We start from the raw sequence: 57671 nt of genomic DNA on the forward strand, positions 1-57671 counted from the left end.
CCCCCGCAGGAGCGTCAGCTGTGAGGAGGCTTGCCTTACGCCCGAGGAAAGCGAAGTTCTTGCACGGAAATCAATGGCGGTGTAACAAGTGATCCTAATTATTAATTTGATTATTCGTCAATAGAGGAAATGGATTTAGTTAAGTCCCAGCCTATTTTTAAATTATATTGAAATGATTAATGCCAGTCCGATGCCTTCTCACCTTATATAGGTGGTTTGTAGTGAAATGTCAGATTGTTTAGGGAAAATAAGTCGAATGGACTACCGGCAATTGTTCTTTTCGTATTGTCATCTATGATGGTGATAGTACAATAAAGTTACAACAATGTTACGACCAGATTCGACATCATTCCAAGATGAGTGAAAAATATAGAGGTTTACGGATTCACCTGACTTTAGGTGAAGTTTTCTTATGTAGTTTGCGAAAAAATTTTCGCAATGGAGCGCTGAATGACGGATATGTATGGTATCTTGCTTCTTACTTATCTCTGTCTCTGTAATATGAATGTAACAAACCAAGGAATAAACCACATTTATTTGTAAAAATATCCATGGGAAAATTAGGTTTAAACATGGATGAAAAGTCACGAATTCGATGAATATCGCCATCTTTCTTTAAAATTTACGGAATATTCATAGACACTAATCTTGCTAAACATTACAATAAATACTGTTGCATGATAAATATGTCAAAAATAGTTGAAACATGTCAAAAAAACGGATAGAGGTGCCTAAAGTGAAACTTTTTTCCAACACCTTTTCAACACTCGAAAACGGGCTGAACTACGCCTCGTTAAATCAGAAAGTGATTTCTCAAAATATTGCGAACGTCGATACACCAAATTATAAAGCGAAAAAAGTAGAGTTTAAGTCGTTATTGAATCAATCTACTCAACAATTGGAAGCGAAAAGAACAAATCAACGTCACTTTACCTTTGGATCTTATAGTCAACACCCTGCGGTAAAGACGAAATCCTCTTTTCAATACAATCATAATGGAAATGGTGTGGATCTGGATCAGGAGATGTCAGAGATGGCAACCAACCAAATTTATTTTAATGCCCTGTCAGACCGAATAAATGGGAAGTTTAACAGTCTGCAATCAGTCATAAGGGGTGGCAAGTAAGAATGGGATTATTTACAGGGATGAATACAACGGCTTCTGCACTAACCGCCCAGCGTTTGAGGATGGACGTCATTTCGTCCAATATGGCCAATGTAGATACAACGAGAGGCAAAATGGTGGATGGTGAATGGCAGCCTTATCAGCGAAAGTCTGTCGTGATGGCACCAAAGGAAGATCAGTTTTCTTCTTTTTTAAACCAGGCGATGAACACAAGGGCCAACCACTCAATTGGGAGTGGAGTGAAAGTTTCACGGATTGAAGAGGACGATAAAACGCCATTTAAAATGGTGTATGACCCTCAGCACCCCGATGCAAATGATGATGGATATGTACGCCTGCCGAATGTAGACCCCTTGAGGGAAATGGTAGACCTCATTTCAGCTACACGGTCCTATGAAGCAAATGTGACAGTATTTAATGCAAATAAAGCAATGTTAATGAAGTCATTAGAAATCGGTAAATAAAGAAAGGTTGTAATTCTATGGCCATACACAATATAGGTTCGGTAACTCCTGCAGTTATAAGTCCGTCATTTGATAAAAAAAATAGTTCTCCTTCTGCTGCAACGGAAAACTTCAGTCAATTACTTAAAAAGTCCATCGACGAAGTCAATAAGATGCAAGTGCAGTCAGATCAATTAACGGAAAAACTTGTACGGGGTGAAACCGTTGATCTCCATCAGGTGATGATCGCTTCACAAAAGGCAAGCATCACCCTGCAAACGACAATGGAAGTCCGTAACAAAGTAGTGGAAGCATATCAAGAGATAATGAGAATGCCAATGTAGTAGGCTCATGCAGTCGAGTACCGGAGGATTGTAATGAATGAATCGTTTAAGAAATATACAGAGCAAATAAAGACTTATTGGACAAGTAGAACAAAAAAACAAAAGATCAGCATGGGAGCCATCTTTCTGATTACCGTCATCCTGATCGGTGCGGTTAGTTATTTTTCAACGCGGACGACTCTCGAACCCTTATATAGTAATTTGTCACCTTCAGAAACGGGAACCATCAAAGAGAATCTGGATGGCAGGGGAATCCCTTCAGAAATTACCGATAGTGGATCGACCATCATGGTCCCTAAAGAGCAGGTGGATACACTGAAAGTTGAACTGGCTGCAGAAGGGATACCTAACTCTGGGAGCATCGACTATTCTTTCTTCAGTCAAAATGCCGGATTCGGTATGACCGATAACGAGTTCAACGTCATGAAATTGGACGCCATGCAAACGGAATTAGCCAATTTAATGAAGGGAATAGACGGGATCCAGGATGCAAAAGTCATGATCAATCTTCCTGAAAAACAGATTTTCCTAAATGATGATGTGCAAAATGCATCTGCATCCATTGTCCTGGATACGAAGCCGGGTTTCACATTTGATCAAAAGCAAATCAAATCACTTTATCATCTTGTTTCGAAAAGTGTTCCAGACCTTCCTACTGAGAATATCGCCATCATGAATCAATATTTTGAGTATTTTGATTTAGAATCTCAAAATAATTCTACGGGAAGCGGAAATTTTGCTCAGCAAATGAATGTAAAGAAAGAAGTCGAGCGTGATATTCAACGTCAGGTTCAAAACATGCTTGGTACGCTGATCGGCTTTAATAAGGTAGTGGTTTCCGTGACAACTGATATTGACTTTACCCAGGAAAACCGCGAAGAAAACATTGTAACACCTGTCGATGAAGAAAATATGGAAGGAATCGCAGTCAGTGCTCAGCGTATTACGGAAACGTTCTCAGGTGAAGGTGCCGCTCCTGGAGGGACACCAGGGGCCGGGGATGCCAATGAGCCGACGAACAGCGGTGTTACATACGGCTCCAGTTCAGAATCGAATGGTGATTATGAACGGATGGAAGAAACCATTAATAATGAAGTCAACCGGATCAAAAAAGAGATTGTAGAAAGTCCTTACAAGATTAGGGACCTTGGGATACAGGTCATGGTGGAACCGCCTGATCCCGAAAAAGAATCGTCCTTACCACAGAACAGGGTCGATGATATACGCCAAGTTTTATCCACGATCGTACGCACGTCCATTGATAAGGACGCGAATCCTGAACTCACGGATGACGCGATTGCAGAAAAGGTGGTCGTCTCAGTTCAGCCGTTCAATGGGAAAGTGGATGTCGCATCTGAAGAGAAGCCTGTCCTGCCTTGGTGGACTTATGTTGTAGGAGGCATACTCCTTGTAGTGATTCTTCTCTTAGTATTTTTCTTATTACGTTCAAGAAAGAAAGAATCGATTGAAGAAATAGAATATGAAGAAACAAGAGAGCCAGTCCAGATCCCGGATATTGAACCTAAAGAAGAGACAGAAGGGTCGATTCGCCGTAAACAGCTGGAAAAAATGGCTAAAGATAAACCGGAAGAATTTGCGAAACTGTTACGCACCTGGTTAGCAGAGGATTAGGAGGAATGAACATGGTTAGAAGAGAGAAAGGTTTAACAGGTAAACAAAAGGCGGCCATCCTCCTGATCTCTCTTGGTCCAGATGTATCAGCATCCGTTTACAAGCATTTGTCGGAAGAAGATATCGAGAAATTAACATTAGAGATTTCCGGAGTGAAAAAGGTGGAAACGGAAGCGAAAGAAGACATCTTAGAGGAGTTTCATCAAATCGCCATTGCACAGGACTATATCTCGCAGGGTGGAATCGGCTATGCGAAGACGGTCCTGGAGAAGGCACTTGGATCTGAGCAGGCAACGGCGATCATTAATCGCCTGACCTCTTCCTTACAGGTCAAACCCTTTGACTTTGCAAGAAGAGCCGATGCAGCTCAAATTCTTAACTTCATCCAGAATGAACATCCTCAGACGATTGCATTGATTCTATCCTATCTTGACCCTCAACAAGCAGGTCAGATACTTTCTGAGCTTCCACAGGAAGTCCAGGCGGATATCGCGAGAAGGATTGCGGTGATGGATGGAACCTCTCCTGAAGTGATCAGCGAGGTGGAAGCCATTCTTGAAAGGAAGCTTTCAGCGACCGTCACACAGGATTATACACAAACCGGCGGAGTGGAAGCGGTAGTGGAAGTATTGAACGGGGTAGATCGTTCAACAGAGAAGACCATCCTGGATGCCTTGGAGATCCAAGATCCGGAATTAGCCGAAGAAATCAAGAAGAGGATGTTTGTATTTGAAGATATTGTCACACTCGATGGCCGTTCCATCCAGCGTGTGATCAGGGATTGTGATAATGAAGATCTGCTTCTCTCACTTAAAGTCTCGAGTGATGAAGTGAAAGAAGTGGTATTTAGGAACATGTCGAACCGGATGGTTGAGACCCTTAAAGAAGAAATGGAATTCATGGGTCCTGTCCGATTACGGGATGTTGAAGAAGCACAGTCACGGATTGTAGCAGTCATAAGAAGGTTAGAGGATTCAGGTGAAATCATCATCGCCCGTGGTGGAGGAGACGATATCATTGTCTAGGATCATAAAGTCTACCGTAGCCCAATCTATTGAAGACAAGGGGAAAGTGATCTCTCTTAAGAGAATGAAGAAGGTGGAAGACGCATCCCCAGAGGAAGATAGGTTAATAGGGAATGCCTCGTTTCGAAGGGATCAAATCATAGAGCAAGCAAGCATTGAAGCAGAACGAATCATCCGGGAAGCAAATGAGGAGATTCGTCGCGAAGAAGAAAGGTTGTTACGTGATAAAGAAAGTTGGATAACAGAACGGGAGCAGCTTATGCAAGAGGCATATAATGCCGGATTCCTGCAAGGAGAGGAAGAAGGCAGAAAGAAAGGCTACCAGGAATATGAGAACAAATTGCAAGAAGCAAACGAGATCACTGAGAACAACAGGGATCAGTATGACGGTTACATCCAAAGAGCAGAGAAAGTCATTATAGATCTTGGGATAGCATGTGCCGGGAAAATCATGAATCAAAAATTGAAGGATGAACCGGATTTATTCCTTTCCATCGTGGAACGGGGGCTAAAGGAAGTGAGGGATCTGCCTCATATCCAGATACATGTGCATCCGACGAGACATAAGCTCCTTGCCGAGAACAAGTCTGAACTGGAAGTCATGTTCCCAACTGATATTCAATGTTTCATCTATGCAAACGATGACCTTCTCCCTGAAGAATGCTACATTGAAACGAATCAAGGGCGGGTCATTGTCAGTGTGGATTCTCAATTGAAAGAATTGAAGCTGAAGCTACACCACCTTCTTGAAGGTGATGTCGAATGAAAGCAGCAGATCTTATCTCTCAGATCCCCCATATCCCAACATTCAAAAAGTTCGGGAAAGTGAAACGGGTAGTCGGATTGATGATCGAATCCCAGGGTCCTGAAAGCTCAGTAGGTGAAGTCTGTCATATCCATATTCTCTCCCGAGGTAAAAAGAAGGTGATACAAGCAGAGGTCGTCGGGTTTAATGATGATTTGGTCATCCTTATGCCATATACCAATATGCAGGATATTTCACCAGGCAGTTTAGTCGAAGCAACGGCAAAACCATTGGAAATCAAAATCGGGCCATCTCTAATCGGTAAGGTGATAGACTCCCTGGGTCATCCCCTTGATGGAAGTCAATTACCTTCTGGATTAAGCACTGCCTATACAGAACAGGAACCACCCAATCCGCTATCAAGACCTCCCATTGATGAAAAAATGGAAGTTGGCGTAAAAGCCATCGACAGCATGCTGACCGTCGGTAAGGGCCAAAGGGTAGGAATCTTTGCCGGAAGTGGTGTGGGGAAAAGCACATTACTTGGAATGATCGCCAGAAACACGAAAGCCGATTTAAACGTCATCGCATTGGTAGGGGAACGCGGCCGGGAAGTAAGAGAATTCATTGAAAGAGATTTAGGTGAAGAAGGATTGCAGAGAACGATTGTAGTGGCTGCCACATCCGACCAGCCTGCTCTTATGAGAATTAAAGGTGCCTTTACGGCAACAGCGATTGCGGAATATTTCCGTGATAAAGGAATGAACGTCATGCTGATGATGGATTCTGCCACCCGGGTAGCCATGGCACAGAGGGAAATCGGGTTGGCGGTTGGGGAACCGCCGACAACCAAAGGCTATACTCCTTCCGTTTTCGCTATTTTACCAAAGCTGCTTGAGAGGACCGGAACGAACCTCCATGGAAGTATTACGGCGTTTTATACCGTTCTCGTAGATGGTGATGATTTGAATGAACCTATTTCAGATACAGTCAGGGGGATACTCGATGGTCATATCGTTCTCGACCGTCAGATTTCGAATCGTGGCCAATACCCTGCCATCAATATTCTGAAGAGTGTCAGCCGGTTAATGAATCACCTTGCCTCTAAAGAACATTTACAAGCTGCCACTAGAATAAGAGAGTTATTGAGTACCTATATGAACTCAGAAGATTTGATTCAAATAGGGGCATACAAAAAAGGGACTTCCCGTGAAGTGGATGAAGCCATCAACTATTATCCGGGAATCATCTCCTTCCTGAAGCAAGGTGTATATGAACAGATCTCTCTAGCCTCGAGTGTTGATGAGCTTATCAAGCTATCGGAAAAAGGTGGATGATCCGAATGAGTTATCAGTATAAATTCCAACGAATTCTAACCTTGAAAGAAAAAGAAAAAGATGAAGTCCAGGAAATGTACAGGGGTTCCATTGAAAAGTTTGAAACAGTTGCAGGGAAGCTATATGAATGTTTGAAAAAGAAAGAAACCCTGGAGCTTCATCAGGAGAGCAAATTACAGGGTGGATTATCTGTACAGGATATCCGTCATCATCAACAATTCATCACCAATCTTGAAAAGACTATCTCTTATTATCAGGATCTAGTGATCCAAGCGAGAAATCGGATGAATTGGTATGAAGATAAACTGGTGGATATGAATGTGGAAGTGAAAAAATACGAAAAGATGAAGGAAAAAGATTTAGAGCGGTTTCTTCAAAACATCCAATCGATGGAAAATAAACAATTAGACGAAGTGTCGGTTGTTCAATATTTGAAAAGGGGAGTTAGGTGATTTCATGGCAAAGGTAATCGAAGAGGAAAAGAAAGACTCGCATAATCGGTTTCAAAGATTCATTTTCATCATCGTCATTCCTCTCTTGTTTGCTATCACTTTTGCTCTGGTCATCATGACATTTGCGGGAATCAATATTTTTGAAAAAGCGCAATCACTGGGATCGGACATTCCTTTTTTGGCAAAGGTCATCCCTACAGATAATGAAGAGGACAGGAAACAATTACAAGAGAGAATCATTTCATTAAACGCGTCGATGGAAGATCAAGAGGCCAAAATTGCCCAGCTTCAAAGTGAAATAGATAAAAAAGACAGTGATAACGAACAACTTCAGGCAACCATCCAGCAGCAGAATGAGGAAATGAATGAATTAAGGCAGATTGGTGAAGACAACAAACGGGCTTTTAAGGAGGTAGTCAATACCTTTGAAGCGATGTCTGCGAAAAGCGCCGCTCCAGTTCTCATGAACATGGAAGATGAAGAGGCGATGAAGATCCTTTCCACTATAAAGCCAGATACGCTGGCAGACATTTTAGAAAAGATGCCTGCTGTGGATGCTGCAAGATACACAAGTCTTCTATCAGCAGAGGAATGATCTGTTTTAATTCTTTAAAGGAGGTGAATGAATGGAAATCGGAATCGCTACACAAAGGGTAAGCACTGTATCACCTGTGAATAAGGAAGCGAATCTTTCAAAAAAAGAAACGGGCTTTTCACAGCATCTTTTGGGGTTTGTCGCCAACCAAAGCAGTGAATTGAAGGAAGTCAAGTCAGTGGATGACCCGTCATTTCTCGTAAATCTTGAAGCGATCCTGGCAGCTGGTAAACTGGAGGATCTTGGCCTCGCACAAGAGCAGTTGGATCAACTATCAAAAGTGAACGAACTTGACGTTAATCGGATTGCAGACATTCTTGGCGTAAGTATTGATGGAATCAAAACACTTTTTTCTGAATTGAAGTCAGTCATGTTGGGAAAAGGGTCACCTGTCGATCTTAAGCAGGTTGAGGATGTTTATGAAGACCTTCTTGGAACACTTCATCTATTACAGTCCGCTCTTTCAAAGGATACCAAGGCCGGGAAGTTTTCTGCAGAAAATTCTTTGAAAGAATTAAATGCCCAGGGTCAAATAGAAGGCATCGTAAAATTGGCAAAGGTATTGGACCTTTTTGCTCGTAATCGGGATATGCATATCACAGATTCATCGAAAGCAGCAGAGTTAAAAGAAGTGGTGAAGAATATTCAATCCGGGATAGAGGGTGCCATACCAAAACTTCAACAAACGTCAGGTGACTGGTCAAGGATTCTGCGAGAAGCCTATACGCGCCGGGTACCTGAAGAAACGATGGATCAGAATTCTGATATGCATGGCTCCACGGCCGAAAAGAAAGGAGTTCAACCGGTTCAAGGAACGAATCTTCATTTTGTTCTGCCTAAGGCTGAAACCTTTTCAATGAATCTGCCATCGACCGGCCGCTCCCTTCAATACGAGCAATTTGTTAAAGAATTTCAGAACATCCTGGGTAAATCGAATATGATAACCCAACCAAATTTGAGTAAGCTGCTGATTAAACTGTATCCAGAGCAATTGGGTTCTTTAAGGATTGAATTATTGCAGCAGAATGGGGTCATGACAGCGAAAATCCTTGCTTCTACCTCAGGTGCGAAGGAAATGCTGGATTCACAGATTCATGGATTGAAACATGCTTTCAGTGCACAGAACCTGAACGTTGAGAAGATTGAAATCTCACAGGCGTTCACGGAAACTGAGCGTCAGCATAAAGGGCAATCCGGTCAAGGGTCCCATCAGCATAAACAATCCGATCAACCCCAAACGACCCATGAAGAGGAGACTCAATCCTTCAAAGATTATCTCGTAAATACTGAAATATAGGTGATGACATGACGAAAATAGATCCCAGTTTACTATATTCCAACGTTCAGGCTAAGCGTGGAACAGGGGGGGATATTTTAGGGAAAGATGATTTCCTTAAAATCCTCATGACTCAATTGCAAAATCAAGACCCGATGAATCCCATGCAGGACAAGGATTTCATCGCACAAATGGCGACATTTTCTTCTCTGGAACAAATGACCAATCTGACCAAGACGATGGAGAAGTTCGTGGATACACAAAGTCAGACCCAACTGATTTCTTATAATCAATTTGTAGGGAAAGAAGTGACCTGGCATAAGGTCATTGAATCAGAATCAGAGGAAGTACCTGAAATTCAAGAAGGACAAGGACTCGTTAAGGGTGTCCGTTTTAAAGGTGATTCGGTTGAATTCATCATGGAAGATGGAACGATCCTGAATCCGGGGAATATTTCTCAAGTCAATACTTCAGGAAGCGGAGAGTCATCTCTCGTAAGCGCATCCCTGCTAATAGGCAAGAAGGTGACATGGAGTGGGGAAGATGGTGAACTGAGCGGAGTGGTTCAATCCGTTTCGAAGAAGGATTCCCAAATATGGATTCATACCGATTCAGGTGAAAAAATCTCAAGTATTGCATTGTTAAAAATTGAATCCTAGGGAGTGGTTTTATGGAAAAAACGTTCTTTCACCGCTCACCGCAACCTATCACGTCTAATTATCATAGTAAAGCAGTTAATCGATCTGCCCGCTCTTCTACATCATTTGCGACTCAATTGGATAAGGCGATCAAAGATGTCTCTCCATTGCAAATCAGCAAACATGCGAAAATAAGGATGGAACAAAGAGGAATCTCGATTCCTTCTGAAACGTGGGAAAAGATTGGGGAGAAAGTGAAAGAAGCAAAGAATAAGGGTGTACAGGACTCACTGGTTATTCTGAAAGATGCCGCATTGATTGTAAGTGCCAAAAACCAAACGGTGATCACCGCTTTGGACCGTGAAGAGGCACATTCTCAAATATTCACCAACATTAATGGAACCATATTAATCGATTCATAGGCCGGACCTCGAGAAGGAAGCCTATATGCTGTGGAATGACTGAAACAGCACATACGAAAGGGGAAAACATTCATGCTACGTTCAATGTATTCAGGTATAAGTGGAATGAAAAACTTTCAGACCAAATTAGATGTAATCGGTAATAATATCGCCAATGTCAATACGTACGGATATAAAAAGGGCCGGGTCACATTCCAGGATCTCATGAATCAAACCGTGTCCGGTGCCAGTAGGGCAACAGACAACCGGGGAGGTCAAAATGCAAAGCAAGTAGGGCTTGGATCGTCATTATCATCCATCGATACAATCCAGACACAAGGAAGTCTTCAAACTACCGGACGTTCATTGGATGTCGCCATATCAGGAGATGGATACTTCGTGGTGAGACAAGGAAATAACGAAATGTACACTCGTGCCGGGAACTTTTACCTGGATTCAAACGGAAATCTTGTGACGGGTCAGGGGAATCTAGTTCAAGGGTATCCCGTTGATGCTGCCGGAGAGGTCAATAAGAGCGGCACTACGGATATAAAGATTGACACGAACACGACCATGGCTCCACAGGCTACAAGTAAAGCTACTTATAACGGGAATTTGAAGTCAAGTGCACCGAATAATACCCAAGTAGAATTGGAGACAAAAGTGAAAGATTCATTGGGGCAGGACATCAGTTTGAAAATTGTGATGGAGAAGACAGGTTTAAACGAATGGAAGGCTACTGTATCAAGTTTGACTCCAGGTGTAACGGTAAATGAAAATACAACAATTTCTTTTGACAATGCCGGTAAGGTAGAATCTCCAGCTACAGGATATGTTCCTTTTGCTATCACATTAAATAACTCAACTGGAGCAAATCCAACTCAAGATATAGATCTGGATTTCTCAAAGATCACTCAATTCGACAGCTCCTCATCTGCCAATGTGGATACCGTTGACGGAAACTCAGAAGGGTATTTAGAAAGCTTTAATATCGGTTCTTCAGGTGAAGTAAATGGAGTGTTTTCAAATGGGGAAGTGAGAGTGTTGAGCCAGCTGGCACTGGCTACTTTTTCGAATCCAGGAGGGTTGACGAAAGCCGGGAGTAATCTGTTCCAAGCATCGAACAACTCAGGTCTTCCGAATCAGGGTGTAGCGGGGGACGGCAGAGGAGCCCTTCAGTCAGGATCACTTGAAATGTCCAATGTAGACCTTTCCGAAGAATTCACCGAGATGATTACAGCTCAACGTGGATTCCAGGCAAACACACGGATCATCACAACGTCTGATGAAATCCTGCAGGAACTTGTAAACTTGAAACGTTAATTCCTTGAAAGGGAGGAAGGGAGTGGCTGAGAAGATCAGTCCCTCCCACTAAATGAATGATTACATTGACAAGGCTGAATGGTAAATCGTTTACGTTGAATGCCCTATACATAGAAACAGTCGAAGCATTTCCCGATACTACCATTCTATTAACAAATGGTAGACGGTACGTTGTGAAAGAATCAGTGGATGAGGTCAATTCCCGCTCACTTACCTTTTTTCAAAAAGTGAATCTGCTTCATCTGCCCCAGGAGGGAGGTAATACAAATTGAAGAGTAAAACCATGACGATCATGATGATTTCATTGGTGACCATTACCCTCGTCGGTGTAATAGCACTTGTGGTATTGCTGAAGTTTTCCGGGGATGAGGAAGCAAAAGGTCCCTCCATTGAAGAAGTGATTGAAAACTCAGTGGACATACCTGAAATGACCACCAATTTAATGAGCAACGACTTTATTCGTATCTCTTTTAAGATTCAGACGGATAGTAAGAAAGCGAAGAAAGAATTAGCGAAAAGGGATTTTCAAGTGAATAATATCATCATAGAAGAGCTTTCAGAATTGAAGGCAGAAGAACTGCAAGGGAAAAAAGGGAAAGAATTGGTCGAGACAAAGGTGAAAGACAAAGTGAACTCCCTCATGCAGGAAGGCGCGGTTGAAAGAGTATATATCACCTCTATGATGATTCAATAAATTGGCCTGAAGGTTTGGAGGTGAAGGGATGGCTAGTGAAATATTGTCTCAAAGTGAAATTGATGCCCTGCTATCAGCCCTCAATACTGGGGAGATGAGTGCGGATGATTTCAAGAAAGAAGAAGAAGAGAAGAAAGTCAAAGTTTATGATTTTAAGAGAGCCCTGCGGTTTTCGAAAGACCAGATCAGAAGCTTAACGAGGATCCATGAGAATTTTGCAAGGATTTTAACGACCTATTTCTCTGCCCAGCTAAGAACGTACGTTCAAATCAATGTAGCTTCTGCTGATCAAATCCCTTATGAGGAGTTTATTCGTTCCGTACCGAAAATGACGATTTTGAATGTATATGAACTGCCGCCATTGGATGGTAGGATCCTCATGGAAATCAACCCGAATATTGCTTATTCAATGATGGATCGTGTCATGGGGGGCAGAGGGATCAGTGTCAATAAAGTGGAAAGCTTAACGGAAATTGAAACGAGGATCATGAGTCAACTATTTGAAAAGGCGTTTGAAAATCTCAGGGAAGCCTGGAGCACAGTGGTGGACGTCGATCCTTTGTTTACTGAATTCGAAGTGAATCCACAGTTTCTGCAAATGGTCTCTCCCAATGAAACTGTAGTGGTCATTTCTTTGAATACAACGATTGGTGAGACCAGTGGAATGATCAATATTTGCATTCCTCACGTTGTATTGGAACCGATCCTTCCGAAACTATCCGGCAGTTATTGGATGGAATCAAAGCGTAAAGAAAGCAACCCTGAAGAAACCGCTCAGCTGGAGAGAAGAATCAAGAAGGCACAAGTTCCGATCGTAGCTGAATTGGGACAATCAGACATCACCATCGAGGAGTTCCTTATGCTTTCGATTGGTGATGTCATTGAAATGAACACACGAATCGATGATCCTTTAACTATAAAAATAGGTGAGATTCCTAAATTCACTGCACAGCCTGGTAAATCAAATAAAAGAATGGCCGTGCAAATTTTAGATTCGTTGAAAGGGGGAGACGAAGAAGATGAGTGATATGTTATCGCAAGATGAAATAGATGCGTTACTTCGTGGTTCTGCGGAGCCAGAAGAGAAAGTAGAAGAACGCAAAGAAATTAAAATGAGTGATTATATTAGCTCCATAGAAGAAGATGCTTTGGGTGAAATCGGGAACATTTCGTTTGGAAGTTCTGCAACCGCACTTTCCACCTTATTAAATCAGAAGGTGGAAATTACGACCCCTAAAGTGACGATCATTGACAAGAACTATTTAGAAGAGGAATTTCCTCATCCTTATGTAGCCATTCAGGTTCAGTATACGGAAGGGTTCTCCGGTGTGAATTTGCTCGTCATCAAACAATCGGATGCGTCCATCATTGCCGACTTGATGCTTGGAGGGGATGGAAGAAATCCATCCGGGGATCTTGGTGAAATCCAGCTCAGCGCTGTACAGGAGGCCATGAATCAGATGATGGGTTCAGCTGCTACATCCATGTCGACTGTATTCAGTAAGAAAGTGGATATTTCACCTCCATCCATTGATCTCATGTACATTCCCCGGGGAGAAGGGGAAGAAAACATCCCGGATCAAGACCTGCTTGTTAAAGTATCGTTTTCTTTGAAAATTGGAGATTTGATTGATTCTAATATCATGCAGCTCCTTCCGCTATCCTTTGCCAGAAGCTTAGTGGATGAATTAATGAATGGCGGTGCGACAGAGGAAGTGGCGGCTACATCGGCACCAAATATGGTGGAAGCACAGGATTCCGTTCCTGAACCGGTATATAGCGGGATCCATGAAAACACGAACCCACCTCATCAGTCCAACTCTCAGCATCTGGGGGGACAAAGCGGACAATCTGAGCCCGTACATGTACAACCGGCTACATTCAGCAGTTTCGAGCCTGCTCCACTGGGACAGCAGGAAAGTAACAATCTAAATATGCTGTTGGATATTCCACTTCAAGTGACGGTGGAGCTCGGAAGGACGAATCGATCAGTCAGGGACATCCTTGAGTTGTCGTCTGGTTCGATCATCGAACTGGATAAGTTAGCGGGAGAGCCGGTCGATATCCTTGTGAATAGCCAGTTGATGGCCAAAGGGGAAGTCGTTGTCATCGATGAGAACTTCGGTGTCAGGATCACCGACATTGTTAGTCAGAGTGATCGAATTAAAAAACTAAAATAATAGAAGAATTTTATTAGAGATAATGGAGGATGAGGGTAATGGCGAATAAGATTCTAATTGTAGATGATGCAGCCTTTATGAGAATGATGATCAAAGATATTTTAACGAAAAATGGATTTGACGTAGTAGGGGAAGCAGCAGATGGAAGTCAGGCTGTGGATAAATATAAAGAGTTAAAACCCGATCTTGTGACGATGGATATTACAATGCCTGAAAAAGATGGTATCGCGGCCTTAAAGGAAATCAAGTCGATTGATGCTTCTGCGAAAATCATCATGTGTTCTGCCATGGGCCAACAAGCCATGGTCATCGATGCGATTCAAGCTGGTGCGAAGGATTTCATCGTAAAGCCGTTCCAGGCTGATCGTGTAATCGAAGCGATCCAGAAAGCGTTAAGCTAACAGTTAATAAGAAGGTGCATGTATTGAAAAAGTTTCAAATTCTATTTGCAATTGTGCTTTTCATTTTCACGGTAGCCGCCGGGGATATGAAAGCATTTGCTGAAGTGAATAATGTGAAAGACTGCATAGAGCATCCAGATACATGCGAGGGGCAGCAAACGGATGGAGTGGAAGGTTCTGAGTCAGGGCTTGCCACTTCCGTTACGTTTTTAGATTACCTTAAGATGATCGTTGCCCTTATCTTTGTAGTGGCACTCATATATTTTTTATTAAAGTTCATTAATCAAAAAGGAAGATCATTTCAGCAAACAAAATTAATCAACCATTTAGGGGGGACCCCACTTGGGGGGAACCGTTCCGTACAGATCGTAAAAGTAGGCAAACAGGTACTGGTCTTGGGTGTGGGTGAAAATATTCAGCTTTTGAAAGAGGTAAGGGACGAAAAGGAGAAAGAAGAGATTCTTTCTTATTATGAAGAATCCCAATTTCCGGATACCAAATATGCCGTTTCTAGCTTGATGAACAGAGTCAAAGGATCTTCGCCGAATAAACCGGACAGGTCATTTCAAGCTCAGTTGAAATCACAGCTTGAGGAAATGAACAAGGGTAGGAAAAAGATGCTCGAGGAGTTAAAGAATAAGGGGAAACAGTCTGATGAATGAATTCATGGAGTTTTTTAATAGTAGCTCAGCAGATGATGTGTCGACCAGTGTAAAGCTGCTGTTACTCTTTACCGTCTTATCCCTTGCACCCAGTATCCTGATATTGATGACATCTTTTACCCGGATCATGATCGTCCTGTCTTTCGTCCGTACGTCCCTTGCCACTCAGCAAATGCCACCGAATCAGGTGTTGATCGGACTTTCTTTATTTCTTACTTTCTTTATCATGGCTCCTACTTTCCAAGAGGTGAATGATGAAGCGTTGACACCTCTATTTAATGAAGAGATCAATCTGGAAGAAGCATACACGAAAGCTTCGATTCCTTTTAAAGAATTTATGAGTAAGCAGACGAGACAGAAGGATCTGGAATTGTTTCTGGAATATTCAGGGGCTGATCGCCCGGAGTCAGTGAAAGATATTCCTCTCACATCCTTAGTGCCGGCTTTCGCATTGAGTGAGATCAAGACGGCTTTTCAGATAGGATTTATGATCTTCATCCCATTTTTGGTCATCGATATGGTCGTAGCGAGTGTCTTGATGTCGATGGGTATGATGATGCTGCCACCTGTCATGATTTCATTGCCGTTCAAAATTTTACTGTTTGTTTTAGTGGATGGCTGGTATTTAGTAATAAAATCTCTTTTACAAAGCTTTTAAGTAGGTGAGTTACCATGAATGCTGAATCCGTAATTGCCATAGCAGAGAGGGGTATCTACGTTACTCTCGTTGTATCAGGCCCATTACTGCTATTGGCCCTGGTTGTCGGCTTGATTGTCAGTATTTTTCAAGCGACGACCCAAATTCAAGAACAGACACTTGCATTCATTCCGAAAATTGTTGCCGTACTGATCGGCATCGTTTTCTTTGGGCCTTGGATGTTAACGAAGCTTGTGACGTATACTTCGCAGATTTTTTCAGATTTAACAAGGTTCGTAGGGTAGTAGAATGAAAGAGCTCGTACCTATACTATCGGTATATCTACTCGTTTTTGTGAGGGTTTCGGCATTTTTTGTCACGATGCCGCTGTTTTCATATCGAAATATACCAGCACAGCATCGAATCGCCTTTTCAGTGGTACTATCATGGGTCATGTACTATACGATCGACTCAAAGGCATTTGAAATTAACGGACAATACTTCCTTTTGATTATGAAAGAGGCCATGATCGGTCTTTTGATCGGTTTTGTAGCTTATATGATTGTAACGGCTATTCAAATAGCGGGGGGCTTCATTGATTTTCAGATGGGGTTTGCCATTGCGAACGTGATCGACCCTCAAACGGGAGCCCAAAGTCCTTTGACGGGGCAATATTTGTACACATTCGCCCTTTTGTTATTGCTCGCCCTAAATGGTCATCATTTACTGCTCGATGGGATTTTTTACAGTTATCAATTGATTCCGATCGATTCCCCTTGGATTCCGTTTGGAAATGAGAACTTAATCGAATATGTCATTACGTCCTTTAATTCTATGTTCATCATCGCTTTTCAGATGTCCATTCCTGTGGTTGCGACTCTTTTCCTTGTAGATGTGGCATTAGGCATCGTAGCGAGGACCGTGCCACAGTTAAATATCTTTGTGGTTGGGTTCCCCATTAAAATCGGGGTTGCCTTCATCGTGCTATTCATAGTCATGGGAGTCACATTTACGGTCATGCAGAAATTGTTTGAAATGATGTTTGTAACCATGAGGGATTTAATGAAAATCATTGGAGGCACATAAATTGCAGTGGCTATCATTAGACCTACAGTATTTCAGTGGGGAAAAGACAGAGAAAGCAACTCCCAAAAAAAGGGATGACGCCAGAAAAAAAGGTCAAACAGCGAAAAGTCAGGATGTCAATACGGCCATCATTCTGCTGGCTGTCTTTTTATTTCTGACTTTCAGTGCTTCCTATATAGGGGACATTGTGTTTGATTTATTTAATCAAACGTTTCAAGAATACATGCTCATGGATCTGACTGAAAATACCGTGCAAGTCATTACCATGGACCTGATGAAGGAGATCGCTCTGCTGCTTGGTCCGATTATGCTCGTCGCCCTTGTTGCCGGCTTGATCTCCAATTATATACAAGTCGGTGTCATGTTCACGACAGAACCCTTGCAGCCTAAGCTGGAGAAAATCGATCCCATTAAGGGATTTAAGCGAATTTTTTCCCTGCGTGCCATTGTCGAATTATTAAAATCCATCCTGAAAATTTCATTTGTAGGGGCCATTACCTTTGTCGTTCTATGGATGAACATTGACCGGGTGTTGAGTCTGTCCTTTAAATCGGTGGGGGATTCCTTGACGACCATGGCAAGTCTGACGATCCAGATGGGGATTGCAGCATCCCTTGCGTTATTATTCTTATCCCTCTTTGATTTTCTATATCAGAAATACGATTTTGAGAAGAATATACGGATGTCGAAACAGGACCTGAAAGACGAACATAAAAACGTTGAAGGGGACCCCCTCATCAAGTCTAAAATTAAGCAAAGACAGCGTGAAATGGCCATGCGGCGCATGATGCAGGAAGTACCCGAGGCAGATGTTGTGATCACCAATCCGACCCACTTTGCCATTGCCCTTAAATATGATGAGGATAAAATGGATGCCCCATACGTCGTGGCAAAGGGTGTTGATTACCTGGCACAGAAAATAAAATACATCGCAGGTGAAAATGACGTCGTCATGGTAGAAAACCGGCCGCTCGCCCGTTCGCTCTATGACTCGGCAGAAATCGGCGATAGCGTACCAGAAGAATTTTTCAAGGCAGTAGCAGAAATTTTAGCTTATGTTTACCGAATCAAAAACCAGATGTAAGCAGTTAGGAGAGAAACAATGTCAGCAAGAGATTTATCCGTTTTAGCAAGTGTCATACTAATCGTTGCCATGCTTATTATTCCATTCCCATCCTGGTTATTGAGCTTATTGATCATCATGAATATTTCACTTGCATTACTTGTCCTCCTAATCTCCATGAATATGAATGAACCGTTACAGTTTTCTATATTTCCATCCCTATTATTATTATTGACGCTTTTCAGATTGGGTCTAAATGTTTCCACAACGAGATCGATCCTTAGTAAGGGTGAAGCGGGGGACGTTGTGGAAACCTTTGGAACATTCGTTGTAGGTGGGAATATCCTTGTAGGACTTGTTGTATTCATCATATTGATCGTCATACAATTTATTGTCATCACGAAAGGTTCCGAGCGGGTGTCTGAGGTTGCCGCCCGTTTTACACTCGATGCCATGCCCGGGAAACAAATGAGTATCGATGCTGATTTGAATGCCGGGATGATTTCTGAGCACGATGCAAGAAACCGCCGTGAAAAAGTAGGGAGAGAAGCGGATTTCTACGGAGCGATGGACGGAGCATCCAAATTTGTAAAAGGTGATGCCATCGCAGGGATCGTCATCGTCTTGATCAACCTGATATTTGGGATCATCATCGGAATGACCCAACAAGGGCTCCCTATCGCAGAGGCAGCAACCCGTTACTCACTTCTGACAGTCGGCGACGGGATCGTCAGTCAAATCCCGGCTCTGTTAATATCGACAGCAACAGGAATTGTCGTGACGAGGGCTGCGTCTGAAGGAAATCTGGGACAGGATATCATGAATCAGCTTCTGGCATATCCTGTCATGCTCTATGTTTCAGGGTTCACCATTTTCATGCTGGGCATAGCCACGCCAATCAACGATATTTTGACGATACCGGTAGCAGCCCTACTCGGGATCGGTGGCTATATGTTGTCAAGGACGCCTAAAGAAAGTGAAACGGACATGATGGAAATGGAGGAAGAGGTGGAGCAGGACGAAATGAAGAGTCCTGAAAGCGTCGTAAACCTTCTCAATGTCGATCCGATTGAATTTGAGTTCGGATATGGATTGATTCCACTTGCAGATACAAACCAGGGGGGAGACCTTCTTGACAGGATCGTGATGATCAGACGACAATTGGCCATCGAGCTTGGCCTGGTCATCCCTGTTGTCAGGATCCGGGATAATATCCAGCTTCAGCCGAACGAATACCGGTTGAAGATCAAAGGAAATGAAATGGCCCGTGGGGAACTTCTCTTAGATCATTATTTAGCGATGAGTCCAGGGGTGGAAGATGAATCCATTGAAGGGATCGATACAATCGAACCGTCTTTCGGTCTCCCAGCTAAATGGATAGCAGAAGATATGAAGGAACAGGCAGAGATATTCGGATATACCGTGGTAGATCCTCCTTCTGTGGTGTCAACCCACATCACGGAGATGATCAAGAATAATGCACACGAACTTCTTGGCAGGCAGGAAACGAAGCAGCTCATCGATCATCTGCAGGAATCTTATCCGATACTTGTGGAGGAAGTGACACCGAATCCATTGACCGTAGGGGAAGTGCAAAAAGTACTCTCCAAGCTATTAAAAGAAAATGTTTCCATCCGGAATTTACCGATCATCTTCGAGACACTTGCCGATTACGGGAAGATGAGTTCAGATACAGATCTGTTAGCAGAGTATGTAAGACAGTCACTCGCAAGACAAATCACGAACCAATATGTACAAGGGGACACTACTTTAAAAGTCGTCACCATGAGCGGCAAGGTGGAGAAAATGATTGCCGATGCCATTCAGCAGACAGAGCACGGCAACTATTTATCCATGGATCCCAATGACTCGCAGGGCATTCTGGAAGCTGTCGCCTCTCAAGTGGAACAGCTTTCCCTTATGGAGGAATCCCCCGTCATTCTCTGTTCTCCTGCTGTGAGAATGTATGTAAGACAGTTAACGGAAAGATATTTTCCTCAGGTCCCGATCATTTCGTATAACGAATTAGAAGCAAATGTTGAAGTACAAAGTTTAGGGGTGGTGAATGTAGGATGAAAGTAAAGAAGTACACGGCTCCATCCATGAATGAAGCAATGAAGAAGGTCAGGGCTGAACTTGGTGAAGATGCAGTCATTTTAAATTCCAAAGTCTCATACACAGGAGGCTTTATCGGATTGTTCAAGAAAAAAATGATTCAAGTCATCGCAGCCATTGACCCGGAGGTTGAAAATGAAAAGCTTGAAATCAGCCGGGTGAAAACGAAGCAAGCTTCAACTGGGGTCATTCAACCTGCCTTGGAAAAAGAACAGCACGATTCCAATCGATTGGTAGAAACGGAATTAAAGGAATTAAAGCAAATGATTTCTTCCATGAATTCCAGGAACCATTTTGAGAAATTCAGTGATGATGTAAAGGAAGTTCTGCTTCACCTGAAGAAACAGGACGTTAGTGACGCTACCCTGTTTCAATTAGGAGATGCGATGGAAGAGAAAATCAAAAGTGAATCGGTTCAAACAGTCAATAAGGATGAATGGGCTTATAAAGAAGTGAAACGCTTTTTTTATCAATTTTTAAAAGAAATCACCTTTGGCGGCATAAGTTATAACCGGAAATATATCAATGTCATTGGCCCTACGGGTGTGGGGAAAACGACGACGCTTGCCAAAATGGCCGCTGAAGCCGTGATAGAGAAACGCATGAAAATAGCCTTTATCACTACGGACACCTACCGGATTGCTGCGATCGAACAATTGAAAACTTATGCGGGCCTACTGAACGTCCCTGTTGAAGTGGTCTATAAAATGGAAGACTTCAAAAAAGCAATCGAGAAGTTCGTGGACTACGATCATGTATTCATTGATACAGCAGGTCGTAATTTCAGGGAAAGGAAATACGTAGAGGATTTGCAAAAAATCATCGATTTTGATCATCATATGGAAACCTACCTGGTTCTGTCATTGACAAGTAAAGAGCGGGATATGAGGGAAATCATTTCTCAATTTTCTTCTATTGATATTGACCGTTTCATCTTTACTAAATCAGACGAGACATCAAGCTACGGTTCCATGATCAATATGATGTCTGAGGCGAAGATCGGTGCAGCATATGTAACGAATGGTCAGGATGTCCCCGAGGATATTACCGAGGTGAAAGAGGATGAGATCGTAAGTATGCTCATGAAAGGATTCAGCTATGAAAGATCAAGCATATAACCTGAGGAGGAAAATGCTCCACACGGGTTCTGAACCTGCTAAAACGATTGCGATCGTAAGTGGAAAGGGAGGGGTCGGGAAATCGAATATATCTACAAACCTCTCCATCCTCCTTGGTAAAGAGAATAAGAAGGTACTATTATTTGATATGGATATAGGTATGGGAAATATTCATATTTTACTTGGAAGTCATCATTCATACTCCATCATGGATTACGTTGAGGAAAAAGAACTAGATATCGACACGATTATATGTGAAAATATTCATGGTATCTCTTACATAAGTGGGGGTAATGGCCTAAAAAATATAGTGGAGTGGAAAGAAGAACAGATGGAACGCTTTTTCGAAGTAATGGAATATGCGATTCATAAGTATGATTATATTCTATTCGATATGGGGGCAGGTGCAACGAAGGAAACTCTTGAATTTCTCCTCGCCATGGATGAAATCATTGTTGTCACCACTCCAGAACCGACCTCCATTACCGATGCCTATTCTATGATGAAATACATCTACATGAAGGACGGGGAAAAACCATTCTATCTCTTATGTAATCGGGCGGAATTCAAGAATGAAGGGCTTCAAACCATTACTAGATTACAAGAAACAGTGAGGAAATTCCTTCACAAGGAAATCGTATCCCTGGGGGTACTTCCAGAGGATTCAGCTGTCAAGAAGGCCGTCGTTCACCAAACGCCGATCGTTGTGGGATATCCTGCATCAGCCATGACACTGAGCCTGCATACGATGGTTCATCGCCTGACAGGTACGAGGGAGTCTAAGGAGCATAAAGGGACGGGATTTGTAAGGACAATTCGAAAATTATTTTTTGGGAGGTAAAAGCCCTGAATGAAAAAGGTTCTAGTTGTAGATGATTCAGCATTTATGAGGAAACTTATCAGTGAATTTTTAACGAGCAGCAAACAGCTAGAAGTGATAGGGATTGCAAGGAATGGAGAAGACGCGATTGCTAAGATTAAGAGACTTCGACCCGATGTCGTAACCCTTGATGTAGAAATGCCGAAGATGAATGGGATAGATGCGTTAAAGAGAATTATGGAAGAGTGTCCTGTCCCTGTCGTCATGCTTTCTTCCACTACCATTGACGGGGCGGATGAGACTGTTAAGGCCATGGAACTTGGAGCTGTTGATTTCGTTGCGAAACCATCAGGGACCATTTCATTGGATCTTCATAAGATTCAAGATGAAATGGTGGAAAAAGTAGTGGCTGCAAGCAAGGTGAATGTGGCGAAAATAACCAGGGCGTTTCAGAGGGAGTCAGCAAATGACGCTGGAATCGGCTCAGTTGAAAGGACAGGAAAATTACCGGCTGATCGTACATGGGGTGTGAATTCCCCTAAGATGATTCTGATAGGAACTTCGACGGGCGGCCCCCGGGCATTACAAAACGTATTAACAGGATTACCCCGTCAGCTGGATGCGCCAATCGTTGTCGTTCAGCATATGCCGCCGGGATTTACAAGATCACTCGCCAACCGTTTGGATGGTCAAGCCTCGATCCATGTGAAGGAAGCCGAACACGGTGAAATCCTTGAGAAAGGAACGGCCTATATTGCCCCGGGTGGTGTACATACAAAGGTGGTTGAAAACGGAGGGCAATTATCGATCCAACTGTCGAAAGAGGAACCGAAAAATGGTCATAGACCTTCGGTTGACATCTTGTTCGAGTCTGCAAGCCTGATTCGAAACTATGCCAAAATAGCTGTGGTTTTGACTGGGATGGGAGCGGATGGTTCGGAAGGACTGGTCAAGCTTAAAGAACAAGGCGAAGTGAAAGCCATTGCAGAATCAAGGGAGACTTGTATTGTGTTCGGTATGCCGAAATCGGCTATCGCTACAGAGTTAGTGGACAGGGTGGAGCATATCGGGGATATCCCCCGATCAATAATGACGTACATGGTGTAGAGAGGTGTGGAGCACATGGAGCTTAGTCAATACCTAGAAGTGTTTATAGAAGAAAGTAAAGAAAATCTGCAAACCTGCAATGAGCAATTGCTTGAATTGGAGAAAAACCCGGAAGATCTTACGATTGTCAATGAAATTTTTCGATCTGCACATACACTTAAAGGAATGTCTGCCACTATGGGATATGAGGATTTAGCAAATCTGACCCATAAAATGGAAAATGTTCTAGATGCCATCCGTAATGAAAAAATAAAGGTGTCACCTGAAATACTGGATGTTGTGTTTAAATCCGTGGATGATCTTGAAGCTATGGTGCTCTCCATTGCCGATGGAGGAGATGGTAAGCGGAATGTCACAGAAGTGGTAGCGATGCTTGAGTCCATAGAAAAAGGGGAAAGTCTACACGCAGCACTTGTAGAGAGTGAGGTGTCTGCTACTGCGGAAGTGGTTGAAAGACAGACATTATCCATGCAATATGAAGCCTTTGAGCAAACGGTCATCCAACAATCCCAAGAACAAGGATTCCGCTGTTTTGAAATTTCCGTTTCACTCCGGGAGGATTGCCTGCTTAAAGCTGCACGGGTGTATATGGTCTTTGAGGTGTTGGGGAAATTAGGTGAAGTCATCAAGTCCCTTCCGACAGTAGATCAACTTGAGGAGGAGCAGTTCGACCATTCCTTCGTTATTGCCGTTGTGTCGAAAGAGGATGCCGTCCATATAGAGAATGCGGTGCGTAAAGTTTCTGAAGTGGACGAAGTCTCTGTTGTGGAACTCACGAGCCAGCATATCGAGAATCAGAATCAAGTAGAGGCTGCCGATACAGAACCTGCTCAGAAAGAAGCGGAAGTAAAAGGACAGGAGACTTCTAAACCTGCCGGGAATGTGACGAAGCATTCGAATCCTTCCAATAAAACGATCCGTGTAAACATTGAACGACTGGATGTCCTTATGAACCTTTTTGAGGAGCTGGTCATTGATAGAGGGAGATTAGAACAAATCTCCAAGGATTTGAATAATCCTGAGTTAAATGAAACGGTGGAAAGAATGACAAGAATATCGGGAGATTTGCAGAATATCATCCTGAATATGCGTATGGTTCCTGTTGAAACTGTATTCAATCGTTTTCCACGAATGGTCAGACAGCTTGCACGGGATTTGAATAAAAAAATCGAATTAGAAATCATCGGTGCAGAAACGGAACTTGACCGAACGGTAATAGATGAAATAGGGGATCCCCTTGTTCACTTGATACGAAATGCATTGGATCATGGTATCGAAATGCCGGAACTCCGTGTGAAAAATGGAAAGCCTGAACAGGGAACCGTCAAGCTGAAAGCGTATCATAGTGGGAATCATGTCTTTATCGAACTGGAAGACGATGGAGCAGGCATCAACAAAGAGAGGGTCCTCGAGAAAGCAATCCAGAAAGGAATCGTCGCAGAGGAAGCCGCTCATACATTAACCGATCGACAAATTTATGAACTCATACTTGCTTCAGGGTTCTCTACAGCCGAACAAATTTCGGATATCTCGGGAAGAGGAGTCGGATTGGATGTAGTAAAAGCGACGATCGAGTCTTTAGGCGGCTCCATTACGATTGATTCAACGGTGGGGCAGGGGTCATTGTTTTCTATTCAATTGCCACTCACCCTATCCATCATTTCCGTCATGCTGGTAGAAATCCAGGAAGAAAAGTATGCCATTCCTCTTTCTTCCATCATTGAGACGGCAATTGTGAAAAAGGAAGAAATCATGAAAGCTCACAATCAGAGAGTGATCGATTTCAGAGGAAAAGTCGTACCATTGCTGTTCCTTGAGGATGTATTTGAGGTACCGAAACATGTCAAGGATGAAGAATTGTATTCTGTTGTCATAGTGCGAAAAGGTGAAAAAATGGCCGGGTTGGTCGTCGATTCCTTTATTGGTCAGCAGGAAGTTGTATTGAAATCGTTAGGGAATTATTTAAACGATGTATTTGCGATCTCTGGTGCCACCATTTTAGGAGACGGGCAAGTAGCGCTGATCGTTGATTGCAATGCGTTAATAAAATAGGAGGTAAGGATAATGAGTGAAATCATAGATGCAGTGGAAGATCTAAAGCTTATCGTATTTCAATTGGTGGATAAGGAATACGCCATTCCAGTGCACCAGGTGCGATCCATAGAGAAGCTCGAACATATTACAAGAGTTCCGAGAACCGCTTCCTATGTTAAAGGCGTGATCAACCTGCGCGGGGTTGTGACTCCTATCATCGACTTAAGGAGCCGATTCGATTTACCCGTTTCAGAGCCGACTGACAGTACACGTGTGATCATTGCAGGATTAGAGGACAAAGAAGTTGGTCTGATTGTGGATGCTGCCAATGATGTACTGGACGTTGCGAGAGAATCGATTGAACCCTCCCCGGAAGTTGTGGGAGTCGTCGAAGCAGAGTACATCGGTGGAGTCGTAAAGCAAAACAAACGCCTGCTGATCATCCTCCATTTAGATAAAATACTTCAATCCATCTAAGGGGAGAGAATCGTTTGGGCTATGAAAAAAAGATCACATCGATGCATTTAGATATATTGAAAGAAATCGGTAATATAGGGGCGGGGCATGCTGCGACTGCCCTTTCCACCCTGCTTGATAAAAAGATTGATATGAAAGTACCGAGCGTTCAAGTCGTATCATTTGATCAAATGATGGACATGGCGGGTGGTCCTGACAATGTGGTCGTAAGCGTATTCTTACGGATTGAAGGGGAGGCGCCGGGAAGCATGTTCTTCCTATTGCCGCTTGAACAGGCTTCCATGTATATCCGAAGCATGATTCAGGACCGTTCCTTCTCGTTCAATGACCCCCCTTATTCAGAACTGGGGCTGTCTGCCATGCAGGAACTTGGGAATATTCTTTCTGGTTCATATTTATCCTCCCTGTCGGACTTTACAAATCTTAAGCTTCTCCCATCTGTTCCTGCTCTATCCGTTGACATGGCAGGTGCGATCATCGGGTTTGGATTACTGGAAATATCCCAGGTGAGCGATTATGCAATCGTCATAGACACGGCCCTGAAAGAAGAGGAAGGTGAGGAATCGGAAAGTGTGAAGGGTCATTTCTTCCTCCTGCCGGATCCCGATTCCTTTGAAATCATTTTTCAATCATTGGGTGTAAGCCTATGATGGGTACCAGCACTGTTGTAAGGGTCGGAATTGCGGATATGAATATCGTCGAGGACGGAGGCTCTATCCGCACCTCTGGCCTTGGGTCGTGCGTAGGGGTCGTTTTATATGATGAACATCTTAAGCTTGCCGGGATGGTCCATGTGATGCTCCCTCACTCCTCGATCGGAAATGAAACCAAACCGAATCCCGCTAAATACGCCGACACGGGAATCGAAGAACTCATAAGACTGCTGGGAAACCGTGGGGCATGTGTTAAACGACTTCAATGCAAATTGGCCGGCGGTGCTCAAATGTTTCAATTTCAATCGAAGAGTGACGTCATGAGGATCGGTCCTAGGAATGCGGAAGCTGTTAAAGCGGCACTATCAAAGCATGGAGTGCCTGTGGTTTCCGAGGATTTAGGCGGTAACAAAGGAAGAACGATCGAATTCTTTACGTCCACCGGGATTCTACAGGTGCGAACAGTAAATGAAGGTACAAAGGAATTGTGAGGTCATTCATTCTGCTCAGGTAAAATCAATCACTAAGCGGTTCCATGAAAGAATTAGTCAGCAAGGAGGATTCTTATGTCTCAACATTCCACTCGAACAGATGAACAACAATATTGGGAGAAATGGATCAACAGTCGTGATACAGAAGCCGGAGATATGTTGGTGAAAAAGTACATGCCACTTGTGTCGTATCATGTGCAGCGGATTTCCGTTGGCCTGCCAAGGAACGTCTCGAGAGAAGATATTAAGAGTCTTGGTTTGATGGGGTTGCTGGATGCACTTCAGAAGTTTGATCCTTCAAGAGATTTAAAGTTTGATACATATGCGTCGTTCCGGGTCAGAGGCGCCATCCTTGATGGGCTGAGAAAAGAAGACTGGCTTCCCCGGTCTACAAGGGACCGGGCAAAGAAGATCGAGGCCAGGACCGTGGAGCTTGAACAAACGCTATTACGCCACGTGACCGCAGAGGAAGTGGCCGCTTCACTTCAAATGACACCTGATGAAGTGTACCAGACCACAAATGAGCATTTCTTTGCCAATGTCCTTTCCATGGATGAGCAATTGACGGATGACGATCACGAATCTCAAAACTATTCCATTAAAGATCATAAAACGATTTCACCCGAAGACGAAGTATTGAAAAGTGAAAAACTGAATGAATTAGAGAAAACGATCTTGACCCTTTCAGAGAAAGAACAGCTTGTGTTAAGTTTATTCTATAAGGAAGAACTGACGCTGACGGAAATCGGTGAAGTCATGAGCTTGTCTACATCCAGGATTTCTCAGATCCATTCAAAATCCATTTTCAAATTACGAAATCTCCTGGGCTCATAAATGCTGTGAAAAATGAGGTTGCTATAACCCAAAAAGGATTACACACGGATGGACTGTCCCTGCAACATGCGCATATGGGAGCAGTCCTTTTACTTGCCGGGAAAACCAAGCTGAAAGAATGAATTAAATCAAACAAAATAGGGTGAGGACATGGTTACGTTTCTACTTTTTATATCTTTTCTTCTAAATATTGTTTCCCTGCTTTCAATCGTCATTTTATACTCCAGGCAAAACCGATTTGTAAACATGGAAAGAGAGCAAAAGAAGATCATCAGTGAAATGGAAGATATCATTTCAGCTTATCTGATTGAAATGAAAGAAGAAAATGATGAATTCATGCGTAAGATTAATACACAAGTACATAACGACAAAGAAAACATCCTTCACACCGAAGAAAATGAACAAGGTGATCCCGGGACATCTGAAAAGGTCACAAAGTGGACAGGTGCCGGATATAAGCGTGCTTCACAAGCTTATAAACAGATGAAGGACCATGGACCGGACCCCGATGATCAAACCAAAGAGTCGGTACAAGACCCCCTCCTGAAAAAAGTACTGACTTTAAAGGAAAAGGGGAAGTCAATTGAAGAAATTGCTGAATCTCTTGGAAAAGGTCAAACAGAAATCGAGCTCCTGCTGAAATTTCGTCAAATTATGTAGGAAGTCCTTGCCTGTCCGGGATAGGTATGCTATAGTATTCATGGTGTGATTACACACGTTTCCCGAGTGGGGTAGATGGTGCTATTCTGTAGAATAGTTTCTACTTTCCAGATGACGGAAACGGAGGAGAAAAACAAAAACCATTTAGGAGGAAACACACATGTCAGTAATTTCTATGAAACAATTGCTTGAAGCTGGTGTACATTTCGGACACCAAACTCGCCGTTGGAACCCAAAAATGAAGAGATACATCTTCACTGAGCGTAACGGCATCTACATCATCGACCTTCAAAAAACAGTTAAAAAGGTTGAAGAAGCTTATAACTTCGTGAAAGAGCTAGCTGGTAACGGCGGTAAAGTTCTTTTCGTAGGAACAAAGAAACAAGCACAGGAGTCTGTTAAAGAAGAAGCAGAACGTGCAGGTATGTACTACATCAACCAACGTTGGTTAGGTGGAACACTTACAAACTTCGAAACAATCCAAAAACGTATCACACGTCTTAAAAACATCGAAAAGATGGAAGAAGACGGTACGTTTGAAGTGCTTCCGAAGAAAGAAGTTGTACAACTTAAAAAAGAACATGAGCGCTTAGTTAAATTCTTAGGCGGAATCAAAGATATGAACACGCTACCTGATGCATTATTCATCATCGACCCTCGTAAAGAGCGTATCGCAGTAGCAGAAGCTCGTAAACTTCATATCCCTATCGTGGGTATCGTTGATACAAACTGTGATCCGGATGAAATCGATGTTGTCATTCCTGCGAATGATGATGCGATCCGCGCGGTTAAGCTTCTAACAGGTAAAATGGCGGATGCTATTTTAGAAGCTAAACAAGGTGAAGAAGCAGCTGTAGCAGCTGAGTAATCAACGAAAGGTGATAAGAGGGCTTACCCTTATCACCTTTTTTTAAAGAATATTCACATGTACCACACTCTAAAAGAGCGTTGGTACATTTATGACTCATACCTATTGGTCCCTGAAGTCTACATAGTCAAACTAAGGAGGAAACCCACTATGGCAATTACTGCACAAATGGTTAAAGAACTTCGTGAAAAAACTGGCGCTGGAATGATGGATTGTAAAAAAGCGTTAACAGAAACTGACGGAGATATGGACAAAGCAATTGACTTCCTGCGTGAAAAAGGAATCGCGAAAGCAGCTAAAAAAGCGGACCGTATCGCGGCTGAAGGAACTACTTACATTGCAAGCGAAGGAAACACTGCAATCATTCTTGAAGTGAACGCAGAAACAGATTTCGTTGCGAAAAACGAAAACTTCCAAAACCTTGTTAAAGAACTATCTGATCACCTTCTTGCTAACAAGCCGGCATCTGTTGAAGAAGCTCTTGAGCAAAAAATGGCAAATGGTTCAACTGTAAGTGAATTCATCAACGCTGCCATCGCAAAAATCGGTGAAAAGATCACTCTTCGCCGTTTTGAGATCCGTACGAAAGATGATAACGCTGCATTCGGTGAATACCTGCACATGGGTGGCCGCATTGCTGTTCTTACAGTAGTGGAAGGTACAACTGATGCAAGTGTAGCGAAAGATGTTGCCATGCACGCTGCAGCACTGAATCCTAAGTATGTTTCCCGCGACCAGGTTTCTGCTGAAGAAGTAGAACGTGAGCGTGAAGTACTTAAACAACAAGCACTAAACGAAGGCAAACCTGAAAACATCGTTGAAAAAATGGTAGAAGGCCGCCTTGGTAAATACTTTGAAGATATCTGCATCCTGGATCAAACATTCGTTAAGAATCCAGACCAAAAAGTACGTCAATACCTGGAAGCAAACAAAGCTACTTTAACTGATTTCACTCGTTACGAAGTAGGAGAAGGTCTTGAGAAACGTCAAGAAAACTTCGCTGAAGAAGTAATGAACCAAGTTAACAAATAAGATCAGCTAAAGTTGAACATTATTTAGTAGGGAACACCTAGTGTGTTCCCTATTTTTCAAGAAAAATTCTATTTTTATGGAGGTTCCCATGAGCGTTCCAAAATACAAACGTGTCGTTCTTAAACTTAGTGGAGAAGCATTAGCTGGTGATGATGGCTTCGGAATTAATCCTTCTGTCATTAAAAATGTAGCAGAAGAAGTAAAAGAAATCGCTGAACTTGATGTAGAAGTAGCAGTTGTCGTTGGCGGAGGAAATATCTGGCGTGGTAAAATAGGTAGTGAAATGGGTATGGATCGTGCATCTGCAGACTATATGGGGATGCTTGCGACCGTCATGAACTCTTTGGCTCTTCAAGACAGCCTTGAACAGCTGGGCATCGAGACGAGGGTTCAAACATCCATTGATATGCGCCAAGTGGCAGAGCCATACATTAGACGCAGAGCCATCCGTCATCTAGAGAAGAAACGGGTTGTCATCTTTGCGGCTGGCACAGGTAATCCATACTTCTCGACGGATACTACGGCTGCGCTCCGAGCGGCGGAAATCGAAGCAGAAGTGATTCTAATGGCTAAGAACAACGTAGATGGTGTATACTCAGCAGATCCTAAGAAGGACGAAACGGCTGTTAAATATGAAGAACTATCCTATTTGGATGTTCTGAAGGAAGGCTTGGCCGTCATGGATTCAACAGCGTCTTCACTATGTATGGACAATGATATACCGCTTATTGTATTCTCCATCATGGAGAATGGGAATATCAAGAGAGCCATCACTGGTGAAAATATCGGTACAATCGTAAGGGGGAAATCATAATGCCAAACACGATCATCACAAATGCAAAAGAAAGAATGTCCAAAGCCATTCAAACATTTTCTCGTGAATTAGCGAGCATCCGTGCGGGAAGAGCCAATGCTTCCCTGCTCGATAAGATCTCGGTTGATTACTATGGTGCACCTACACCAGTCAATCAATTAGCCGGAATCTCCATTCCTGAAGCCCGTATGCTCGTCATACAGCCTTATGACAAATCAGCTTTAGGAGACATCGAAAAGGCCATCCTGAAGTCGGATCTTGGGATTACGCCTACAAGTGACGGAAACATCATCCGTATCGTCGTTCCTGCTTTAACGGAAGAGCGACGCAAGGAACTTGTGAAGCTTGTCAAAAAAGAAGCGGAAGAGGCCAAGGTTGCCATCCGTAATATTCGCCGTGATGCTAACGATGAATTGAAGAAAAAAGAGAAGAACGGTGACATCACTGAAGATGATCTTCGTGGTTACTCTGATGATGTTCAAAAAGCGACGGATGAAAGTATCGTCAAAATTGATAACATTGCAAAAGATAAAGAACAAGAAATGCTGGAAGTGTAATCTTTCATAATCGAATCATTAGGGGCTGTCCTGTAAGTGAACTCATATTCCTTATGGGCCGGTCCCTTTGTTTTAACAGAAGACCAGACATAGCTTTCCTTTTCTCTGAGGAGCGTTTTGTCCCGGTCGTGTTTGGGCGAACGACCTGGAAAAACGACCTGAATATTTATATGAATATACATAATCTATTTTCTTAAAGATATCTTCCTTGTTTTTTGATATGATAGTAAAGGTAAATATTTTTTGGATTGTTGGTGGAGGATTTTTTATGCTAAACAAGCTTAAGCAATGGAAACGACAGCAAACTTCCGAGGAAGTGGATGATCGATTTCAGGAATTACTAAAACACCCGATTCCGGGTCATATAGCGATCATAATGGATGGTAATGGACGGTGGGCCAAAAAAAGGGCGTTGCCAAGGGTTGCAGGACACCATGAAGGCATGAAGTGTGTCCGCAGGATTACCAAATTGGCAAATGAACTTGGACTAGAAGCCTTGACTCTATATGCTTTTTCTACAGAGAACTGGAAACGCCCTAAAATGGAAGTCGAGTTCCTTATGAAATTACCAGAGGAATTTCTCGGGACGTTTCTTCCCGAATTGGTTGAAGAAAATGTACAGGTGAAGATGATGGGATCTCCGGATGCCTTGCCAGTCCATACGAAAACAGCCGTTAAAAAGGCCATGGATGCAACTAAGGATAATGACGGGCTTATCCTTAACTTTGCATTGAACTACGGCAGCCGGTCAGAAATCATCGATTCTATGAAGCATGTCTTAAAAGATGTCCAGAATGGAATACTAGATGAGAGCGATATAAACGAAGAAGTATTTTCAAGTTATTTAATGACAAAAGATTTAAAAGATCCAGACCTGCTTATTCGAACGAGTGGAGAAATCCGTTTAAGTAACTTTATGCTTTGGCAATTGGCTTATACGGAATTCTTTTTTACAGATGTACTGTGGCCGGATTTCGGTAAGGAACATTTAGTTGAAGCCATCGAGGCTTATCAAGGTCGTTCAAGAAGATTTGGTGGGTTACAAAGCGAGGAATCCTAATGAAACAAAGAATTATTACAGCAGTGGTAGCGGCAGCAATATTTTTACCAATCATCATTTTTGGTGAAACGCCATTCATCATTTTAATGTATCTGATTGCTTCCATAAGTTTATACGAGGCTTTAAAGATGAGGGGCCGATGGATTTTCAGCATCCCGGGCTTGTTGTCCCTTGCTCTTTTATGGGTGTTCCTCATTCCGACGGAAACGATCGGAATCATTGAAGATTTCGGTTACTCCAAGATTGAGCTTGCCTTTCTTGCCGTGTTATTATTTTTAACATATACAGTGGCGACCAAGAATCGTTTCAATTTTGATGATGTGGCGTTTTCACTTTTAAGCGTTTTATATGTGGGGATCGGTTTCTATTATTTCATGGAAATCCGTCTGGAAGGCGTGCAATTTGTTTTTTATGCGTTATTTATCATTTGGGCAACCGACTCGGGTGCTTATTTCATCGGCAGGGCAATGGGGAAAAAGAAGCTATGGCCGGAAATCAGCCCGAATAAGACCGTTGAAGGGTTCGTTGGCGGCATCATCTGTGCTGTCATCGTTGGCGTCATCATGACGTTTTTCACCGATCTTGATATGTCCATCCCTAAACTAGTGATCGTGACAGCGATTCTATCTATTTTTGGGCAAGTGGGGGACTTGGTGGAGTCTGCTCTCAAAAGGCATTACAAAGTGAAGGATTCAGGACATTTACTGCCGGGCCACGGTGGTATGCTGGATCGTTTCGATAGCTTGTTATTTGTTTTACCCCTCCTTCACTTTCTGTTATAGGGTGGAATGAAGGTGAGGAAGGTCGTAATCGGGAGGAGTGTAGTTGTTGAAGAAAATCAGCTTAATGGGTGCTACAGGGTCGATCGGGACACAAACCCTGGATGTCATTCGGGAACATCCTGAAGAATTTAGACTGACAGCTATGTCTGTCGGCAAAAATATAGAAGAAGCCAGGAAGATAATCACTGAATTCAATCCCAGGCTCGTATCTGTCCAGCGTAAAGAAGATGCTGAAACCTTATCGAGAGAGTTTCCTTCTTCTGTAAAAGTCCTTCATGGTGAGGAAGGATTAGTGGAGGTAGCGTGTCACCAGGATGCCGATATCCTTGTGAATGCGGTACTTGGGAGTGTAGGATTATATCCTACCCTTCAAGCCATCGAGGCCGGTAAAACGATTGCGATTGCCAACAAAGAAACCCTTGTGACAGCCGGTCATCTGGTTATGGAAGCGGCAAGGGCCAAAGGGACGTCCCTGCTGCCTATCGATAGTGAACATTCCGCAATCTTCCAGGCCCTTCAGGGTGAGAGTGAAAAGAATATAGAAAAGTTAATCATTACGGCGTCTGGTGGAAGTTTCAGAGATCGTACGAGGGAAGAATTGGTCGGTGTCACGGTACATGAAGCGTTAAATCATCCAAATTGGTCAATGGGGGCTAAGATCACCATCGACTCGGCATCCATGATGAATAAAGGGTTAGAGGTTATCGAAGCTCATTGGTTGTTCGATATCCCATATGACCGGATTGACGTTGTGCAACACAGGGAAAGCATCATTCACTCGATGATTCAATTTCATGACTCATCTGTCATGGCCCAACTTGGTACACCGGATATGCGTGTTCCCATTCAATACGCCCTTACCTATCCGGACCGGCTTCAAAGACCCGGTAAAAGGCTGGACCTTGTAGAAATAGGAAAACTCCATTTTGAAAAAATGGATTTAGATCGTTTCCGGTGCCTGGCTTTTGCATACGAAGCGGGAAGGATCGGCGGAAGTATGACGACGGTTCTGAATGCCGCAAATGAAGCAAGCGTAGCGCTGTTCCTGGATAATAAAATATCTTTCCTCGACATAGAAACATATATCGAAAAGGCTATGAATGCCCACCAGGTTATACATAGACCTGACCTTGAAACCATACATGAAATAGATCTCGAGACCCGTCGACTCGTTTCAGGTTGGGTGTAGGCAACGGTCTTTAGCATGTTTACACAGTCTGTTACGTAGAATGATAGTGGACATGTTTTTTACGGGATACTTTAACATTTAAATCTGTTACCAACAGGTTATAAAAAAGGTGGTTTTTTATTTGCAAACGGTGATTGCCTTTATTGTTATTTTTGGGGCTTTAGTATTTTTTCATGAACTTGGGCATTTAATCTTCGCTAAACGTGCAGGGATCCTATGCCGTGAATTTGCCATAGGGTTTGGTCCTAAAGTATTCTCTTATAAAAAGGATGAAACAACCTACACCATTCGTTTACTGCCTCTGGGGGGCTTTGTACGGATGGCGGGAGAAGATCCGGAAATGGTGGAGCTTAAGGCCGGTCATCGTGTGGGGCTTGTACTCGATCAGCATGAAAAGATCGTTAAAATTGTCATGAATAATAAAGATCGCTATCCTAATATTCGTGTCATCGAAGTGGAAGAAGCAGATCTCGAACATAGACTGCATATCCGTGGATATGAGGAAGACGAGGAAGAATTGAAAACCTTCCCGATTTCACGAGATGCGGTATTCATTGAAGATGGTGTTGAAACGCAAATAGCCCCATGGGATCGACAGTTCGCTTCCAAGACCCTTCCCCAAAGGGCATTGGCCATCTTTGCCGGACCATTATTTAATTTCATTTTGGCTTTCTTTATCTTTATCCTGGTCGGTCTATTACAGGGTGTACCTACAAACGACCCAGTACTTGGGGAATTGACCGAAGACGGGGCAGCAAAAGAGGCAGGTCTTCAAAAGAATGACATCGTCATGAGTATCGACGGGAAAGAAATATCCACCTGGGATGATATCGTGACGATTATTCAGAAGCATCCGGGGGATGAACTGAGATTCAATGTTGACCGGGATGGCTCCAATACTGAAATCCCTGTCACTCCAAAACCTCAGGAAATCGAGGGGAAAGAGATCGGGATCATCGGCGTTCACAGCCCCGTGGAGAAGTCGCCACTCAAGGTCGTCTCCAATAGTGCCCAGCAAACCTATGAATGGACCAAAATGATTTTTGTCCTATTAGGGAAGCTTGTATCTGGAGAATTTTCCATTGATGCATTATCAGGACCTGTCGGAATCTATCAATCGACAGATGTCGTAGCGAAATCAGGAATATACTATCTGATGAGATGGGCGGCCATCCTTAGCATCAACCTGGGAATCATGAATCTACTACCGATACCTGCCCTTGATGGAGGCAGACTACTATTCTTCGCCGTAGAAGCGGTCAGAGGAAAACCTGTAGATCGTCAAATGGAAGGAATGGTCCACTTCGTGGGATTTGCCCTTCTCATGGTACTCATGCTCGTCGTCACATGGAATGACATACAAAGATTTTTCCTTTAGAATTCAACGAATGAACCAAAACAGGCAGTTTCTCCCTTTGTAATCAAAAAATGAGGGTGTTACTGCCTGTTCATTTAAGTTAAAATAGTGAGAAGGAAATTCTTACACTACATAAATAATTTTACGGTATGAGGTGCTAGTAAATGAAGCAACAAAATACATTCATCCCGACACTGAGGGAAACACCTGCTGATTCAGAAATCAAAAGTCATCAGCTTCTCATGCGTGCGGGATTCATCAGACAAAATGCCAGCGGGATCTATAGCTTTCTGCCACTGGGAAATAAAGTGTTGAAAAAAGTAGAACAAATCATCCGTGAGGAATTGGATGCAGCAGGTGCTGTTGAACTGCTTATGCCTGCCCTTCAACCTTCCGAACTCTGGAAGGAATCCGGGCGCTGGGGAACATACGGACCGGAATTGATGCGTATGAATGATCGTCATGATCGTGAGTTTGCCCTGGGAGCCACCCATGAGGAAGTCATCACCAGCTTAGTGAGGGATGAAATTAAATCGTACAAACGCCTGCCCCTTACCATGTATCAGATCCAAACGAAATTCCGGGATGAGAAACGTCCCCGCTTTGGACTATTGAGGGGAAGGGAATTCATCATGAAGGATGCGTACTCTTTCCATTCATCATTTGAAAGTCTGGACGAGACGTATAATGCATTATTCAAAGCGTATTCCAACATATTCAGCCGGTGCGGTTTGAATTTCAGGGCGGTCATTGCTGATTCAGGTGCCATGGGCGGTAAAGATACACATGAATTCATGGTGCTATCAGAAGTTGGTGAAGATACGATCGCCTATTCCGATTCATCTGATTATGCCGCCAACATCGAGATGGCTGAAGTGGTGGATGCCTACACCCAATCCACAGAAGAGATGCATAAAATGGAAAAGCTATCAACACCTGATGTCAAATCCATTGAAGAAGTATCCTCTTTCTTATCCGTAGAGAAAGATCAATGTATTAAGTCGCTTTTATTTAAAGTGGATGATGAATTTGTTTTGGTATTATCCCGTGGTGATCACGAAATCAATGATATTAAAGTGAAGAATCTTCTACATGCAAGCGTGGTTGAGCTTGCTTCAGCTGAAGAAACGAAAGAGGTCACAGGTTGCGAAATTGGATCTGTCGGTCCCTGCTCGTCAAATGTGAAGATTGTAGCTGATCAGGCAGTCAAATACATTCGTAATGGTGTTACAGGAGCGAATGAGACAGGATATCATCTTACCAATGTGAATCCTGAACGTGATTTCGAGGTATCCCAGTATGCAGACCTGCGTTTCATTCAAGAAGGGGATCCTTCTCCTGACGGAAATGGGACGATCATGTTCGCAAAGGGAATAGAAGTGGGACATGTTTTCAAACTTGGAACTAGGTATTCAGATGCATTAGGAAGCTCATTCCTTGATGAAAATGGCCGTTCTCAATCCGTCATTATGGGCTGTTACGGTATAGGAGTCTCCCGTACCTTAGCTGCGGTTGCAGAACAATTCAACGATGACAGGGGTCTTTTATGGCCAACGAATCTGTCTCCATACGACCTTCATTTAATCCCAATCAATATGAAGGATGAAGCACAGGCCGCACTATCGAACGAACTTTATGACACATTTAAAGAAAACAGATATGATGTATTAATGGATGATCGGGCTGAACGTCCTGGAGTGAAGTTTGCCGATTCAGACTTGATCGGCCTGCCGATCCGCGTAACGGTCGGGAAGAAAGCCGGAGAAGGAATCGTTGAAGTGAAAGTTAGAAAAACCGGTGAAATGCTGGAGGTTCATAAAGATGAACTTCTCGCCAAGCTGCAAGAACTATTCAAGACTCTTTCTTAAATCTAAAAGGGCTCGACTTTAAAGGAGGCCATCCTTTTGCTGTCAGCCCTTTTTATTCTGTAAACAAAATGATCCAAGAGTAGAAATGGGGGAAAGGAATATGGAAGAAAAGCCCCTGGGCAAAAGGGAAAGGTTTCAATTGTTGCTGCAACAGTTAGGCTTAACAGAGGATGCCTTTGTGCAGTACTTCAGACATGCTGAGATTGAGAAATTGGCAGTGTACCGCAAGGAAAAGAAATGGCATTTTTACTTCACGTTTGAAGAAATCATCCCTTGTAACGTGTGGAGTAAATTTTCCATTGCACTGCAGACATCCTTTAATCATATTGCCAATGTAGGCTATTCGATTAAAGTGTTGAATCCCAATGTGACGGATCAGCATATTTTAGATTATTGGCAGGACTGCGTAAAAGAAATTCAAGGGATCTCACCACCCTTATTAAAATTATTAAATACCCAAAAGCCGAAGATCAATGGAAACAAAATCATTGTTCAGGCTTCAAATGATACAGAAGCAACACAGCTTAAAAGAAAATACGGAGATATCATCACCTCCACTTTCGAAAACTTCGGGTTTCCCAGATTCGTTCTGGATGCCGAGGTAAGTCAAGTGGAAGAACAAAGCAATGAATATGAGAAATTTTTGGAAGAAAAGCTAAAAGAGGATCAGGAACGAGCAAAACAGGCACTTATTGAAATGGAAAAAGCAGAAAAAGAGGGTCCAAGTGATGCACCGAGTGGGCCATTCATGCTTGGTCTTACAATCAAGGACGATGCTGACTTCCGAAAAATCGAAGAAATTTATGACGAAGAGCGCCGTATCGCCATTGAGGGTTATGTGTTCGACTGTGAAACAAGAGAACTCAGAAGCGGACGCACCCTGCTTACTTTTAAGGTGACCGATTACTCAAGCTCGATACTGGTCAAAATGTTCTCCAGGGATAAAGAGGACGCAGCAGTCATGAACAACATGAAAAAAGGTATGTGGGTCCGCTGCCGCGGAAGCATACAAAACGATACATTTGTTCGGGACCTTGTGATGATTGCCAATGATGTGAATGAAATCAAGCCGGTTCTTAGACTTGATACTGCCCCGGCCGATGAAAAAAGAGTGGAGCTGCACATGCATACTCCAATGAGTCAAATGGATGCCGTCTCTTCTGTTGCTAGTCTTGTATCCCAAGCGAAGAAATGGGGTCATAAAGCGGTTGCGATAACAGATCATGCCGTTGCGCAATCCTTCCCGGAAGCATATAACGCAAGTAAGAAAAACGATATTAAACTGTTATATGGTGTGGAAGCCAATCTTGTGGATGATGGGGTACCGATCGCCTACAATGATCGCGACCTTCCCCTCGAAGACAGCACCTATATTGTATTTGACGTGGAAACGACGGGGCTTTCCGCAGTATACGACACCATCATTGAACTCGCCGCGGTGAAAATTAAAGATGGAGAGGTCATTGATAAATTTGAGTCATTTGCGAACCCTCACCACCCTTTGTCTGCCACGACGATTGAATTGACGGGTATTACGGACGACATGGTACAGACTGCTCCAGAGATAAATGATGTCCTCATCAGATATCATAAATGGGTAGGGGATGATATTCTGGTCGCCCATAATGCTTCCTTTGATATGGGGTTCTTGAATGCCGGGTATCAAAAAGCCGGTATCGAGAAAGCTTCCAACCCCGTCATTGATACATTGGAGCTAGCAAGACTGCTTTATCCGCAATTTAAGAATCACCGTCTGAATACACTGGCGAAGAAATTCGATATCGAACTGACCCAGCATCACCGGGCCATCTATGATGCAGAAACAACTGGGTATCTCCTTTTGAAGATGTTGAAAGATGCAGTCGAAAAAGGGATCACGAACCATAATCAATTCAATGATTATATGGGGAAGGGTGATGCGTACAAACGCTCAAGGCCATATCACTGTACATTGATTGCCCAGACGGAAGAAGGGTTGAAAAATCTTTATAAACTTGTTTCCATTTCTCACATGAATTATTTCTTCCGGGTACCACGCATTCCGCGTTCCCAACTGCAAAAGTACCGTACGGGAATCCTCGTAGGTTCAGGTTGTGACAAGGGAGAAGTATTCGAAGGGATGATGCAGAAAGGGAAAGAAGAGGTAGAGGAAAAGGCCCATTTCTACGACTACCTGGAAGTTCATCCTAAAGAAGTGTACCAGCATTTGATTGAATTAGATCTCGTGCAAAGTCAGAAGAACCTGGAAGATATCATCCAAAACATCGTTGAGCTGGGAAGGAAACTGGATAAGCCTGTTGTGGCGACTGGTAACGTTCATTACTTAAATGAAACGGATAAAATATACCGGAAGATCCTCGTGGGATCACAAGGTGGAGCCAATCCATTGAATCGTCATGAACTTCCTGATGTCCACTTTAGGACAACGAATGAAATGCTCGATGCTTTCTCTTTCCTTGGTAAAGAGACGGCTAAAGAAATCGTAGTGGATAATTCGAATAAGATCGCCGATATGGTAGATGTCATTAAGCCGATCAGGGACGATCTCTATACACCGAAAATCGAAGGTGCCGACGAGGAAATGCGCCGGATGAGTTATGCCATGGCGAAAAGCATCTATGGAGAAGATCTTCCGGAAATCGTCGAAGCCAGGATCGAAAAAGAGTTAAAAAGTATCATCGGACACGGTTTCGCGGTCATCTATCTGATCTCTCATAAGCTGGTTAAGAAATCGTTGGACGATGGTTATCTCGTTGGTTCACGTGGATCGGTCGGATCTTCTTTCGTAGCGACGATGACAGAGATCACCGAAGTGAATCCACTGCCTCCTCATTACGTCTGTCCGTACTGTAAGAAATCTGAGTTCTTCGATGATGGTTCAGTCGGATCGGGCTTCGATCTGCCGAACAAGGACTGTCCGGATTGCGGGGTTCCTTATAAGAAAGACGGTCATGATATACCTTTTGAAACCTTCCTGGGATTCAAAGGAGACAAGGTTCCGGATATCGATCTGAACTTCTCAGGGGAATATCAGCCGAACGCCCATAATTATACAAAGGTTCTTTTCGGGGAAGATAATGTATATCGAGCAGGTACGATCGGGACTGTGGCAGAAAAGACGGCCTACGGGTATGTAAAAGGATATGCGAATGATCATCAGCTTCAGATCCGTGGAGCCGAAATTGACCGTTTGGTAAGTGGATGCACGGGTGTCAAGAGAACAACCGGGCAGCATCCTGGAGGAATCATCGTTGTACCTGATTATATGGATATCTTTGATTTCTCACCTATCCAATTTCCTGCGGATGATTCGAATTCCGAATGGAAAACGACGCATTTTGATTTCCATTCCATCCATGACAATCTACTAAAGCTGGATATTCTGGGACATGATGACCCGACTGTCATCCGTATGCTTCAAGATTTATCCGGGATCGATCCCAAGACGATCCCTACCGACGACCCTGAAGTGATGAAGATCTTCAGCGGTACCGAATCCCTTGGTGTGACGGAAGATCAAATCATGTGTAAGACCGGTACACTCGGAATCCCTGAATTCGGTACAAGATTCGTCCGACAGATGCTTGAAGATACAAAGCCGACAACGTTCTCCGAGCTGGTCCAGATTTCAGGTCTTTCCCACGGTACCGACGTATGGCTGGGGAATGCACAAGAGCTCATCCATAACAACATCTGTAATCTGAGCGAAGTAATCGGGTGTCGTGATGATATCATGGTATACCTGATCTATCAGGGACTCGAGCCTTCACTTGCCTTTAAGATCATGGAATTTGTTCGTAAAGGTAAAGGTTTGCAGGATGAATGGGTAGAGGAAATGAAGAAGAACGGGGTACCGGATTGGTATATCGATTCCTGCCTGAAGATCAAGTATATGTTCCCTAAAGCCCATGCTGCCGCCTATGTATTAATGGCTGTTCGGATTGCGTACTTTAAGGTGCATCATGCACTACTTTATTACGCCGCTTATTTTACCGTTCGAGCGGAAGATTTCGATATCGAAGCGATGGTAAGAGGATCGCAGGCTGTTAGGGCCAAGATCGAGGAAATCAATAGTAAAGGTCTTGACGCATCACCGAAAGAAAAGAACACGTTAACGGTACTGGAGTTGGCACTTGAAATGTGCGAAAGGGGCTATAAGTTCCAGAAAGTAGATCTCTACCGTTCAGAGGCTGCTGAATTTGTCATTGATGGAGATACTTTGATCCCGCCATTCAACTCCATCCCGGGACTTGGAACGAATGCCGCCATCAATATTGTTAATGCGAGGCAGGCCGGTGAATTCCTCTCGAAAGAAGATCTGCAGCAAAGGGGACGTGTATCCAAGACGATCATTGAATATCTGGATAATCACGGCTGCCTTGAAGCCTTGCCGGATAAGAACCAATTATCCCTCTTTTAAGAGCGATACGACGGGAATTGTTTGCATAAAAATGTTGATTATGGTATATTTTTATTGGAAATACTAAAGATAGCTCTAAAGGTAGAAGAGTGGGGTCGCACCCCACTCTTTCGTTATTACATGGACATTTTTTGAACTATCATTTCTAGTCTTGGTGCAAGATTTTCATATAGACCAGGAGGTAAGTATGAGCAAAATAACAACACTAGTAGAAGAAATTGTGACACCAATCTTAGATGACATGTCTTTGGAACTCATCGATATGGAATATGTTAAAGAAGGATCCAACTGGTTTCTTCGGATATTCATCGACAAAGATTCCGGTGTTGACATTGAAGAATGTGGAATAGTAAGTGAAAGACTTAGTGAAAAGTTAGATGAAATTGACCCAATTCCTCATAATTACTTTTTAGAAGTTTCTTCACCGGGTGCTGAACGTCCTTTAAAGAAAGACAAGGACTTCGAGAAAGCCATCGGCAAAAATGTTTATGTGAAGACATATGAGCCATTGAACGGCGAAAAGGCATTCGAGGGAACACTTCTTTCCTATACTTCAGACCAATTATCATTAGAAGTAACCATTAAGACTCGAAAAAAGAAGGTTGAAATTCCAACAGATAAGATAGCCATCGCACGATTGGCTGTTACATTTTCATAGGAACTAACCGCACTATAAAGGGGGATGAAACCACCATGAGCACTCAGTTATTAGATGCTCTAACTGTTTTAGAGAAAGAAAAAGGCATTGCAAGAGATGTCATCATTGAAGCCATTGAAGCGGCACTTGTGTCAGCTTACAAACGAAATTTCAACCAGGCACAAAATGTCCGTGTAGACCTTAACCTCGATACGGGGACGATGAGAGTATTCGCCCGTAAGGAAGTCGTGGATGAAGTGTTCGATTCCCGTCTTGAGATCTCGGTCGAAGACGCCGGGGAAATCAACCCAAGCTACGAAGTGGGAGACGTTGTTGAACTTGAAGTGACTCCTAAGGATTTCGGGCGCATTGCTGCTCAGACGGCAAAGCAGGTTGTGACTCAGCGAGTGAGGGAAGCAGAGAGAGGAATTATCTATTCTGAATTTGTGGACCGTGAAGAAGACATCATGACAGGTATCGTTCAACGTCAGGATAACCGATTCATCTATGTGGCATTAGGGAAGATTGAAGCCCTCCTGCCGGTCAGTGAGCAAATGCCTAACGAAACATACAAACCTCATGACCGGATCAAGGTATTCATCACAAAGGTGGAAAAGACGACCAAAGGCCCTCAAATCTTTGTTTCACGAACACACCCGGGCTTATTGAAGCGACTATTTGAAATCGAGGTTCCTGAAATCTTTGACGGAACGGTAGAAATCAAATCGGTTGCACGCGAAGCCGGGGACCGATCTAAGATTTCGGTTCACGCTGAAAATCCTGAAGTGGATCCTGTAGGTGCATGTGTGGGAACCAAAGGTGCCCGTGTACAGGCGATCGTGAACGAATTAAAAGGTGAAAAGATCGATATCGTCCAGTGGTCGGAAGATCCCGTGACATTCGTAGCCAATGCTCTAAGTCCATCTAAAGTACTGGATGTACAGGTGAATGAAGAAGATAAGGCGACCAGAGTCGTGGTTCCTGACTATCAACTTTCCCTTGCAATCGGTAAACGTGGTCAAAACGCTCGTCTTGCAGCTAAATTGACAAACTGGAAGATTGATATCAAGAGTGAAACAGATGCACGCGAATTAGGATTATATCCTCGTGAAGAGGCCTTTTTGCCTCAGGATGAAGAGGAAGAGTATGACAACGAGCCTTTAAATATTGATTTCGAAAATCAAGATTAAGAGGTGGGCATGATGGGTGTAAATAAGAAGATCCCCTTGCGCAAATGTGTGGCAACGGGTGAAATGAAGCCGAAAAAAGAAATGATACGTATTGTCAGATCTAAAGAAGGGGAGGTTTCCATCGATCCTACCGGTAAGAAATCAGGACGTGGAGCCTATCTCTCGAAGGATAAAGACGTCATTTTATTAGCTAAAAAGAAAAATACTTTAGCCAATCAATTACAAGCGAAAATAGATGAATCTCTTTACGATGAATTGATTAGCCTTGTAGAGAAGGAGTAACGTTTAGCGTATGAATCAGAATCGTTGGATGTCACTTTTAGGATTGGCGAATCGGGCACGTAAGATTATTTCAGGTGAAGAGCTTGTTATTAAAGAAGTTCGTAGTGGACGAGCGAAACTTGTCATTCTTTCCAAAGATGCTTCTGCTAATACAAACAAGAAGATCACGGACAAATGTAAATCGTATCATGTCCCGGTATGCTTAGTGGAAAACAGGCATGACTTAGGTCAAGCCATTGGAAAAGAAGCCAGGGTGGTCGTCGCCGTAATGGATGCCGGCTTTGCTAAAAAATTATCCGAACTGCTCGATTGAATCTCAGTGGGGGTGAACATATGAGCAAGATGCGTGTATATGAATATGCAAAGAAATACAACGTTTCAAGTAAAGATGTGATCGAAAAATTAAAGCAACTGAATATTGAGGTATCAAACCATATGGCAACTATAGAAGATGACGCAGTAACAAAATTAGATGCAATGTATAAAGGTGATTCAAAAGGGCAGGGAAATAAAGCCGCGAAAGAATCTAAATCAAGTGCATCCAAGTCAGACGAAGCTCCAAACAAGGAAAAAGTAAAGACAGCACCGAAAAGTCGTGAAGGAAAAAAACACGATCAACAGAACCAATCAAAGGAGAAGAAGGTCTTCAATAATAATAACAACAACAACAACAAAAACAGAAACAACAAACAAAATAATAAGCAGAACAAAAACTTCAAACAGGCTCCTCAACAGCAAACGCCTGCGAAGAAAAAAGAACTTCCATCAAAGATCACTTTCTCAGAATCATTGACGGTTTCAGAACTTGCCAAAAAGCTTCACAAAGAACCATCTGAAATCATCAAAAAACTGTTCATGCTTGGTGTCATGGCAACCATCAATCAGGAACTGGATAAAGATTCGATTGAATTGATCGCAGGTGAATACGGAGTCGAAGTGGAAGAAGAAATCAAGATAGACGCTACGGATCTTGAAGTGTATTTCACTGAAGATACAGAAGAGCAAACAGTGGAACGTCCATCTGTCGTAACCATCATGGGTCACGTCGATCATGGTAAAACAACGCTTCTTGACTCAATCCGAAACACGAAAGTGACAGCTGGGGAAGCTGGCGGAATCACCCAGCATATCGGGGCTTATCAAGTAGAAGTGGACGGAAAGAAAATCACATTCCTTGATACTCCTGGGCATGCTGCCTTCACGACTATGCGTGCACGCGGTGCCAAAGTGACGGATATTGCTATCATTGTAGTAGCTGCCGATGACGGTGTCATGCCTCAAACGGTTGAAGCAATCAACCATGCGAAAGCGGCTGAAGTTCCGATCATCATTGCTGTCAATAAAATGGATAAAGAAGCTGCCAACCCGGATCGTGTCATGCAGGAGCTTACAGAATATGAATTGGTTCCTGAAGCATGGGGTGGAGATACAATCTTCGTTCCATTATCCGCATTATCTGGAGAAGGAATCGACAATCTACTTGAAATGATCGTTCTTGTAAGTGAAGTGGAAGAGCTTAAAGCAAATCCGGATCGTCTTGCACAAGGAACAGTCATTGAAGCTCAATTGGATAAAGGCCGTGGATCGGTTGCGACTTTACTCGTTCAAAACGGAACGTTAAAAGTAGGAGATCCAATTGTAGTAGGTAATACATTCGGGCGTGTCCGTGCTATGGTCAATGACCTTGGTCGCCGTGTGAAAGAAGCTGGCCCTTCTGCTCCTGTAGAAATCACGGGATTGAATGATGTTCCTCAAGCAGGGGATCGCTTCGTCGTATTCGAGGATGAGAAAACAGCTCGTTCCGTTGGGGAAGCCCGTGCATCCCAGGCGCTTCAAGCCCAGCGTGGAGAGAAATCTAAGGTCAGTCTTGAGAACCTGTTCGAACAAATGAAACAGGGGGAAATGAAGGATCTTAACCTTGTGCTTAAAGCGGATGTTCAAGGATCGGTTGAGGCACTGGCCGCTTCATTAATGAAGATTGAAGTGGAAGGTGTTAATATCCGGATCATCCATACAGGCGTAGGGGCGATTAATGAATCTGATATTACACTGGCGTCCGCTTCAAATGCTATCGTAATAGGATTTAATGTGCGACCTGACGTCAATGCCAAGCGTACTGCCGAAGCAGAGGGTGTAGAAATTCGATTGCACCGCATTATCTATAAGGTAATGGAAGAGATCGAAGCAGCCATGCAAGGGATGCTTGACCCTGAGTTTGAAGAGAAGATCATCGGTCAGGCGGAAGTGCGTCAAACATTTAAAGTGTCTAAAGTCGGTACGATTGCGGGAAGCTATGTAACAGAAGGTAAGATTTCACGCGATAGTGGAGTTCGTCTGATTCGTGACGGAATCGTTATCTTTGAAGGGGAACTCGATGCCCTTAAGCGCTTTAAGGATGATGCAAAAGACGTAGCCAGAGGTTACGAATGTGGAATTACAATCAAGAACTTCAATGATGTGAAGGAAGGAGACGTCATCGAAGCCTTCATCATGGAGGAAATTACACGTAAATGATCACATATGTTGAATGTGAGTGCATGATTTATGACTCCCACTCATTAAAAGATAAGCGGGCCGTCCTTCAAAGGGTCATGTCACGTCTTAAACAAAAATTCAATGTATCGGTTTCTGAAATCGGACATCAGGATGTATGGCAACGTACAAGGATTGCCATCGTCACTGTTGCTTCTTCCAAAGGAGCGAGTGAAAGAGAGATTGAACATGCATTGAAATTCATTGATTCTTTTCCTGAGTGGGAACGACTGGAAACCCAAATCGAGTCACTATAAGGAACGCCTTATATCAACGTATAACCATTAACGACATATAAGAGGTGATATTGATGAGCCATCGTGCGAATCGTGTTAGCGAGCAAATGAAGAAAGAGCTCAGCGATATTATCGGACGAAAAATAAAGGATCCACGTATTGGCTTTGTAACGGTTACAGATGTACAAGTATCCGGGGACTTACAACAGGCAAAAGTGTATATTACCGTTCTGGGTGGGGAAGACCAAAGAGAGAATACTCTTAAAGGTCTTGCAAAGGCAAAAGGTTTCATCCGTTCTGAAGTGGGACAGAGAATTCGCCTGCGTAAAACACCTGAAATTATTTTTGAGTTTGATGAATCGATTGATTATGGTAACCATATTGAATCTTTATTAAGAAAAGTTCAAGATGAACCAGAAGAGTCTAAAGATACAGAAGAGTAATAAGAAAGGGCTGATCCGGACGGAAGTACAATTCCAGAGGATCAGCCCTTTATGTTTTATAGATATGGACCAAATACAATACATACTGGAGGAAATACAGATGAATGGTATCCTGCCCTTATGGAAGCCCAGGGGAATGACGTCCCATGATTGTGTCTTTAAGTTAAGGAAACTCCTCAAAACAAAAAAAGTCGGCCATACCGGTACCCTGGACCCTGAAGTCTCCGGTGTCCTGCCCATTTGCATCGGGCGCGCAACCAAGATAGCGGAGTATATAACAGCATCCGGAAAGACCTATGAAGGAGAAGTCACGATCGGGTATTCCACCACAACTGAAGACGCTTGGGGAGAGAAGGTTGAAGAAAAGAAGGTGGACCGGATCATCAGGAGGAAGGAGGTCGAAGAAATCCTGCAAAGTCTGACTGGGGACATCGTCCAGACCCCTCCTATGTTCTCGGCAGTCAAAGTGAATGGAAAGCGGTTATATGAATATGCGAGACAGGGCATAGAAGTCGAAAGACCTTCAAGGACTGTACATATCCACAAGCTGCAATTACTGGAGGAGTGGAATGAGTTAGACCTTGATCATCCCTCATTCACCTTTGAAGTGGTGTGTGGGAAAGGGACTTATGTGAGGACGCTTTCCGTTGAAATCGGGAATGGACTGGGGTATCCGGCTCATATGTCCGCCCTTACGCGTACGCAATCAGCAAGTTTTAGAAAAGAAGATTGTTTCACGTTTGAACAGATACAAGAGTTTGTTCAGAATGAAGATCCACAAAACCTTCTTCTTCCTCTGGAGATGGGGCTTTCTCATTTGCCGAAAATGCTGATTAGTGATACATTAGCAGAGAAAGTGAAGAACGGAGCACGCCTTGAAGAGCCTGAGGACTGGCAGGACGGTTCCGTAGTGATGGAGCATAAAGGCAAGGCCATCGCCATTTATCAGAGGCATCCTGACAAGCCTGGGATTATCAAGCCTGTCAAAGTGCTTTTCAACGACTAGTGAAAAAGGTGAAATACTGTGAAAGTAATAACTGTACATCATCCCCATTCAATTAGTAAGAATGAATTTCCACCCCTGGTACTCGCTCTGGGATACTTCGATGGCGTTCATAAAGGACATCAAAGGGTAATCAGGGCAGCAGTGGAAGAAGCGAAGGAACAGGACGTTTCGAGCGCGGTCATGACATTTGATCCCCACCCTTCCGTTGTACTGGGTCATAAACACAAGCATATCCACTACATAACACCCTTGGAAGATAAGAAAGAAATCATAAAGGAACTTGGTGTGGATTATTTATTCATTGTCCGGTTTACGTCAGAATTTGCAAATCTGACTCCGCAGGACTTCGTCGATCAATATATTATCGGCCTTAACGTAAGGCATGTCGTAGCAGGATATGATTATTCATATGGCAGGATGGGGAAGGGGACGATGGAGACCCTGCCCTTCCATTCCCGCGATATGTTCGCCTCCACGACCGTTACAAAGTTGACAGATGCTGATCTCGATTTGAAAGTGAGTTCTTCCTTGATAAGGGAGAACCTTAAAGAAGGCGACGTATCCAGGGTGAAAAATCTCCTTGGAAGACCGTTCAAAATGAAGGGAACGGTCATTCACGGAGATAAAAGAGGGAGGAAAATCGGATTCCCTACAGCTAATATCGAACTCTCCGATGACTATCTGACCCCTAAGGTGGGGGTTTATGCGGTCAGGATGAAAATTCATGATAAATGGTTCGATGGTGTGTGCAACATCGGGTACAAGCCAACCTTTAAAAATCCCGACGACTATTCTTTGACAATCGAAGTCCATCTTTTCGATTTCCACACTTCCATTTACGGAGAAGAAGTGTTCATTGAATGGTATGACAGAATAAGGGACGAACAAAAATTCTCAGGAATAGAGGAGTTAATCTCCCAAATCCAGAAAGATAAGGACCAGGCGATAGACTACTTTGCGAAAAATTGAGGATTACACTTGATTTTTATTTAAAAGAGTAGTATTCTAAATATCGTATGAAATGAACCTTTGCTTGGCATCACGATTCACCAACGGTTGCTCGGTAACAGGGGATTTGAAAGAAATTACTAGGAGGTGAAAAGGATGGCTATCACTAAAGAGCGTAAAAACGAACTTATCAGTGAATACAAAGTACATGAGAACGATACTGGATCTCCAGAAGTTCAAATTGCTGTCCTAACTGAAGAAATTAACAACTTGAACGATCACTTACGCGTTCACAAGAAAGATCACCACTCTCGTCGCGGTCTTCTTAAAATGGTAGGTCACCGTCGTAATCTATTATCTTACTTACGTAAGAAAGATGTACAACGCTACCGTGAGTTAATTAACAAATTAGGTTTACGTCGATAAACAGACAAAGGAAGCGGGATTATGTCCCGCTTTTTCTTTAGCTTTCATAAGTGGAAATCTTTGTATGATCCTCCACTTCTTTTTATACATTTTCATCATTTAAAGTATTCATTTTTCTCGTTTTTGTCTAAAATACATAATATGTATACAATGTGGAAGAAGACCCACCGTACAACGGGTCAGGCATCCCCCTTGATACAACATCCTGTATTTACATAGTCAGCAGGGATTCAAATCAAACGAATATAACAGCGCATTTGTGCATGATATAGATTAATTTTTTATGTTTATCCGGGTTGGGTACAGGCCGAACCTTTTAGTGATATATAAAGAGAGGGGTACACTTTATGGAACAAACTAAACAAACCTTTTCCATCGATTGGGCCGGAAGAGAATTGACGGTCGAAGTTGGCCAATTTGCCAAACAAGCGAATGGAGCGGTAATGGTACGTTATGGAGATACTGCGGTACTTAGCAGTGCTACAGCATCTAAAGAGCCAAAGCCTTTGGATTTCTTCCCATTAACCGTGAACTATGAAGAGAGATTATATGCAGTGGGTAAAATCCCTGGAGGATTCATTAAACGCGAAGGCCGCCCGAGTGAGAAAGCCATCCTTGCGAGCCGCTTAATAGATCGTCCCATCCGACCATTGTTCGCAGATGGTTTCCGTAATGAAGTTCAAGTAATCAGCATTGTGATGAGTGTAGACCAGAATTGTTCATCCGAAATGGCAGCTATGTTTGGTTCTTCATTAGCGCTGTCGGTTTCAGATATTCCGTTCGAAGGTCCGATTGCAGGAGTCATCGTTGGTCTTGTTGATGGAGAATTCATCATTAACCCTTCTGTCGAGCAATTGGAGAAGAGTGAGATTCATTTATCCGTTGCCGGTACGAAAGATGCCATTAATATGGTAGAAGCAGGAGCGGATGAGGTTCCGGAAGAGACGATGCTTGAAGCGATCATGTTCGGTCATGAAGAAATTAAGCGTCTGGTTGCTTTCCAGGAGGAAATCGTCGCTAAAGTCGGGAAAGAAAAATCTGAAATTCAACTTGTTGAATTAGATCAAGATGTTGAAGCAGAAGTTCGTTCCTTATGTGAAAGTGAATTGATTCCTGCCATTCAGGTTCAAGAAAAGCATGCCCGTGAAGAAGCAATCAAAGCAGTAAAGAATAAAGTGATGGCTGTATATGAAGAAGAGAAGGAAGCGGATGAAGCTACCCTGAAGCAAGTGAAGAAAGTAATGGACAAACTTGTGAAGAATGAAGTTCGTCGTCTCATAACAGAAGACAAAGTGCGTCCGGATGGCCGTAAAGTCGATGAAATCCGTCCACTTTCTTCAGAGGTTGGATTACTTCCCAGAACGCATGGTTCAGGATTGTTCACACGCGGACAAACCCAGGCATTAAGCATTTGTACATTGGGTGCTCTTGGAGATGTACAGGTCCTTGATGGTTTAGGGATCGAAGAATCTAAACGATTCATGCATCATTACAATTTCCCTCAATTCAGTGTAGGGGAAACAGGACCGATCAGAGGACCGGGCCGTCGTGAAATCGGACATGGAGCTCTGGGAGAAAAGGCTCTGGATCCAATTATTCCAAACGAAAAAGACTTCCCTTATACAATCCGACTTGTATCAGAAGTACTCGAATCAAATGGTTCAACTTCTCAGGCAAGCATTTGTGCAAGTACCCTCGCGATGATGGACGCCGGTGTTCCGATTAAAGCACCAGTAGCAGGGATCGCAATGGGTCTCATCAAGTCAGGTGAAAACTATTCCATCCTGACAGATATTCAAGGAATGGAAGACCACCTTGGGGACATGGACTTTAAAGTAGCCGGTACTTCCAAAGGTGTAACCGCTCTTCAAATGGATATCAAAATTGATGGGTTATCCCGTGAAATTCTGGAAGAAGCACTTCAACAAGCGAAAAAGGGAAGAATGCAGATTCTTGATAGCATGTTAGCGACAATCGGTGAAGCAAGAACGAGCCTGTCCCAATACGCTCCGAAAATCCTGACCATGCATATTAATCCTGATAAAATCCGCGACGTCATCGGACCAAGTGGTAAGCAGATCAATAAGATCATCGACGAAACAGGCGTTAAGATTGATATTGAGCAGGACGGAACGATCTTCATCTCATCTACTGATGAAGAGATGAATAAAGTGGCTAAGAAAACGATTGAAGATATCGTAAGAGAAGTGGAAGCTGGACAAATGTATCTTGGGAAAGTGAAACGAATTGAGAAATTCGGTGCATTTGTAGAAATCTTCAGTGGTAAAGATGGACTTGTCCATATCTCTGAACTTGCAGAAGAACGCATCCGCAAGGTGGAAGATGTAGTGGCGATCGGTGACGAGATCCTTGTAAAGGTTCTGGATATCGATAATCAAGGAAGAGTCAATTTATCACGAAAAGCAGTTCTTAAGGAACAGCGCGAAAAGGAAGAACAAAACCAGGGTTAATCTTTAAGATTGGCAGGCTGTCCTGTAGGGAGCAAACTCTCCTCCGGGACAGCTTTTTTTATCTGTTCGATGAGCTTTAATGCCCCATGTTCTACCGTGTTCTTTTCTTACATATGTTTGTAGGAGAAGGAAGGTGGACAGGGATGGAAAAAAAATACTTGATTGGAATTAGTCTAATTGCTATTCTGACTTTAGTAGTTGTGGAGAATCCTCTATCAGATCAGTATGTAAACGGGTTAAAACAAGAGGCGGTAGTAGTGAATGGTGTAAACAGCACAAACGACCTCACCCGTATGATAAAAGAGGAAGCCAAATCAAGAGAGATACCGGCTCAGGATGCTGTGATAGATACCGTATGGAAAGCAACACCTGGATATAATGGATTGAAAGTAGATGTAGAGGCGTCTTTACAAAACATGAAGAAAGGGAAATCGTTTGATGAAGACAAGCTGATCTACAAACAAATCCCTCCTGAAAAGCATTTGCCTGATTTACCTGCCTCTCCCGTCTATCGGGGGAATCCTGATAAGCCCATGGTGTCCTTTATTATCAATGTAGCGTGGGGGAATGAATACATCCCTGATATGCTTGCAACTTTGAAAAAGCATCAGGTATATGCTACGTTCTTTCTAGAGGGGAGATGGGTGAAGAATAACCCTGACTTGGCGAAGATGATTGTGGATGCAGGGCATGAGGTGGGGAATCACTCGTATTCCCATCCTGATATGAAAGTGCTTGAAGCCACCAAGGTAAGAGAAGAATTGAAAAAAACAAATGAAATGATTGAAGTGACCACGGGCGAAAAAGTAAAATGGTTTGCTCCCCCAAGCGGCAGCTACAGGGATGAAGTCGTTCATATTGCAGATGAAATGAATATGAGGACGATCATGTGGAGTGTGGACACGATTGATTGGCAAAAACCACAACCCAATGTGCTGATTGATCGTGTAATGGGTAAGATGCACAAAGGAGCGATTGTGCTCATGCATCCAACTGCTTCAACAGCCAATTCATTGAACACGCTGATCCTTCAAATAAAAGAAAAAAACCTAAGGCTTGGTACGATTTCAAGCTTAGTGAAAGAAGAGAGAATCGTAGAAAAGGCAGATAATTCGCCACAACAAGGAGATAGTAAGAAGAAGCAGTAACTTCGCATCATGAATAGGAGGAACTTTCTTGATTAAGAAATATACATGCCAAAATGGATTGCGAATCGTACTGGAAGAGATTCCACACGTTCGATCCGTAGCGATAGGGGTCTGGATTGGTACCGGCTCACGTAATGAAACCGAACAAAATAATGGGATCTCCCATTTTCTTGAGCATATGTTTTTTAAAGGTACAAAGACCAAGACGGCACGTGAAATAGCTGAGTCCTTTGATAGCATAGGCGGACAGGTTAATGCGTTTACTTCAAAGGAATATACGTGCTATTATGCAAAAGTATTGGACAATCATGCAGATTATGCATTACATACACTGTCAGATATGTTTTTCAATTCCACTTATGTAGAAGAGGAATTGAATAAAGAAAAAAATGTGGTGTATGAGGAAATTAAAATGTATGAAGACACACCTGACGATATTGTACATGATCTACTCAGTAAAGCCATTTATGAAGAGCATCCACTGGGGTATCCAATCCTGGGAACGGAAGATACCCTGAACACATTTAATCAGTCTAAACTGAAGGAATACATGCATGATATGTACACACCGGATCAAGTTGTGGTATCCGTTGCCGGAAATGTGGATGAGTCATTCATCAAAGAAGTTGAAAAGTTATTCGGTTCATATGAAGGTGGAAAAGGGCCGGAAGATAGGATCAAACCTGCTTTCCATTACAATAAGCTTGCCCGTAAGAAAGATACGGAACAGGCACATTTATGCCTAGGGTTCGATGGTCTTGAGATCGGTCACCCCGACATTTACAATTTGATTGTGTTGAATAACGTATTGGGTGGCAGTATGTCTTCCCGACTGTTCCAGGAGGTAAGGGAACAGAGAGGACTTGCCTATTCCGTATTTTCCTATCATTCCGCTTACGAAGACAGCGGGATGGTGACCATTTATGGGGGAACGGGGGCCAATCAATTAGATCAATTATTTGATACCATCGACAGTACACTGCAAGCTCTTAAAGCAGAAGGGATCACCTCTAAAGAACTGCAAAACAGCAAAGAGCAGTTAAAAGGAAACCTTATGCTGAGCTTAGAAAGCACCAATAGTCGTATGAGCAGGAACGGAAAGAATGAATTACTGCTGAAACGACACCGGACCCTTGACGAAATCGTAGAAGAAATCGATGGGGTGACCATGGATAAAGTCAATCGTCTGGCATTGGACATCTTCACTGATGACTATGCTTCATCGCTCATCAGCCCGGATGGAAACCTGCCTCAAAACATGAAAAAATGAATGTGAAAAGCAGACCTCAGGAGGTCTGCTTTTCTTTATGGAACGGTAAAGTTTTTCTTCTAAAGAAGGTGGACAGTGTATACATTGTACTACATAGCTATTTTTAGGAGGATACGATCATGAGGTTAAGTGAATTGAGCGGGAAGGAAATCGTTGACTATAAAAAGGCAGAGCGGCTTGGCATCCTGGGGCAGACAGATCTTGAATTTAATGATAAGTCAGGCAGCATCAGTGCACTGATCATCCCCACGGGGAAATGGCTGAGGAAGCAGGGGGGAGAAATCAGGGTTCCCTGGCATCAGATCAGGACCATCGGGGCCGATATGATCATTTTGGAAGTCTCCGATGACTAATTCAATACTGCAACAAAACGAAACGGGTCCTGACCCGTTTTTTATTTTGCCTGCTTTCCAAGGGACCATACGTGCTTTTATTCTCACCCATTGCGTGGGTGCAACATACACTGTTGAAGTGAAAAGGGATTTAGAATAGCGATTATGTAAAAAGTAGGTGAAATCAGTGATGCTGACCAGAATGCAGATCGCAGTTCTAGGCGGAGATGCTCGTCAACTTGAGATTATTCGAAAGCTTACGGAGTTGGATGCCAAAATATCACTCGTAGGTTTTGAACAATTAGATCATGCCTTTACAGGGGCAACAAAGGAAAAACTCGATGAAGTGGATTTTTCAGTGATGGATGCCATTATCTTACCTGTACCCGGCACGAATCTACAAGGAGAAATCGATACGATTTTTTCAAATGAGAAAATCACGTTAACGGAAGAAATTGTATCTGAAACGCCAGAGCACTGTACGATCTATTCAGGAATTAGTAATGCGTATTTGGACCAAATCATGTCTTCAACGAACCGCAAACTTGTTCAGTTGTTTGAAAGAGACGACGTTGCCATCTATAACTCCATCCCTACAGTAGAGGGAACGATTATGATGGCTATTCAACATACAGACTTTACGATCCACGGATCCGACATCGTGATATTGGGTCTTGGAAGAGTGGGTATGAGCGTGGCCAGGACCTTTCATCATTTAGGTGGAAGGGTGAAGGTCGGGGTACGCAAAAGCGAGCACTTGGCCAGGGTGACAGAAATGGGGCTAGTGCCATTCCATTTGGATAATTTGGAAAAAGAAGTTGAGAATTGTGATATTTGTATTAATACAATTCCAGTTCACATTGTGAAGGCTGGCGTCATAGCCAAAATGCCTGCCCATACATTAATTATCGATTTGGCTTCAAAGCCTGGTGGTACAGATTTTCGTTATGCAGAAAAGCGCGGGATTAAAGCATTATTAGCCCCTGGGCTCCCAGGGATCGTAGCACCGAAGACGGCAGGACAGATCCTGGCGAATGTTCTTTGTCAATTATTAGAGGAAGATTTTGATTCAGGAAAGGAGAGTTCATCATGAGTGTGAAAGGAAAACGTATAGGGTTTGGTCTCACAGGCTCTCATTGTACGTATGATGCCGTGTTCCCGGAAATTGAGAGATTAGTGAATAATGGAGCGGAAGTCATGCCGATTGTGACATCTACCGTTATGAATACGGAAACAAGATTCGGTAAGGGAGAAGACTGGATCAAACGTATCGAAGACGTAACCGGACATAAAGTGATCGATTCCATCGTCAAAGCAGAACCACTTGGGCCAAAGATTCCACTGGATTGCATGGTGATTGCCCCGTTGACGGGTAATTCTATGAGTAAGTTTGCCAATGCAATGACCGATTCCCCTGTGTTAATGGCAGCCAAAGCAACACTGCGTAACCACCGCCCTGTAGTACTCGGAATTTCCACAAATGATGCTCTGGGGTTAAATGGTGTTAATCTGATGAGATTGATTTCAACGAAAGATATTTATTTTATTCCGTTTGGGCAGGATGCACCTGAAAGTAAACCAAAGTCAATGGTTGCCAGGATGACATTGATTCAAGAAACGATCGAAGCGGCCATGGAAGGGCATCAGCTACAACCCGTCGTCATCGAAAGATATTTAGATTAATTCAAGAAGAAGGTCATCCCCACGGGAAATTCAGATGACCTTCTTTTCATGCATGTAAAGATAGACGGACCCGGATTCATCAATAAAAAATCCTATTGTCGAATAATTGTTTATGTTAAAATATTCTTTATTATAGTAATAGACTAAATTAACTTACCTATTGTACTATGAAAATATTGAATGGTTGGAAGGAGAGAAGATTTTGAATACAACGGGATTTCATGTAGCTGTTGTGGGTGCCACCGGTGCCGTCGGACAACAAATGCTTCAAACATTAGAAAAAAGGGATTTTCCAATAAAACAATTGACATTACTATCATCAGCACGTTCTGCAGGTTCCACTGTCATATTTAAAGGCAAAGAATGGACGGTTGAAGAAGCGAAGCCGGAAAGTTTCGAAGGGGTCGATATCGCTTTATTTAGTGCAGGTGGAAGTGTATCAAAACTTCTTGCTCCTGAAGCCGTAAAACGCGGGGCAGTCGTAGTCGACAATACGAGTGCATATCGAATGGATCCGGATGTTCCACTTGTCGTCCCGGAAGTGAACGAAGAAGACATGAAGCTTCACAATGGAATCATTGCCAATCCGAACTGTTCGACGATTCAAATGGTTGCAGCACTCGAGCCGATCCGTAAGCAGTATGGCTTGAAGAAAGTAATCGTATCCACTTATCAAGCCGTTTCAGGTGCCGGTGCTGTTGCCATTGATGAACTTCACGCCCAATCACAGGCCATTTTATCCGGTGAATCA

60 protein-coding genes (1 of these 60 running past the window's edge) are annotated in these 57671 nt (G+C 43.1%); all 60 read left to right on the forward strand.

Features of this window, described 5'->3' with window-relative positions; genetic code table 11:
* Window positions 1-736 precede the first annotated feature (736 nt).
* Window positions 737-1126, forward strand: a complete 390-nt coding sequence (flgB, locus tag BVI01S_RS09110; RefSeq protein ID WP_061809940.1) for a flagellar basal body rod protein FlgB — start codon at window positions 737-739, stop codon at window positions 1124-1126.
* Between the two features lie 2 nt (window positions 1127-1128).
* Complete coding sequence (gene flgC / locus BVI01S_RS09115; protein ID WP_034760247.1) at window positions 1129-1590, forward strand: flagellar basal body rod protein FlgC; 462 nt, start codon at window positions 1129-1131, stop codon at window positions 1588-1590.
* Between the two features lie 17 nt (window positions 1591-1607).
* Entirely contained in the window at window positions 1608-1913 is a 306-nt protein-coding gene (gene fliE, locus BVI01S_RS09120; RefSeq protein WP_034760243.1) for a flagellar hook-basal body complex protein FliE, read from the forward strand.
* Window positions 1914-1946: 33 nt separating this feature from the next.
* Window positions 1947-3545, forward strand: coding sequence for a flagellar basal-body MS-ring/collar protein FliF (gene fliF, locus BVI01S_RS09125; protein WP_061809941.1), 1599 nt, complete (start codon window positions 1947-1949; stop codon window positions 3543-3545).
* An 11-nt stretch (window positions 3546-3556) separates the two neighbouring features.
* On the forward strand, window positions 3557-4570 hold the full coding sequence (fliG, locus tag BVI01S_RS09130) for a flagellar motor switch protein FliG (protein ID WP_034760239.1): 1014 nt from the start codon (window positions 3557-3559) through the stop codon (window positions 4568-4570).
* Window positions 4563-5336 carry a flagellar assembly protein FliH gene (fliH, locus tag BVI01S_RS09135; protein ID WP_061809942.1) on the forward strand — a complete coding sequence of 258 codons (774 nt, stop codon included), beginning with the start codon at window positions 4563-4565 and terminating at the stop codon, window positions 5334-5336. Before fliG ends, fliH begins: the two co-directional genes overlap by 8 nt.
* Window positions 5333-6652, forward strand: coding sequence for a flagellar protein export ATPase FliI (fliI, locus tag BVI01S_RS09140; RefSeq protein ID WP_061809943.1), 1320 nt, complete (start codon window positions 5333-5335; stop codon window positions 6650-6652). Before fliH ends, fliI begins: the two co-directional genes overlap by 4 nt.
* A 5-nt stretch (window positions 6653-6657) precedes the next feature.
* Complete coding sequence (gene fliJ / locus BVI01S_RS09145; RefSeq protein ID WP_034760234.1) at window positions 6658-7104, forward strand: flagellar export protein FliJ; 447 nt, start codon at window positions 6658-6660, stop codon at window positions 7102-7104.
* Between the two features lie 4 nt (window positions 7105-7108).
* Entirely contained in the window at window positions 7109-7699 is a 591-nt protein-coding gene (locus BVI01S_RS09150) for a MotE family protein (protein ID WP_061809944.1), read from the forward strand.
* 31 nt (window positions 7700-7730) lie between these two features.
* On the forward strand, window positions 7731-8996 hold the full coding sequence (locus BVI01S_RS09155) for a flagellar hook-length control protein FliK (protein ID WP_061809945.1): 1266 nt from the start codon (window positions 7731-7733) through the stop codon (window positions 8994-8996).
* A gap of 8 nt (window positions 8997-9004) precedes the next feature.
* Window positions 9005-9634 carry a flagellar hook assembly protein FlgD gene (gene flgD, locus BVI01S_RS09160; RefSeq protein ID WP_061809946.1) on the forward strand — a complete coding sequence of 210 codons (630 nt, stop codon included), beginning with the start codon at window positions 9005-9007 and terminating at the stop codon, window positions 9632-9634.
* 11 nt (window positions 9635-9645) lie between these two features.
* The gene (locus BVI01S_RS09165) at window positions 9646-10035 is read left to right on the forward strand and encodes a TIGR02530 family flagellar biosynthesis protein (RefSeq protein ID WP_034760225.1); all 390 of its coding nucleotides are present in this window, start codon (window positions 9646-9648) and stop codon (window positions 10033-10035) included.
* Between the two features lie 72 nt (window positions 10036-10107).
* The gene (flgF, locus tag BVI01S_RS09170; RefSeq protein ID WP_061809947.1) at window positions 10108-11337 is read left to right on the forward strand and encodes a flagellar basal-body rod protein FlgF; all 1230 of its coding nucleotides are present in this window, start codon (window positions 10108-10110) and stop codon (window positions 11335-11337) included.
* Between the two features lie 56 nt (window positions 11338-11393).
* Window positions 11394-11609, forward strand: coding sequence for a flagellar FlbD family protein (locus BVI01S_RS09175; RefSeq protein ID WP_034760220.1), 216 nt, complete (start codon window positions 11394-11396; stop codon window positions 11607-11609).
* Between the two features lie 11 nt (window positions 11610-11620).
* Window positions 11621-12031 carry a flagellar basal body-associated protein FliL gene (fliL, locus tag BVI01S_RS09180; RefSeq protein WP_034760815.1) on the forward strand — a complete coding sequence of 137 codons (411 nt, stop codon included), beginning with the start codon at window positions 11621-11623 and terminating at the stop codon, window positions 12029-12031.
* Window positions 12032-12059: 28 nt separating this feature from the next.
* Window positions 12060-13058: a flagellar motor switch protein FliM gene (fliM, locus tag BVI01S_RS09185; protein ID WP_061809948.1), complete on the forward strand. Its 999-nt coding sequence runs from the start codon at window positions 12060-12062 to the stop codon at window positions 13056-13058.
* Window positions 13051-14211 carry a flagellar motor switch phosphatase FliY gene (gene fliY / locus BVI01S_RS09190; protein ID WP_034760215.1) on the forward strand — a complete coding sequence of 387 codons (1161 nt, stop codon included), beginning with the start codon at window positions 13051-13053 and terminating at the stop codon, window positions 14209-14211. The genes fliM and fliY overlap by 8 nt, the downstream gene beginning before the upstream one ends.
* A 38-nt stretch (window positions 14212-14249) precedes the next feature.
* Window positions 14250-14612, forward strand: a complete 363-nt coding sequence (locus tag BVI01S_RS09195; protein WP_034760212.1) for a response regulator — start codon at window positions 14250-14252, stop codon at window positions 14610-14612.
* 23 nt (window positions 14613-14635) lie between these two features.
* A complete protein-coding gene (locus tag BVI01S_RS09200) occupies window positions 14636-15274 on the forward strand; it encodes a flagellar biosynthetic protein FliO (RefSeq protein ID WP_051758292.1) in 639 nt (212 codons plus the stop codon).
* Window positions 15267-15932, forward strand: a complete 666-nt coding sequence (fliP, locus tag BVI01S_RS09205; protein ID WP_034760209.1) for a flagellar type III secretion system pore protein FliP — start codon at window positions 15267-15269, stop codon at window positions 15930-15932. The genes BVI01S_RS09200 and fliP overlap by 8 nt, the downstream gene beginning before the upstream one ends.
* A gap of 14 nt (window positions 15933-15946) precedes the next feature.
* On the forward strand, window positions 15947-16216 hold the full coding sequence (gene fliQ, locus BVI01S_RS09210; protein WP_034760208.1) for a flagellar biosynthesis protein FliQ: 270 nt from the start codon (window positions 15947-15949) through the stop codon (window positions 16214-16216).
* A 4-nt stretch (window positions 16217-16220) separates the two neighbouring features.
* Window positions 16221-16997: a flagellar biosynthetic protein FliR gene (gene fliR / locus BVI01S_RS09215; protein WP_034760206.1), complete on the forward strand. Its 777-nt coding sequence runs from the start codon at window positions 16221-16223 to the stop codon at window positions 16995-16997.
* A gap of 1 nt (window position 16998) precedes the next feature.
* Entirely contained in the window at window positions 16999-18081 is a 1083-nt protein-coding gene (gene flhB / locus BVI01S_RS09220) for a flagellar biosynthesis protein FlhB (RefSeq protein WP_034760205.1), read from the forward strand.
* An 18-nt stretch (window positions 18082-18099) separates the two neighbouring features.
* The gene (gene flhA, locus BVI01S_RS09225) at window positions 18100-20136 is read left to right on the forward strand and encodes a flagellar biosynthesis protein FlhA (RefSeq protein ID WP_034760203.1); all 2037 of its coding nucleotides are present in this window, start codon (window positions 18100-18102) and stop codon (window positions 20134-20136) included.
* Window positions 20133-21293, forward strand: a complete 1161-nt coding sequence (flhF, locus tag BVI01S_RS09230) for a flagellar biosynthesis GTPase FlhF (protein WP_061809949.1) — start codon at window positions 20133-20135, stop codon at window positions 21291-21293. The genes flhA and flhF overlap by 4 nt, the downstream gene beginning before the upstream one ends.
* A complete protein-coding gene (locus BVI01S_RS09235; protein WP_061809950.1) occupies window positions 21274-22134 on the forward strand; it encodes a MinD/ParA family protein in 861 nt (286 codons plus the stop codon). Before flhF ends, BVI01S_RS09235 begins: the two co-directional genes overlap by 20 nt.
* A 9-nt stretch (window positions 22135-22143) precedes the next feature.
* Entirely contained in the window at window positions 22144-23220 is a 1077-nt protein-coding gene (locus tag BVI01S_RS09240) for a protein-glutamate methylesterase/protein-glutamine glutaminase (protein WP_034760199.1), read from the forward strand.
* A gap of 15 nt (window positions 23221-23235) precedes the next feature.
* Window positions 23236-25272 (forward strand): chemotaxis protein CheA, encoded by a 2037-nt coding sequence (locus BVI01S_RS09245; RefSeq protein WP_034760195.1) that lies wholly within the window; start codon window positions 23236-23238, stop codon window positions 25270-25272.
* Window positions 25273-25284: 12 nt separating this feature from the next.
* Window positions 25285-25731 (forward strand): chemotaxis protein CheW, encoded by a 447-nt coding sequence (locus BVI01S_RS09250; RefSeq protein ID WP_034760192.1) that lies wholly within the window; start codon window positions 25285-25287, stop codon window positions 25729-25731.
* A 14-nt stretch (window positions 25732-25745) separates the two neighbouring features.
* A complete protein-coding gene (locus BVI01S_RS09255; protein ID WP_034760189.1) occupies window positions 25746-26381 on the forward strand; it encodes a chemotaxis protein CheC in 636 nt (211 codons plus the stop codon).
* Window positions 26378-26875: a chemotaxis protein CheD gene (locus BVI01S_RS09260; RefSeq protein ID WP_034760187.1), complete on the forward strand. Its 498-nt coding sequence runs from the start codon at window positions 26378-26380 to the stop codon at window positions 26873-26875. The genes BVI01S_RS09255 and BVI01S_RS09260 overlap by 4 nt, the downstream gene beginning before the upstream one ends.
* Window positions 26876-26950: 75 nt before the next feature.
* Window positions 26951-27709 (forward strand): FliA/WhiG family RNA polymerase sigma factor, encoded by a 759-nt coding sequence (locus tag BVI01S_RS09265; RefSeq protein WP_034760184.1) that lies wholly within the window; start codon window positions 26951-26953, stop codon window positions 27707-27709.
* 150 nt (window positions 27710-27859) lie between these two features.
* Window positions 27860-28369 carry a DUF6115 domain-containing protein gene (locus BVI01S_RS09270; protein ID WP_034760181.1) on the forward strand — a complete coding sequence of 170 codons (510 nt, stop codon included), beginning with the start codon at window positions 27860-27862 and terminating at the stop codon, window positions 28367-28369.
* A gap of 160 nt (window positions 28370-28529) precedes the next feature.
* Window positions 28530-29237: a 30S ribosomal protein S2 gene (gene rpsB / locus BVI01S_RS09275; RefSeq protein WP_034760179.1), complete on the forward strand. Its 708-nt coding sequence runs from the start codon at window positions 28530-28532 to the stop codon at window positions 29235-29237.
* A 150-nt stretch (window positions 29238-29387) separates the two neighbouring features.
* Window positions 29388-30269 (forward strand): translation elongation factor Ts, encoded by an 882-nt coding sequence (tsf, locus tag BVI01S_RS09280; protein WP_034760176.1) that lies wholly within the window; start codon window positions 29388-29390, stop codon window positions 30267-30269.
* Between the two features lie 88 nt (window positions 30270-30357).
* Complete coding sequence (gene pyrH / locus BVI01S_RS09285; RefSeq protein WP_034760174.1) at window positions 30358-31083, forward strand: UMP kinase; 726 nt, start codon at window positions 30358-30360, stop codon at window positions 31081-31083.
* Complete coding sequence (gene frr / locus BVI01S_RS09290; RefSeq protein WP_034760171.1) at window positions 31083-31640, forward strand: ribosome recycling factor; 558 nt, start codon at window positions 31083-31085, stop codon at window positions 31638-31640. The genes pyrH and frr overlap by 1 nt, the downstream gene beginning before the upstream one ends.
* A 268-nt stretch (window positions 31641-31908) precedes the next feature.
* Window positions 31909-32700 carry an undecaprenyl pyrophosphate synthase gene (uppS, locus tag BVI01S_RS09295; protein WP_061809951.1) on the forward strand — a complete coding sequence of 264 codons (792 nt, stop codon included), beginning with the start codon at window positions 31909-31911 and terminating at the stop codon, window positions 32698-32700.
* A complete protein-coding gene (locus BVI01S_RS09300; protein ID WP_034760164.1) occupies window positions 32700-33482 on the forward strand; it encodes a phosphatidate cytidylyltransferase in 783 nt (260 codons plus the stop codon). Before uppS ends, BVI01S_RS09300 begins: the two co-directional genes overlap by 1 nt.
* Window positions 33483-33528: 46 nt before the next feature.
* The gene (dxr, locus tag BVI01S_RS09305; protein WP_061809976.1) at window positions 33529-34671 is read left to right on the forward strand and encodes a 1-deoxy-D-xylulose-5-phosphate reductoisomerase; all 1143 of its coding nucleotides are present in this window, start codon (window positions 33529-33531) and stop codon (window positions 34669-34671) included.
* A gap of 121 nt (window positions 34672-34792) precedes the next feature.
* Window positions 34793-36049 carry an RIP metalloprotease RseP gene (gene rseP, locus BVI01S_RS09310; RefSeq protein ID WP_061809952.1) on the forward strand — a complete coding sequence of 419 codons (1257 nt, stop codon included), beginning with the start codon at window positions 34793-34795 and terminating at the stop codon, window positions 36047-36049.
* Between the two features lie 143 nt (window positions 36050-36192).
* Window positions 36193-37896: a proline--tRNA ligase gene (locus tag BVI01S_RS09315; RefSeq protein WP_061809953.1), complete on the forward strand. Its 1704-nt coding sequence runs from the start codon at window positions 36193-36195 to the stop codon at window positions 37894-37896.
* Window positions 37897-37996: 100 nt separating this feature from the next.
* Window positions 37997-42316 (forward strand): PolC-type DNA polymerase III, encoded by a 4320-nt coding sequence (locus BVI01S_RS09320; protein ID WP_061809954.1) that lies wholly within the window; start codon window positions 37997-37999, stop codon window positions 42314-42316.
* A gap of 187 nt (window positions 42317-42503) precedes the next feature.
* Window positions 42504-42974 carry a ribosome maturation factor RimP gene (rimP, locus tag BVI01S_RS09325; protein ID WP_034760152.1) on the forward strand — a complete coding sequence of 157 codons (471 nt, stop codon included), beginning with the start codon at window positions 42504-42506 and terminating at the stop codon, window positions 42972-42974.
* A 35-nt stretch (window positions 42975-43009) separates the two neighbouring features.
* Window positions 43010-44143 (forward strand): transcription termination factor NusA, encoded by a 1134-nt coding sequence (gene nusA, locus BVI01S_RS09330; protein ID WP_061809955.1) that lies wholly within the window; start codon window positions 43010-43012, stop codon window positions 44141-44143.
* Window positions 44144-44155: 12 nt separating this feature from the next.
* Window positions 44156-44425 (forward strand): RNase P modulator RnpM, encoded by a 270-nt coding sequence (gene rnpM / locus BVI01S_RS09335; RefSeq protein WP_034760146.1) that lies wholly within the window; start codon window positions 44156-44158, stop codon window positions 44423-44425.
* Window positions 44426-44435: 10 nt separating this feature from the next.
* The gene (locus BVI01S_RS09340) at window positions 44436-44738 is read left to right on the forward strand and encodes a YlxQ family RNA-binding protein (protein ID WP_061809956.1); all 303 of its coding nucleotides are present in this window, start codon (window positions 44436-44438) and stop codon (window positions 44736-44738) included.
* Between the two features lie 20 nt (window positions 44739-44758).
* Window positions 44759-46939 carry a translation initiation factor IF-2 gene (infB, locus tag BVI01S_RS09345; protein WP_061809957.1) on the forward strand — a complete coding sequence of 727 codons (2181 nt, stop codon included), beginning with the start codon at window positions 44759-44761 and terminating at the stop codon, window positions 46937-46939.
* Window positions 46936-47214 carry a DUF503 domain-containing protein gene (locus BVI01S_RS09350; RefSeq protein WP_061809958.1) on the forward strand — a complete coding sequence of 93 codons (279 nt, stop codon included), beginning with the start codon at window positions 46936-46938 and terminating at the stop codon, window positions 47212-47214. Before infB ends, BVI01S_RS09350 begins: the two co-directional genes overlap by 4 nt.
* 53 nt (window positions 47215-47267) lie before the next feature.
* A complete protein-coding gene (gene rbfA, locus BVI01S_RS09355; protein ID WP_060669663.1) occupies window positions 47268-47636 on the forward strand; it encodes a 30S ribosome-binding factor RbfA in 369 nt (122 codons plus the stop codon).
* A gap of 100 nt (window positions 47637-47736) precedes the next feature.
* Window positions 47737-48642 (forward strand): tRNA pseudouridine(55) synthase TruB, encoded by a 906-nt coding sequence (gene truB / locus BVI01S_RS09360; protein WP_061809959.1) that lies wholly within the window; start codon window positions 47737-47739, stop codon window positions 48640-48642.
* Window positions 48643-48660: 18 nt separating this feature from the next.
* Window positions 48661-49611, forward strand: coding sequence for a bifunctional riboflavin kinase/FAD synthetase (gene ribF, locus BVI01S_RS09365; protein ID WP_061809960.1), 951 nt, complete (start codon window positions 48661-48663; stop codon window positions 49609-49611).
* A 135-nt stretch (window positions 49612-49746) separates the two neighbouring features.
* Window positions 49747-50016, forward strand: coding sequence for a 30S ribosomal protein S15 (gene rpsO, locus BVI01S_RS09370; RefSeq protein WP_034760125.1), 270 nt, complete (start codon window positions 49747-49749; stop codon window positions 50014-50016).
* Window positions 50017-50363: 347 nt separating this feature from the next.
* Window positions 50364-52487 carry a polyribonucleotide nucleotidyltransferase gene (gene pnp, locus BVI01S_RS09375; RefSeq protein WP_061809961.1) on the forward strand — a complete coding sequence of 708 codons (2124 nt, stop codon included), beginning with the start codon at window positions 50364-50366 and terminating at the stop codon, window positions 52485-52487.
* Between the two features lie 143 nt (window positions 52488-52630).
* Window positions 52631-53635, forward strand: coding sequence for a polysaccharide deacetylase family protein (locus tag BVI01S_RS09380; RefSeq protein WP_061809962.1), 1005 nt, complete (start codon window positions 52631-52633; stop codon window positions 53633-53635).
* A gap of 28 nt (window positions 53636-53663) precedes the next feature.
* Entirely contained in the window at window positions 53664-54905 is a 1242-nt protein-coding gene (locus BVI01S_RS09385) for a M16 family metallopeptidase (protein WP_034760119.1), read from the forward strand.
* A gap of 119 nt (window positions 54906-55024) precedes the next feature.
* Window positions 55025-55258, forward strand: coding sequence for a YlmC/YmxH family sporulation protein (locus BVI01S_RS09390; protein WP_034760116.1), 234 nt, complete (start codon window positions 55025-55027; stop codon window positions 55256-55258).
* 169 nt (window positions 55259-55427) lie between these two features.
* Window positions 55428-56330, forward strand: a complete 903-nt coding sequence (gene dpaA / locus BVI01S_RS09395) for a dipicolinic acid synthetase subunit A (RefSeq protein ID WP_061809963.1) — start codon at window positions 55428-55430, stop codon at window positions 56328-56330.
* The gene (gene dpaB / locus BVI01S_RS09400; protein ID WP_034760111.1) at window positions 56327-56920 is read left to right on the forward strand and encodes a dipicolinate synthase subunit B; all 594 of its coding nucleotides are present in this window, start codon (window positions 56327-56329) and stop codon (window positions 56918-56920) included. Before dpaA ends, dpaB begins: the two co-directional genes overlap by 4 nt.
* Window positions 56921-57119: 199 nt before the next feature.
* Window positions 57120-57671, forward strand: partial view of an aspartate-semialdehyde dehydrogenase gene (asd, locus tag BVI01S_RS09405; RefSeq protein WP_034760810.1) — the 5' portion only. 498 nt of this gene lie beyond the right edge of the window; only the first 552 of its 1050 coding nucleotides appear in the window; its start codon is at window positions 57120-57122; the stop codon falls past the right edge of the window.

Source organism: Rossellomorea vietnamensis NBRC 101237, from assembly GCF_001591825.1.
Classification (GTDB): domain Bacteria; phylum Bacillota; class Bacilli; order Bacillales; family Bacillaceae_B; genus Rossellomorea; species Rossellomorea vietnamensis.

What these genes read in the sequence shown, in the direction of transcription:
- flgD (WP_061809946.1), top strand. Translation starts at nt 9,005, where the DNA reads ATGACGAAAATAGATCCCAGTTTACTATATTCCAACGTTCAGGCTAAG.
- BVI01S_RS09340 (WP_061809956.1), top strand. Translation starts at nt 44,436, where the DNA reads ATGAATCAGAATCGTTGGATGTCACTTTTAGGATTGGCGAATCGGGCA.
- fliI (WP_061809943.1), top strand. Translation starts at nt 5,333, where the DNA reads ATGAAAGCAGCAGATCTTATCTCTCAGATCCCCCATATCCCAACATTC.
- nusA (WP_061809955.1), top strand. Translation starts at nt 43,010, where the DNA reads ATGAGCACTCAGTTATTAGATGCTCTAACTGTTTTAGAGAAAGAAAAA.
- flgF (WP_061809947.1), top strand. Translation starts at nt 10,108, where the DNA reads ATGCTACGTTCAATGTATTCAGGTATAAGTGGAATGAAAAACTTTCAG.
- dpaA (WP_061809963.1), top strand. Translation starts at nt 55,428, where the DNA reads ATGCTGACCAGAATGCAGATCGCAGTTCTAGGCGGAGATGCTCGTCAA.
- rpsB (WP_034760179.1), top strand. Translation starts at nt 28,530, where the DNA reads ATGTCAGTAATTTCTATGAAACAATTGCTTGAAGCTGGTGTACATTTC.
- BVI01S_RS09150 (WP_061809944.1), top strand. Translation starts at nt 7,109, where the DNA reads ATGGCAAAGGTAATCGAAGAGGAAAAGAAAGACTCGCATAATCGGTTT.
- BVI01S_RS09175 (WP_034760220.1), top strand. Translation starts at nt 11,394, where the DNA reads ATGATTACATTGACAAGGCTGAATGGTAAATCGTTTACGTTGAATGCC.
- rimP (WP_034760152.1), top strand. Translation starts at nt 42,504, where the DNA reads ATGAGCAAAATAACAACACTAGTAGAAGAAATTGTGACACCAATCTTA.
- fliJ (WP_034760234.1), top strand. Translation starts at nt 6,658, where the DNA reads ATGAGTTATCAGTATAAATTCCAACGAATTCTAACCTTGAAAGAAAAA.
- infB (WP_061809957.1), top strand. Translation starts at nt 44,759, where the DNA reads ATGAGCAAGATGCGTGTATATGAATATGCAAAGAAATACAACGTTTCA.
- BVI01S_RS09240 (WP_034760199.1), top strand. Translation starts at nt 22,144, where the DNA reads ATGAAAAAGGTTCTAGTTGTAGATGATTCAGCATTTATGAGGAAACTT.
- rnpM (WP_034760146.1), top strand. Translation starts at nt 44,156, where the DNA reads ATGGGTGTAAATAAGAAGATCCCCTTGCGCAAATGTGTGGCAACGGGT.
- BVI01S_RS09245 (WP_034760195.1), top strand. Translation starts at nt 23,236, where the DNA reads ATGGAGCTTAGTCAATACCTAGAAGTGTTTATAGAAGAAAGTAAAGAA.
- pyrH (WP_034760174.1), top strand. Translation starts at nt 30,358, where the DNA reads ATGAGCGTTCCAAAATACAAACGTGTCGTTCTTAAACTTAGTGGAGAA.
- fliE (WP_034760243.1), top strand. Translation starts at nt 1,608, where the DNA reads ATGGCCATACACAATATAGGTTCGGTAACTCCTGCAGTTATAAGTCCG.
- BVI01S_RS09260 (WP_034760187.1), top strand. Translation starts at nt 26,378, where the DNA reads ATGATGGGTACCAGCACTGTTGTAAGGGTCGGAATTGCGGATATGAAT.
- flhA (WP_034760203.1), top strand. Translation starts at nt 18,100, where the DNA reads ATGTCAGCAAGAGATTTATCCGTTTTAGCAAGTGTCATACTAATCGTT.
- BVI01S_RS09390 (WP_034760116.1), top strand. Translation starts at nt 55,025, where the DNA reads ATGAGGTTAAGTGAATTGAGCGGGAAGGAAATCGTTGACTATAAAAAG.
- rbfA (WP_060669663.1), top strand. Translation starts at nt 47,268, where the DNA reads ATGAGCCATCGTGCGAATCGTGTTAGCGAGCAAATGAAGAAAGAGCTC.
- BVI01S_RS09155 (WP_061809945.1), top strand. Translation starts at nt 7,731, where the DNA reads ATGGAAATCGGAATCGCTACACAAAGGGTAAGCACTGTATCACCTGTG.
- BVI01S_RS09265 (WP_034760184.1), top strand. Translation starts at nt 26,951, where the DNA reads ATGTCTCAACATTCCACTCGAACAGATGAACAACAATATTGGGAGAAA.
- BVI01S_RS09165 (WP_034760225.1), top strand. Translation starts at nt 9,646, where the DNA reads ATGGAAAAAACGTTCTTTCACCGCTCACCGCAACCTATCACGTCTAAT.
- BVI01S_RS09315 (WP_061809953.1), top strand. Translation starts at nt 36,193, where the DNA reads ATGAAGCAACAAAATACATTCATCCCGACACTGAGGGAAACACCTGCT.
- pnp (WP_061809961.1), top strand. Translation starts at nt 50,364, where the DNA reads ATGGAACAAACTAAACAAACCTTTTCCATCGATTGGGCCGGAAGAGAA.
- BVI01S_RS09320 (WP_061809954.1), top strand. Translation starts at nt 37,997, where the DNA reads ATGGAAGAAAAGCCCCTGGGCAAAAGGGAAAGGTTTCAATTGTTGCTG.
- uppS (WP_061809951.1), top strand. Translation starts at nt 31,909, where the DNA reads ATGCTAAACAAGCTTAAGCAATGGAAACGACAGCAAACTTCCGAGGAA.
- frr (WP_034760171.1), top strand. Translation starts at nt 31,083, where the DNA reads ATGCCAAACACGATCATCACAAATGCAAAAGAAAGAATGTCCAAAGCC.
- BVI01S_RS09250 (WP_034760192.1), top strand. Translation starts at nt 25,285, where the DNA reads ATGAGTGAAATCATAGATGCAGTGGAAGATCTAAAGCTTATCGTATTT.
- fliF (WP_061809941.1), top strand. Translation starts at nt 1,947, where the DNA reads ATGAATGAATCGTTTAAGAAATATACAGAGCAAATAAAGACTTATTGG.
- BVI01S_RS09380 (WP_061809962.1), top strand. Translation starts at nt 52,631, where the DNA reads ATGGAAAAAAAATACTTGATTGGAATTAGTCTAATTGCTATTCTGACT.
- flhF (WP_061809949.1), top strand. Translation starts at nt 20,133, where the DNA reads ATGAAAGTAAAGAAGTACACGGCTCCATCCATGAATGAAGCAATGAAG.
- fliR (WP_034760206.1), top strand. Translation starts at nt 16,221, where the DNA reads ATGAAAGAGCTCGTACCTATACTATCGGTATATCTACTCGTTTTTGTG.
- fliY (WP_034760215.1), top strand. Translation starts at nt 13,051, where the DNA reads ATGAGTGATATGTTATCGCAAGATGAAATAGATGCGTTACTTCGTGGT.
- BVI01S_RS09235 (WP_061809950.1), top strand. Translation starts at nt 21,274, where the DNA reads ATGAAAGATCAAGCATATAACCTGAGGAGGAAAATGCTCCACACGGGT.
- fliM (WP_061809948.1), top strand. Translation starts at nt 12,060, where the DNA reads ATGGCTAGTGAAATATTGTCTCAAAGTGAAATTGATGCCCTGCTATCA.
- BVI01S_RS09270 (WP_034760181.1), top strand. Translation starts at nt 27,860, where the DNA reads ATGGTTACGTTTCTACTTTTTATATCTTTTCTTCTAAATATTGTTTCC.
- BVI01S_RS09195 (WP_034760212.1), top strand. Translation starts at nt 14,250, where the DNA reads ATGGCGAATAAGATTCTAATTGTAGATGATGCAGCCTTTATGAGAATG.
- BVI01S_RS09350 (WP_061809958.1), top strand. Translation starts at nt 46,936, where the DNA reads ATGATCACATATGTTGAATGTGAGTGCATGATTTATGACTCCCACTCA.
- tsf (WP_034760176.1), top strand. Translation starts at nt 29,388, where the DNA reads ATGGCAATTACTGCACAAATGGTTAAAGAACTTCGTGAAAAAACTGGC.
- fliG (WP_034760239.1), top strand. Translation starts at nt 3,557, where the DNA reads ATGGTTAGAAGAGAGAAAGGTTTAACAGGTAAACAAAAGGCGGCCATC.
- fliP (WP_034760209.1), top strand. Translation starts at nt 15,267, where the DNA reads ATGAATGAATTCATGGAGTTTTTTAATAGTAGCTCAGCAGATGATGTG.
- fliQ (WP_034760208.1), top strand. Translation starts at nt 15,947, where the DNA reads ATGAATGCTGAATCCGTAATTGCCATAGCAGAGAGGGGTATCTACGTT.
- truB (WP_061809959.1), top strand. Translation starts at nt 47,737, where the DNA reads ATGAATGGTATCCTGCCCTTATGGAAGCCCAGGGGAATGACGTCCCAT.
- dpaB (WP_034760111.1), top strand. Translation starts at nt 56,327, where the DNA reads ATGAGTGTGAAAGGAAAACGTATAGGGTTTGGTCTCACAGGCTCTCAT.
- rpsO (WP_034760125.1), top strand. Translation starts at nt 49,747, where the DNA reads ATGGCTATCACTAAAGAGCGTAAAAACGAACTTATCAGTGAATACAAA.
- BVI01S_RS09300 (WP_034760164.1), top strand. Translation starts at nt 32,700, where the DNA reads ATGAAACAAAGAATTATTACAGCAGTGGTAGCGGCAGCAATATTTTTA.
- fliL (WP_034760815.1), top strand. Translation starts at nt 11,621, where the DNA reads ATGACGATCATGATGATTTCATTGGTGACCATTACCCTCGTCGGTGTA.
- flgC (WP_034760247.1), top strand. Translation starts at nt 1,129, where the DNA reads ATGGGATTATTTACAGGGATGAATACAACGGCTTCTGCACTAACCGCC.